Source organism: Bradyrhizobium sp. ARR65 (assembly GCF_000472385.1).
Classification (GTDB): domain Bacteria; phylum Pseudomonadota; class Alphaproteobacteria; order Rhizobiales; family Xanthobacteraceae; genus Bradyrhizobium.
The window spans coordinates 1-57,671 of the sequence record NZ_AWZU01000045.1 but is presented as its reverse complement, the minus strand read 5'-3'; the positions used below and the strand labels follow the sequence as shown (position 1 = coordinate 57,671).

General features: G+C 59.2%; 50 protein-coding genes and 4 pseudogenes. 19 read left to right on the top strand and 35 right to left on the bottom strand.

The genetic code is table 11. From position 1 onward, the window contains the following. Positions 1 to 741: 741 nt before the first annotated feature. The 13 genes from F758_RS0133720 to F758_RS0133655 all read right to left on the bottom strand — a co-directional run bounded on the left by F758_RS0133720 (position 742) and on the right by F758_RS0133655 (position 12,389). Positions 742 to 951, bottom strand: a complete 210-nt coding sequence (locus F758_RS0133720; RefSeq protein WP_024512009.1) for a hypothetical protein — start codon at positions 949 to 951, stop codon at positions 742 to 744. An 831-nt stretch (positions 952 to 1,782) separates the two neighbouring features. Then, on the bottom strand, positions 1,783 to 2,394 hold the full coding sequence (locus tag F758_RS0133705) for a hypothetical protein (protein WP_024512007.1): 612 nt from the start codon (positions 2,392 to 2,394) through the stop codon (positions 1,783 to 1,785). Between the two features lie 1,370 nt (positions 2,395 to 3,764). Then, positions 3,765 to 4,211 carry a hypothetical protein gene (locus F758_RS0133700; RefSeq protein WP_024512006.1) on the bottom strand — a complete coding sequence of 149 codons (447 nt, stop codon included), beginning with the start codon at positions 4,209 to 4,211 and terminating at the stop codon, positions 3,765 to 3,767. A gap of 10 nt (positions 4,212 to 4,221) precedes the next feature. Continuing rightward, entirely contained in the window at positions 4,222 to 6,198 is a 1,977-nt protein-coding gene (locus F758_RS0133695) for a conjugal transfer protein TraG (RefSeq protein WP_024512005.1), read from the bottom strand. Positions 6,199 to 6,286: 88 nt separating this feature from the next. Beyond that, positions 6,287 to 8,014, bottom strand: coding sequence for a relaxase/mobilization nuclease domain-containing protein (locus tag F758_RS0133690; RefSeq protein ID WP_024512004.1), 1,728 nt, complete (start codon positions 8,012 to 8,014; stop codon positions 6,287 to 6,289). A gap of 243 nt (positions 8,015 to 8,257) precedes the next feature. Continuing rightward, on the bottom strand, positions 8,258 to 9,166 hold the full coding sequence (locus F758_RS0133685; protein ID WP_051387120.1) for a lytic transglycosylase domain-containing protein: 909 nt from the start codon (positions 9,164 to 9,166) through the stop codon (positions 8,258 to 8,260). 2 nt (positions 9,167 to 9,168) lie between these two features. Next, positions 9,169 to 9,678, bottom strand: a complete 510-nt coding sequence (locus tag F758_RS0133680) for a S26 family signal peptidase (protein ID WP_024512002.1) — start codon at positions 9,676 to 9,678, stop codon at positions 9,169 to 9,171. Next, positions 9,675 to 10,139: a DUF2840 domain-containing protein gene (locus F758_RS0133675; protein WP_024512001.1), complete on the bottom strand. Its 465-nt coding sequence runs from the start codon at positions 10,137 to 10,139 to the stop codon at positions 9,675 to 9,677. The genes F758_RS0133680 and F758_RS0133675 overlap by 4 nt, the downstream gene beginning before the upstream one ends. Next, positions 10,117 to 10,782 carry a replication initiator protein A gene (locus F758_RS48425; protein WP_084305849.1) on the bottom strand — a complete coding sequence of 222 codons (666 nt, stop codon included), beginning with the start codon at positions 10,780 to 10,782 and terminating at the stop codon, positions 10,117 to 10,119. Before F758_RS48425 ends, F758_RS0133675 begins: the two co-directional genes overlap by 23 nt. Before the next feature lie 3 nt (positions 10,783 to 10,785). Further along, positions 10,786 to 11,064 carry a helix-turn-helix transcriptional regulator gene (locus F758_RS0133665; protein WP_024511999.1) on the bottom strand — a complete coding sequence of 93 codons (279 nt, stop codon included), beginning with the start codon at positions 11,062 to 11,064 and terminating at the stop codon, positions 10,786 to 10,788. A gap of 123 nt (positions 11,065 to 11,187) precedes the next feature. Then, a complete protein-coding gene (locus F758_RS0133660) occupies positions 11,188 to 11,598 on the bottom strand; it encodes a DUF2285 domain-containing protein (protein WP_349543712.1) in 411 nt (136 codons plus the stop codon). Positions 11,599 to 11,767: 169 nt separating this feature from the next. Next, positions 11,768 to 11,899 (bottom strand): transcriptional regulator domain-containing protein, encoded by a 132-nt coding sequence (locus tag F758_RS52220; RefSeq protein ID WP_245286666.1) that lies wholly within the window; start codon positions 11,897 to 11,899, stop codon positions 11,768 to 11,770. Positions 11,900 to 12,110: 211 nt separating this feature from the next. Then, positions 12,111 to 12,389 carry a DNA -binding domain-containing protein gene (locus F758_RS0133655; RefSeq protein ID WP_024511997.1) on the bottom strand — a complete coding sequence of 93 codons (279 nt, stop codon included), beginning with the start codon at positions 12,387 to 12,389 and terminating at the stop codon, positions 12,111 to 12,113. Positions 12,390 to 12,559: 170 nt separating this feature from the next. Here F758_RS0133655 and F758_RS0133650 point away from each other — a divergent pair, with 170 nt between their 5' ends. Then, positions 12,560 to 12,805, top strand: a complete 246-nt coding sequence (locus F758_RS0133650) for a helix-turn-helix domain-containing protein (RefSeq protein WP_245286665.1) — start codon at positions 12,560 to 12,562, stop codon at positions 12,803 to 12,805. 270 nt (positions 12,806 to 13,075) lie between these two features. Here F758_RS0133650 and F758_RS48415 read toward each other — a convergent pair. Further along, positions 13,076 to 13,353 (bottom strand): annotated as a pseudogene (locus F758_RS48415) (DNA -binding domain-containing protein). A gap of 80 nt (positions 13,354 to 13,433) precedes the next feature. Between F758_RS48415 and F758_RS0133640 the strand changes: the two are divergent. Then, a complete protein-coding gene (locus tag F758_RS0133640; RefSeq protein ID WP_024511994.1) occupies positions 13,434 to 13,685 on the top strand; it encodes a helix-turn-helix domain-containing protein in 252 nt (83 codons plus the stop codon). A gap of 102 nt (positions 13,686 to 13,787) precedes the next feature. Here the strand turns inward: F758_RS0133640 and F758_RS0133635 are convergent, their stop codons facing one another. Beyond that, positions 13,788 to 14,066 carry a DNA -binding domain-containing protein gene (locus F758_RS0133635; protein WP_024511993.1) on the bottom strand — a complete coding sequence of 93 codons (279 nt, stop codon included), beginning with the start codon at positions 14,064 to 14,066 and terminating at the stop codon, positions 13,788 to 13,790. Between the two features lie 80 nt (positions 14,067 to 14,146). Here F758_RS0133635 and F758_RS0133630 point away from each other — a divergent pair, with 80 nt between their 5' ends. Next, entirely contained in the window at positions 14,147 to 14,377 is a 231-nt protein-coding gene (locus tag F758_RS0133630; protein ID WP_024511992.1) for a helix-turn-helix domain-containing protein, read from the top strand. A gap of 458 nt (positions 14,378 to 14,835) precedes the next feature. Here the strand turns inward: F758_RS0133630 and F758_RS0133625 are convergent, their stop codons facing one another. After that, the gene (locus F758_RS0133625; RefSeq protein ID WP_024511991.1) at positions 14,836 to 15,165 is read right to left on the bottom strand and encodes a DNA -binding domain-containing protein; all 330 of its coding nucleotides are present in this window, start codon (positions 15,163 to 15,165) and stop codon (positions 14,836 to 14,838) included. 213 nt (positions 15,166 to 15,378) lie between these two features. Here F758_RS0133625 and F758_RS0133620 point away from each other — a divergent pair, with 213 nt between their 5' ends. Then, the gene (locus F758_RS0133620; RefSeq protein ID WP_024511990.1) at positions 15,379 to 15,660 is read left to right on the top strand and encodes a helix-turn-helix domain-containing protein; all 282 of its coding nucleotides are present in this window, start codon (positions 15,379 to 15,381) and stop codon (positions 15,658 to 15,660) included. A gap of 814 nt (positions 15,661 to 16,474) precedes the next feature. Here the strand turns inward: F758_RS0133620 and F758_RS0133615 are convergent. Further along, complete coding sequence (locus tag F758_RS0133615; RefSeq protein WP_024511989.1) at positions 16,475 to 16,750, bottom strand: DNA -binding domain-containing protein; 276 nt, start codon at positions 16,748 to 16,750, stop codon at positions 16,475 to 16,477. Positions 16,751 to 16,947: 197 nt separating this feature from the next. Here F758_RS0133615 and F758_RS0133610 point away from each other — a divergent pair, with 197 nt between their 5' ends. Further along, a complete protein-coding gene (locus F758_RS0133610) occupies positions 16,948 to 17,175 on the top strand; it encodes a helix-turn-helix domain-containing protein (RefSeq protein WP_024511988.1) in 228 nt (75 codons plus the stop codon). 201 nt (positions 17,176 to 17,376) lie between these two features. Here F758_RS0133610 and F758_RS0133605 read toward each other — a convergent pair whose 3' ends face one another. The 6 genes from F758_RS0133605 to F758_RS51440 all read right to left on the bottom strand — a co-directional run bounded on the left by F758_RS0133605 (position 17,377) and on the right by F758_RS51440 (position 23,930). After that, complete coding sequence (locus F758_RS0133605; protein ID WP_024511987.1) at positions 17,377 to 17,697, bottom strand: DUF736 domain-containing protein; 321 nt, start codon at positions 17,695 to 17,697, stop codon at positions 17,377 to 17,379. A gap of 1,166 nt (positions 17,698 to 18,863) precedes the next feature. After that, positions 18,864 to 19,799 carry a DUF2493 domain-containing protein gene (locus tag F758_RS0133600; RefSeq protein WP_024511986.1) on the bottom strand — a complete coding sequence of 312 codons (936 nt, stop codon included), beginning with the start codon at positions 19,797 to 19,799 and terminating at the stop codon, positions 18,864 to 18,866. Between the two features lie 371 nt (positions 19,800 to 20,170). Further along, positions 20,171 to 21,232 (bottom strand): DUF7146 domain-containing protein, encoded by a 1,062-nt coding sequence (locus F758_RS0133595; RefSeq protein ID WP_024511985.1) that lies wholly within the window; start codon positions 21,230 to 21,232, stop codon positions 20,171 to 20,173. Then, positions 21,232 to 21,612, bottom strand: a complete 381-nt coding sequence (locus F758_RS0133590; RefSeq protein WP_024511984.1) for a hypothetical protein — start codon at positions 21,610 to 21,612, stop codon at positions 21,232 to 21,234. Before F758_RS0133590 ends, F758_RS0133595 begins: the two co-directional genes overlap by 1 nt. A 96-nt stretch (positions 21,613 to 21,708) precedes the next feature. Further along, positions 21,709 to 22,662, bottom strand: a complete 954-nt coding sequence (locus F758_RS0133585; protein WP_024511983.1) for an ArdC family protein — start codon at positions 22,660 to 22,662, stop codon at positions 21,709 to 21,711. An 884-nt stretch (positions 22,663 to 23,546) separates the two neighbouring features. Continuing rightward, positions 23,547 to 23,930, bottom strand: coding sequence for a hypothetical protein (locus F758_RS51440; RefSeq protein ID WP_157450264.1), 384 nt, complete (start codon positions 23,928 to 23,930; stop codon positions 23,547 to 23,549). 848 nt (positions 23,931 to 24,778) lie between these two features. Between F758_RS51440 and F758_RS45160 the strand changes: the two genes are divergently transcribed. Further along, on the top strand, positions 24,779 to 26,074 hold the full coding sequence (locus F758_RS45160) for a site-specific integrase (RefSeq protein ID WP_157450263.1): 1,296 nt from the start codon (positions 24,779 to 24,781) through the stop codon (positions 26,072 to 26,074). On the opposite strand, the gene F758_RS50050 is transcribed toward F758_RS45160, so the two are convergent. From F758_RS50050 to F758_RS0133560, 3 genes are all read right to left on the bottom strand, one after another. Further along, positions 25,994 to 26,536 (bottom strand): DMT family transporter, encoded by a 543-nt coding sequence (locus tag F758_RS50050; protein ID WP_157450262.1) that lies wholly within the window; start codon positions 26,534 to 26,536, stop codon positions 25,994 to 25,996. The two genes, F758_RS45160 and F758_RS50050, sit on opposite strands and share 81 nt — an antisense overlap. 105 nt (positions 26,537 to 26,641) lie before the next feature. Next, positions 26,642 to 27,070: a flagellar biosynthesis repressor FlbT gene (locus F758_RS0133565; protein WP_024511979.1), complete on the bottom strand. Its 429-nt coding sequence runs from the start codon at positions 27,068 to 27,070 to the stop codon at positions 26,642 to 26,644. A 112-nt stretch (positions 27,071 to 27,182) separates the two neighbouring features. Then, complete coding sequence (locus F758_RS0133560) at positions 27,183 to 29,438, bottom strand: DUF1522 domain-containing protein (RefSeq protein WP_024511978.1); 2,256 nt, start codon at positions 29,436 to 29,438, stop codon at positions 27,183 to 27,185. A gap of 1,601 nt (positions 29,439 to 31,039) precedes the next feature. Between F758_RS0133560 and F758_RS0133545 the strand changes: the two genes are divergently transcribed. Then, a complete protein-coding gene (locus tag F758_RS0133545; RefSeq protein ID WP_024511977.1) occupies positions 31,040 to 31,309 on the top strand; it encodes a hypothetical protein in 270 nt (89 codons plus the stop codon). Positions 31,310 to 31,705: 396 nt separating this feature from the next. On the opposite strand, the gene F758_RS0133535 is transcribed toward F758_RS0133545, so the two are convergent. The 6 genes from F758_RS0133535 to F758_RS0133510 form a co-directional block, all read right to left on the bottom strand. Next, on the bottom strand, positions 31,706 to 31,927 hold the full coding sequence (locus F758_RS0133535) for a hypothetical protein (protein ID WP_024511976.1): 222 nt from the start codon (positions 31,925 to 31,927) through the stop codon (positions 31,706 to 31,708). Between the two features lie 23 nt (positions 31,928 to 31,950). Then, positions 31,951 to 33,597 (bottom strand): tetratricopeptide repeat protein, encoded by a 1,647-nt coding sequence (locus tag F758_RS0133530; RefSeq protein ID WP_084305841.1) that lies wholly within the window; start codon positions 33,595 to 33,597, stop codon positions 31,951 to 31,953. Positions 33,598 to 33,956: 359 nt separating this feature from the next. Continuing rightward, on the bottom strand, positions 33,957 to 34,445 hold the full coding sequence (locus F758_RS46770) for a hypothetical protein (protein ID WP_157450261.1): 489 nt from the start codon (positions 34,443 to 34,445) through the stop codon (positions 33,957 to 33,959). A gap of 520 nt (positions 34,446 to 34,965) precedes the next feature. Next, a complete protein-coding gene (locus tag F758_RS0133520) occupies positions 34,966 to 36,159 on the bottom strand; it encodes a glycosyltransferase (RefSeq protein WP_157450260.1) in 1,194 nt (397 codons plus the stop codon). Positions 36,160 to 36,211: 52 nt separating this feature from the next. Then, a complete protein-coding gene (locus tag F758_RS50045) occupies positions 36,212 to 36,367 on the bottom strand; it encodes a hypothetical protein (protein WP_157450259.1) in 156 nt (51 codons plus the stop codon). Between the two features lie 202 nt (positions 36,368 to 36,569). Continuing rightward, complete coding sequence (locus F758_RS0133510; RefSeq protein ID WP_035724008.1) at positions 36,570 to 37,151, bottom strand: D-sedoheptulose 7-phosphate isomerase; 582 nt, start codon at positions 37,149 to 37,151, stop codon at positions 36,570 to 36,572. A gap of 435 nt (positions 37,152 to 37,586) precedes the next feature. On the opposite strand from F758_RS0133510, the gene F758_RS0133505 reads away from it, so the two are divergent. The 3 genes and pseudogenes from F758_RS0133505 to F758_RS45150 all read left to right on the top strand — a co-directional run. Continuing rightward, positions 37,587 to 38,999: a mannose-1-phosphate guanylyltransferase/mannose-6-phosphate isomerase gene (locus F758_RS0133505; protein WP_024511971.1), complete on the top strand. Its 1,413-nt coding sequence runs from the start codon at positions 37,587 to 37,589 to the stop codon at positions 38,997 to 38,999. Between the two features lie 618 nt (positions 39,000 to 39,617). Beyond that, on the top strand, positions 39,618 to 39,854 hold the full coding sequence (tnpB, locus tag F758_RS53495) for an IS66 family insertion sequence element accessory protein TnpB (RefSeq protein WP_084305856.1): 237 nt from the start codon (positions 39,618 to 39,620) through the stop codon (positions 39,852 to 39,854). 75 nt (positions 39,855 to 39,929) lie between these two features. Continuing rightward, positions 39,930 to 40,643: pseudogene (locus tag F758_RS45150) on the top strand (transposase domain-containing protein); the annotation flags it as partial. Between the two features lie 513 nt (positions 40,644 to 41,156). On the opposite strand, the gene F758_RS0133495 reads toward F758_RS45150, so the two are convergent. The 3 genes from F758_RS0133495 to F758_RS46765 form a co-directional block, all read right to left on the bottom strand. After that, positions 41,157 to 41,936, bottom strand: a complete 780-nt coding sequence (locus tag F758_RS0133495; protein ID WP_198026624.1) for a methyltransferase domain-containing protein — start codon at positions 41,934 to 41,936, stop codon at positions 41,157 to 41,159. A gap of 204 nt (positions 41,937 to 42,140) precedes the next feature. Beyond that, entirely contained in the window at positions 42,141 to 45,881 is a 3,741-nt protein-coding gene (locus tag F758_RS0133490) for a glycosyltransferase (protein WP_024511968.1), read from the bottom strand. Between the two features lie 60 nt (positions 45,882 to 45,941). Next, positions 45,942 to 47,378, bottom strand: a complete 1,437-nt coding sequence (locus F758_RS46765; protein ID WP_024511967.1) for an FkbM family methyltransferase — start codon at positions 47,376 to 47,378, stop codon at positions 45,942 to 45,944. Between the two features lie 506 nt (positions 47,379 to 47,884). On the opposite strand from F758_RS46765, the gene F758_RS46760 reads away from it, so the two are divergent. The 9 genes and pseudogenes from F758_RS46760 to F758_RS48385 form a co-directional block, all read left to right on the top strand. Further along, positions 47,885 to 50,269: a glycosyltransferase gene (locus F758_RS46760; protein WP_157450257.1), complete on the top strand. Its 2,385-nt coding sequence runs from the start codon at positions 47,885 to 47,887 to the stop codon at positions 50,267 to 50,269. Between the two features lies 1 nt (position 50,270). After that, positions 50,271 to 51,413: a glycosyltransferase gene (locus tag F758_RS0133475; protein ID WP_024511965.1), complete on the top strand. Its 1,143-nt coding sequence runs from the start codon at positions 50,271 to 50,273 to the stop codon at positions 51,411 to 51,413. 28 nt (positions 51,414 to 51,441) lie between these two features. Further along, positions 51,442 to 52,398: a GDP-L-fucose synthase family protein gene (locus tag F758_RS45135; protein WP_035724004.1), complete on the top strand. Its 957-nt coding sequence runs from the start codon at positions 51,442 to 51,444 to the stop codon at positions 52,396 to 52,398. A gap of 237 nt (positions 52,399 to 52,635) precedes the next feature. After that, positions 52,636 to 53,019 carry a hypothetical protein gene (locus F758_RS52215; protein WP_024511963.1) on the top strand — a complete coding sequence of 128 codons (384 nt, stop codon included), beginning with the start codon at positions 52,636 to 52,638 and terminating at the stop codon, positions 53,017 to 53,019. 693 nt (positions 53,020 to 53,712) lie between these two features. After that, positions 53,713 to 54,675, top strand: coding sequence for a GDP-L-fucose synthase family protein (locus F758_RS0133455; protein WP_349543703.1), 963 nt, complete (start codon positions 53,713 to 53,715; stop codon positions 54,673 to 54,675). 443 nt (positions 54,676 to 55,118) lie between these two features. Beyond that, positions 55,119 to 55,538 (top strand): IS66-like element accessory protein TnpA, encoded by a 420-nt coding sequence (tnpA, locus tag F758_RS48395; RefSeq protein WP_084305839.1) that lies wholly within the window; start codon positions 55,119 to 55,121, stop codon positions 55,536 to 55,538. Further along, positions 55,532 to 55,837: pseudogene (gene tnpB / locus F758_RS53490) on the top strand (IS66 family insertion sequence element accessory protein TnpB); the annotation flags it as partial. The gene tnpA and the pseudogene tnpB (F758_RS53490), both read left to right, overlap by 7 nt. 93 nt (positions 55,838 to 55,930) lie before the next feature. Beyond that, positions 55,931 to 57,326: pseudogene (gene tnpC / locus F758_RS45125) on the top strand (IS66 family transposase); the annotation flags it as partial. A gap of 70 nt (positions 57,327 to 57,396) precedes the next feature. Then, positions 57,397 to 57,671: helix-turn-helix domain-containing protein (locus F758_RS48385; RefSeq protein WP_157450256.1), on the top strand; the 275-nt coding region annotated here is incomplete at its 3' end.

Here is a 57,671-nt window from a genome sequence, read left to right as displayed (position 1 = left end):
GCAGCGGCGTCCGCCTGAAGCTGACATCGATGAATGACTGGCAACAATTCGTCGGCTTCACGCCCTCGCCCATGCATCTGATGGCCCACGGGCCGGACTGGACGCAAGATCTTTCGCGCCAGTTCCTTCGCGGCTGTGTGCGATGGCCGCCGGCGATCGCTGCAACTCACGTCCCTTCCATCCGTTGCCTTGGCCGCCCCGCCCGTCCGGAGCGGTCCTTGTGCGTTGTACTTTCCGGCCCACTGGGGCTATCTGAAGCTGGCTGATCGCGCCGTATGCCGCGACGCGGCGGCTGAGCGAGTTCTTCTCGGAGAGTTAGCCGGCCCACGGGGCATCGCCTCAAATCCCAGCTCGTCCATTCCGTCGCGGGAAAGCCGTGGATGCAGCCGAAAATTCGCGCGGCAATGAGGTAGGCGAAAACGAGTTTCTGCAGCTCGAGGACCGGCATCTTGAGCGCGCGTGAAGCGACGTCCCACCGCCAGACCCTGTCGAGCTTGCGGCACCGCGCCCCGCGAGTCAAATTTCATCGCAATTCTCGGACGCAAACTCGCGCAGGAGTTTCGTTGTGCCTATCCGATCGAAATCCGGGGCCTTTCTTTCGAAGCTCCGAGATTGCGCAGCATCATCAGCTGGCATCGGCGCTTCGATCACGTTCCGGCGCATCGCTGGTTAAGCAATACGCCCTTCCCGTCCCAGATCAATGGCTGGAATAGATGCGGCTCCTGGTCGGCAGCCACATCTTTAGGCTCCTCTGCCATCCTGATTGCCGATGGCGCAGCGCCATCCCGCCAGGCGCTCGGCCGGATGCTGCTTCATCCAGTCGGCGAGCTGCGGCGCGCCGGTAAGGCAAGACTGCATTGACACACCGGCGAAGTCCGAGGTGGTGACGGTCTGCTCGTGGCAATTGGTCGGAGAAGAGAGACTGCAGAGCACGGCGATGATCTTGATCACGATTGGGGGCCTCCGCCGCTCTGATGCCGGCTCACGGGCTCCTTGTCCCGCCCCTCCTCCGAGTCGGTCGGCGGAAAAATGCTGTGGTAGAATGCGCGTGCTTGTCTGATCAGGCGCGCTCGCTCCCTTTCGGATTTTGGGACAAATCGAATGATCTCGCCCATGTTCGCTCCAATCCAAGTTTGAGCATGATCCATTTGATGACTATCATCATACTAACGACCGACTTATGCCTTCCGCGGCGGCTTTGAAGGTCTGCATCTGGTAACAAGGAAATAAAAAGCTCGTGAGTGGCGCCCTCACATGAGCGGTTGCGCAAAGTTTCGCGAATTGCGGCACCGTTTGCTGCACACGATCTGCGCGGGTTAGTTCGACGCGCTCCACGCGATCGACACCACTCGTCCGCTTGCGGAGCCGCAGCCTTCTCAATTTGCAAGGCTTCTCGCGTTTGCGCGGGTAGTCGGTATCGGCAGCCAGTGCTCGGAGCCGGTTCGCGATCGCGTTCGACCAGCACGGCGCTGCCGCAAGTCGGTGCGACAGAACAAGCTCTCTTTTCCGGTCGGCTGCATGGACCACGGATCGATCAAGCACCGGCGACGCGTCGAGCATGCGTCTTCTTTCATGGAGCGCCTTCAGATGATGGCTGACGTCGCTCGAAAACGTGCGGCGGAGCTGCCGGCCTGCAAGGAACGCGAGCGCCTTTTGAGGAGGGCCAAGGCTGCGGAAAACCGGCTGAGCTGGAACTCTTCCTGACCGCAACGGCCGGGACGTTGAGCGCCCGTAAGACCTACGTACGGGTCGGGCGCAGCAGCGGCGTGCCCTTACGGTGCTCTACTCTCGTGCCCGGCGCAGCGCGGCTTGCAGCTTCTCCCTCTGTTTCTCCCAGCGGGCATCCTCAGCCTGGGCTCGCTTTTCGATTGCCTCGCGCTCGGCCTCGATCTCGCCTGCCCTGGCCTCATGCTCGCGCTGTGCCCTGTCGAGCGCTGCCTGGGCCTTCTCGATGGCGCTCTCGCGCCGCTCGCGCTCTCTTTCCTGTGCGGCTTCTTCTTTCCGTCGCTGGGCTTGCCGCTGCCGCTGCGCCTTCTCGAACTCCTTTGCGGCCTTCCGGGCGGCCTTGTCGTCGATCTTGCGCGGCGCTTGTTTCTTCGGCTGCCGAAGTGCCTTTGCTGTCCTGTCCTCGACGTCAGCACCAGGCAGGTGTGACGGTAGGCTGGCATGCTCCCTGAACGGCCCGGTCGAACCGACAGGGCGTCTGAGAACGACGCCGGGCTTTGCCATGGTCGCGGCGATAACATCAGGGTCATCGGCTTCCTTCGCGACACCTTGATGGAAAAGATTGCTCTCCGCGCCCCAGCCTTCCAGTGCCGCCTTCATCGACGGCGCCGCAATTGCGAGATCGTAGAAGCCCAGCGACGTCTGATAGCTCTTGAGTTTTCTGGGCATGGCGGTCGAGCAGTTTCACCGAAGAGATGAGTGTGGGATTATCGACCGCGCTCTAAGCTAAGGGGTCGTCGATCATCTATCGTACGGATGATACTCTCTCGATACGCGCGCATCGTGTGTATTCTCGAACGTCAGGAGGGTCAGAATGCCAACTTGGACTGATGAAAGTTCCTGCAAGAGCCGAGGCCATACGGGGTCTCCTTTGGCCAGCCCCGTTAAAGGGGTGAGCAGTTGCACCCTCAAAACGATTCACAACCAAGAACATTAGTTCCGGACAGGCTGGTGATTTCGAGCCACAGCGGCTCGCCTGCAACATTCGGAACGATCCCCACATCAAAAGAAAACCATTCTTTTGGCGCTCATGATGCGCCAGCCGGGACGTTCATGCGGGGCGCATGGGAAAGATGCAAAAAGCCAGCTGCCACTGATGTGCGCTCGGGCGGCCTTGGTCCCAGAGTGTAGCCGCTTCGAGATCGGTCAAAATGGGCGAGATGATCGGATCCGCTCCTCACCAGCCAGAGCCGCTGCTGCGCATAGACTTGCATGTGTCCTTGACCACATCGACACGTCGGACTTCAGCAAACGCGAGGATTCGTCCTTTGAACTCGGACCGCCGGCGCTGCTCTTTGAGCTACCAGTAGTTGCACGGGATTGACCTGCTGGGCCGATCTGATGCCAATGAGTCGACTGAAAGGAAAACCAATAGGATGGTCTGGATCGCTATCTGCGGCTGGGTCGCATTTGGCGCGGCACTGGTCGCGGCTCGCCTGTCGAGGCAACCGCAGCCGGAGTTTCGCGATCGGTTGCTGCAGTGGGTCATGCGAGGCGCGCGGCGCCCTCTGCCAACAGGAGAACGGCTGCGCGGCCGACGAGAACGATAGCGCGGCCTTATCCTCGGCAGTTCGAGTGGATCGTAGCTACGGGTTTTCCGAGCCAAGATCACGAACTTGCCGCTCATCGCGACTGCAGCCCCTTGACGCTTTAATGGTCCTCAAGCTGCCCGCCGAGCTGATCACTCCCCAGAACGCAGCCTGCGGATGACCCTCTGTCCCGAGCGCGTGCTCGCCAACAATACCTGGGAGGAGTTCCCCCTAGCCGCCACGCGCAGAACCTGCGCAATGTTGCAAACTGATCCCGACGACTGCGCTCCAGGCCGCGTAGGCTAATCACCCGTGCGCCTAGCCTGTTGCCCGCCCCTGGCAGTTCGCGGACTTCTTACACAATCGGCCAAGAGCGGCCGTTTCTAGGTTTCCACCTTTTGGCCCATCATTGCTGCCATCGCATTCGTCGCGACCGCCCGTTGTGCCAGGACGTGGGTGGGACCGACCTAGACGCAGACTGTCGAACCAGCGGCTCAGCGCAACAACGGGTCAGTCGACAGACGCGGAAATTGCCTCACTCGTCTTTCCGGAGGCGTGCAAGTCGATGCTCACTTCCTTCAGCAAGGTTGATCCGCTGGAAAGCCGCCGTCCAAGAGCCTCAACAAAGCGATCATACCGCTCGGCGCCCTTGGCGCGCGCAGCCGGGCTCGACTGCTCCGGTAGCGCAGGAGTTGAGGTCAGCCAGAAGCGGATGAACAGCGCGATAGTCTCAAGCGCCACGCCGTCATTGCGTTCGAGACGTTCGAGCACGCGGGCAACCCGATCCAACCGCTTGGCGATTGCCGCCTCGCGTCGGTCGGAATCGTCAGGCGAAAGGAACGAGGCAATCGCGGCCTCGGCGACCAGCGACTTCGGCTGATTACGACGCTTTGCAAAGGCGTCGAGGGCTTTAAAGGTCTGCGGATCAAGATAGATGCTGAGCTGGATCTTCCTCATGCTGCCCCGCTCACAGGTCTATCCCATCCTCGGGGTCGAGGCTGGCGGCCCGGGCAATGCCCTGCATGGAGCGGTTCAGGATCCGTGCCTGGACGGCATCCGCGTCGGGCTCATCGGGCCCGGCGTCGAACTCGTGTTCGGCGAGCGGCGCCTTGATCACGATGTCCTCGTGCTGCGGCAGTTCTGGTTCACGGCGAACACCACCGTTGCCGTGATCGCCCTTGCGCCTGCGCCCCGCGAGCAGCTCGGCCGACGGCGAAATCGGCGCACGGCCCGACCAGTCGTCTGCTCGCATGGGCAGTTTCATCCTTCCCTTGCCGGGCGGCTTCAACACCCGTCCGTTGAACTGCGGATCCTCGTAGTAGCGTACCTTGGTGGCGCGCACCGGGTGTACTCCGGAGACCATCACGATCGCCTCCTTGGGTGAGAGCTGCATGACTTCGCCGGGCGTCAGCAGCGGCCGGGAAGTTTCCTGGCGGCTCACCATCAGGTGTCCAAGCCAGGGGCTCAGTCGGTGCCCCGCATAGTTCTTCATGGCGCGCAACTCGGTGGCGGTCCCGAGCGCATCCGAGACGCGCTTGGCGGTGCGCTCGTCATTGGTCGAGAAAGCGATCCGGATATGGCAATTGTCGAGGATCGCATGGTTCGGCCCATAGGTGCGCTCGAGCTGATTCAGGCTCTGGGTGATCAGAAAACTGCGGATCCCGTAGCCAGCCATGAAGGCGAGCTGGCTCTCGAAGAAGTCCAGCCGGCCAAGCGCTGCGAACTCGTCCAGCATCAGGAGGAGTTTTTGCCGGCGCTGGTCGACATCCAGGCTCTCGGTCAGACGGCGGCCTATCTGGTTGAGGATGAGCCGCATCAAGGGCTTGGTACGGGCGATGTCGGATGGCGGCACGACGAGGTAGAGCGAAACCGGCTCGGGTCCGTCGACGAGATCGTGGATGCGCCATTCGCAGCGGCCGGTGACGCTGGCGACGACCGGATCGCGATAGAGCCCCAAAAAGCTCATCGTAGTCGACAATACGCCTGAGCGTTCGTTCTCGCTCTTGTTGAGCAGCTCGCGCGCGGCTGAGGCAACCACGGGATGAACGCCACCCCCAAGGTGGGGGGTCGCCAGCATTGCCTTGAGCGCTGCTTCGATCGGCCGGGACGGATCCGATAGAAAATTGGCCACACCGGCGAGCGTCTTGTCAGCTTCCGCGTAGAGGACATGCAGGATTGCGCCAACGAGCAGCGAATGGCTGGTTTTCTCCCAATGATTGCGGCGCTCGAGTGCGCCTTCGGGATCAACCAGAATGTCGGCAATGTTCTGGGCGTCACGCACCTCGCGGTCGCCGCGGCGGATCTCGAGAAGCGGATTGTAGGCGGCGCTCGCCGCATTCGTCGGGTCGAAGAGAAGCACTGGCCCGAAACGAGCGCGCCAGCCAGCCGTGATGGCAAAATTCTCACCCTTGATGTCGTGGACGATCGTCGAGCCTGGCCAGGTCAGAAGAGTTGGGATGACCAGGCCGACGCCCTTGCCAGAGCGCGTCGGAGCGAAGCAGAGCACATGCTCAGGCCCGTCATGCCGAAGATACCGGCCCTGAAAGCGACCAAGTACGACGCCATCGGCCCCCAGGAGGCCCGCGCGCCTGATCTCGCGCGCATCGGCCCACTGCGCCGAGCCGTAGGTCGTGACGTTCCTCGCCTCCTGCGCCCGCCAGACCGAGAGAGCCAGTGCTAAGACCATTGCCGCCACTCCACCTCCCGCGGCAATGGCGCCCCCCTGGAGGAAGATCGCCGGCGCGTAAGGGTCGAATTTGAACCACCAGAGGAAGAACGCTAGCGGCTGATAAATCGGCCAATGCCCAAGCCAGAACCAGGCGGGTCCAAGCTGCGGCTGGAAGGCGAGCCGCCAAGCGGTCCACTCGGTCGCCACCCACAGGAAGGCGAGTACGATTGTCGAAATAAGGCTCAGTTGACCCCATAGGATCTTGGTCGCGGACATGACGGCAGTGTTGCTGCCATTCGCGCGTGCGCAAGGACGACTCCATCGACATCGCGCGCTCGCGCGCCATAGCGCAGAGATCGGTGGGTCAAAGCGAAAGGCCGCGTTTGCGCCCAAAACTCCAATCAACACTGCCGGGACCGGCGATACCGCTCACCTGTCTGCCAAGCTCGCGCTCGAGCGAGGGCGCCCAGGGCACGAGCTGGAAGCCAAGGCCATTGTCGATCATGGCGAAGCGGCCCGATGCCAGCGACAGCTTCTGCCGGTAAACTCCAGAAATCAGCTCGCCTGCTTCGCTCGGTAGGTGCGCAAGCCCTGTTTGCTCGGCTAGCCATCGTCCGACAGAATCGAGCTCGCGCCGGCGCAGGGTCTCGATCAGGTTGCGGCCGAGCGTAACGTTGTCGCCGTGGCGGCGGGCAAGTGCCCGCTCTGCCAATACATCGATCCGCCGCTCCAGCGCGGCGCGGACATCACCGCCAAAGCCAGCGCGTGAGAGCTCGACAGGCTCGCGCGCAACCAGGCGCCGGTCGAGCCAGGTGGCACCTTCCGCGACAACCTGCTGGTCGAGAGTAAGCTCGGAGCGCACCGCGAGCGCGATCCGCGTTCGGCCGTGCGCGTCCTCAAAGCGCCGAAGCTCCACAATCCCACCGATCGGCCCATCGCCAGCCGCCTCCATCTCCGTCAGCTTCAGGTGATGCAGGCGCCCGTCGATCCCATCGACAATGGCAAAGGCGGTGCCTTTCAGCTCATCATCGAGTCCGCGCGCAACGAGCCGGCCGATGACCGGCTCGCCATGGCTCTCGCCTTCGAGCGCCCAGGATGACGGTGTGCGTTCAGCGCCATCCCTTGCAATCGCCTTGTGCAGTCGCTTGATGATATCACCGCGCTCGGCGAGCGCGCGCAAACGGGGCTCGACGTCGCTGGCCATTACCCACCGCGCGGGCCCTGCGGGTTCCGCCAGGCCCAGCCGCTCGAGCGTCCGCATCCGTCCGATCCGGATATGTCGCAACGGGTCGCGCGCGACCTCCCGATCCGGCCTCAAATCGATCACCCCATCTGCCGCACCCGCTTCCCGAGCAAGCGCCCGATCGAGCCTGGTCCAGCGTTCGGCCGTGACTTCCGCTTCAAGGTTTTGGCGGATCTCAAGCTCCGATCGTGGGCCAAGCTCTCGGGTGACGAGATTGCCGGCGCGGGCGCGTAAGCCGGTTGCCATATAGTCACGGCTGATGACGAGATCTTTTCCATCATCCGCGCGGCCGCGAACTAGGACGTGGATGTGCGGGTGCTCGGTATTCCAATGGTCGACCGCGACCCAATCAAGCCGGGTGCCGAGGTCGCGTGAGGCCTGATCCATGAGCTCCCGGGTGAAGCTGCGTAAGCTTTCCAGCTCGCTCGCTGCCTCGGGCGAAACGATGAACCGGAAATGATGCCTATCGTCCTCGCAGCGCTCGGCGAAGGCGCGTCCGTCTGCATCATCTGCAACAGCGTCGAAAAGTTTGCCGGGCGTCCCGTCGCGGGTGACACCGTCGCGCTGGAGGTAACCGATATGGGCCCGCAGCGCGCCCGGCGAACGCATCCGGCGCACCACCCGGGCCTTGACCATGGCGGTGCGGGCGCGGTTATTGTTCAGGCGGGTCGCAGCAAGGGTCGCGACCCGCCCGCGCCCGAATTGGCTGGTTTTACTGCGGCGGCCCCGCGACTGACCGCCGGCTTTCTGCGCAGCTTTGAGCGCCTGCGCCAGAAAGGATTTTGTCCGGGGCGCGCGGGTCGAACGGATGCGGCCAGGACGGATGCGGAAATCCTCATTACCGGTCATGGTGCGCTCCGCAGGGTGTCGAAAGCCAAGTGACAATAGCGTTTTGCCAAAAAAACCAAGTTGCGCCGGCTATTCGCAACGTTTGCAACATCACTGGAATTTTCAGGTAATGCTTGCCCAAACCGACCCGCCCACCTTTTGGCTTTTATCCTGCTAGTCTTAAGTCGTCCGATCCCTGCTCTCTCCCAACCATTCTCGAACTTGCGATTACCTGCGACTCTGTACGACGAACTGCTATTGTCATCATCGGGACTGCACCTTCTCCGATCGCTGCACGAACAGCCCCGTCGCGGGAGGTTGTAGGCTACGCGCCTCTGCATGAGGCAGGCTCTTCGACCGCTCCATTGAGCGCACAGGTGATGTGGAGCTGCCGCCAGCTGACGAGCCGCCGGACAGCCCGACGAAAACCGGAGACTGCTGCCAAGGGACGATTTGTCCGACGGCCAAAGTACGGCGCTCGCGTTGCTCAAAGCCGAGCAGCGGTGCGAGTCTTGCGACGTATCTTTGCGTTTCCTCAGGTAACCGCCGACCTGTCGCCAAGTGTTCCTCATAACGCCTCGGGCCTGCGCTATAGGCTGCGAGAAAGCCTTCCAATCCAAAGCGATCGAGCATCTCGCGGAGATACGCTGTTCCTGCGAAAATATTGTCATGTGGGTCAAAGGGATCGATGCCAAGCTCGTAGCGGACGCTCAGTTCGACCCAGGTCTCGGGCATGATCTGCATCAGCCCAAGAGCTCCTCGGGGCGATACAGCGCGCCCATTGCCTGCGCTTTCGAGCTGCATCACAGCAATGATCCACTGCTCCGGGATGGCAAACCGGCGGGATGCTTCCGTCACGAATGCTGCGTACGAGTTAGCACGCGAAAAGGTGGCCAAGATCGCGGTCGGCGCTGCCGTTGCGACCTGGGCCGTCGCGCTCGACGACACTTTGAGCGACCAAAGCGCTGCAAGCAAACATACGCCGACCCGCCCACGCCATAAACGTCTCGGCGCCGCCACGGCTGTTCGAGACAAAGCAATCCAGCGCAGAACACGTGCCCACTCTGACCGGCCTTTGTTCGCGACTTCTGCGGCAAATCCGGCCGGGAAGGAGGAACGGGCCCGAGACCAATCGAGGCAGAAAACTGCGATACGGGCTGGGAGCTCGAACAAGATCAATTCTCCTCGATCCACACGGGGAGCGCGCGCCCGATAACCGCCGAGATGGGGATGACGCCAAAATAACGACCATCGAGCGAGTTGGCGGACTGCCAGTTCATGAGGAAGACTTCGCCTGGAGCCAGCACGCGGCATCCTTCCCAGACGGGCAGCGGACGACCGCGGCCATCGCGCTCGCGCGCCTCTCCCATCTCGATGTTGTCGACTGTAATTGCGCGCCCTGTTCTGCAGACCGTCTGACCCGGCAAGGCGAGGACTCGTTTGAGCATGGGCACGCCAATCGGCAAATAGCCGTTCCTATCGAGCAACCGCGCAAGCGGCTCTGGTGGCCACACGGCCACCAGCTCGGTAACCTGCAATGATCGCGCTGATTGCAAACGATAGAGCCCGATCGGAACGCTTTCTGATGCATTCCAAATGTATTTTGGCAGCCGGTTTCCGGGCGTGAACAGCGTCAGGGCGGCGGCGCCACAGGTCGCAAGAACGATCATCAAACGGCCAGTCACGGCGCCAACCTCCGGCGATGCAGCCAGGCCTGGTGGCGAGCGCGCGTGTAGGGCCGCGGCTTTTCGTTGACCGAGAGACGGTTGTGAACGTGGTGCCAATAATCGGGGGCTGCATCGGCGGGATCGATCCCAAGTGCCTCCATCCCATCGATCAGCTGGAGAACGCGTTCGACCTTTGACCAGCCAGACAGTCGCAGCAGACTTTCGCCGCCGGGACTGACCCAAGGAACGGTCGAATAGCGCTGACCGGGCGCGGGCGCTCGCAAGATATCGACGCGTGACAAGACGGCCCCGAAGTCATTGGAGGTGCAGCGCACGAAGGCAAAGATGCTGCCTGGCGCAAACGAGAGAACGCGCCGGTGGCGGTCTATGATCCGCTCGGATACGGGACGGCCAAACCGAACACGGTTCTCGATCCGCTTTTCGAGCCACAAGAGCTCAACGCTCGTGAAATCGCTCACCTGTCACCTCGGTGTTGTGAGAAGACGGTTTGTGTGCCGTACAAGCGCGCACGAGGTCGCCTAGTCGGGGAATACGAGACGGAGCTTTGGCTCGTTCGGAACGGTTGTGGTGAAGCATGGCTGGGCCGCAGCTCCACCTATGCGCGTGGCTAAATGACGTCTCCTCCCGTTCATTGATCCAGGAGAACGCAGGCCATCGGCACTCCGTTGGCCGGCGGATCGACCTCACCCCGGCCGCCGAAAGCAGAAGGTCGAGAGCAGCCTTGAGCCAATCGGAATCGCGCACGGTGGTACCGGGACCGACGAGGGTCAGGATCTCGCACGGCGCCGTGGCCATCAGCAGTGATGTTTTGAGGCCAACCTCAGGTGCTGCGACGAGTTGTGAAGCGGCCCAAATCAGGACGTTCCCATCCCAGGTTCTCGCTATGCGGGCTTCGGGCACGGCCTCGACAGGAATCCTGATGGTCGCCGTGCGGAAGTCGATCCCTACAATTCGCTTGGATTGCGCCAGCGAGAGGGACGAATAACCCGACGGATCTTGCGTGTTGCGCGGTGCCAGATCGCAGGGAAGAGCGCCAAATAGACCCAGCTGTTCGCGGTTCGAGCGAGACCACCCGCCGGCAGAGAAGTAGCCGTTCGGCATGGATCAGCGCCGCTCCTTGCCTGCATAGGGAATGGGTGTATGCCGCTTGGCGGGCAAGACTCTGCCGGCCCCCGGATCGCTCGTGGAGGTCTTGGCTCCGCGGTCAACCCACGCTTTCAGATCTTCGAGTGCATAGACCACGCGGCCACCCAGCTTGCGGTAGGTCGGGCCGGTGCCATAGGTTCGGTGCTTTTCCAGTGTGCGGCCGGACAGGCCAAGAAAGCGTGCGGCTTCGGGCGTGCGCAGGTATCGCGGCGGCAAGCCGGCGTTCGGATCGGGCATTTGAGAGGCTCCGTGGTGTCTGGCGCGCGAGCGAGTCTGATCGCGCGTCGACGGCCACAATGGCGGAGCAGAAATACTTAAGGGGATGCCGAAGATGGGATCGTGATTTCCGGCACCCCTGCTCTATTCCTTGCGAGATGACGGGCGGAGCAGTGCGCGATAGCCGCCACGCATTAGGGCCAAGCCGGCCTGAACCAGGCGGATGGTCCGGCTGCGCAGGTCGTAGGTTTTCCAGACGCGTTCAGGGATGCGTTTTCGGCCGAACAGCACCTCCGCGATGACGCGATAGGAAGCGCCATCCATGTGTCCATCGAGTGCCCGCAGCGCCAAGACCAATCGTTCGCGGCGCTGCGCTGAAAGTTGATGAAAGGGAGGTCCTGGCGGGCGGCCGTTGATCGCGCGCCACAACCGATGCGAGGCGTGGGCGCGAAGCACATAATCCGCATCGAGCGGCAGTTCGGCCGCATAAGAGGCACTCAACTGCGGCGCCTCTTTCAGCCAAAGATGGTGCTGGGCTCCGTGAATGCGCAACACGGCATGCCAGCCGTCAGCTGCCTGTCTGATGCTGCCCGATGCAAGATCAGCAAGCCCTAACCCGGCCCCAACGATTTCTGAGCCGGAAGTGCTGCGAACAATTGGCACCACCGCGGGCAAAGCCTCGGGCGCCCAGAAGATTGTCTGCTCGTGAAAGGACCCGTCCGGGTCATGGGCGAAAGCAGAGGCCCCATCTCCTTCGGAATTCGGAGCTCACATGTCCGCCCATCGACAAAGCTTCTCGGTAGTCAGCTCGATAGTTGGGACTACGACGCAGGCTTTCCCAGGCCAAGTCCGTCATCTCCCCTGCTTTGGCGCGCTGATACGCCTCCGGCGAGCGCCAGTCGAATTCAGGCATTGCTCCGATCCCCTGCACGATTGCGGCGCAATGTCTATGAAGCTTGGGGTTGTCAGGGTAGTTATTAATATCGCATCACGTGATGCGTGCTAGGCATCACGGTTGCAGAGGAGAAATCGGTTCTCGCTTGCGAATTCCAGATAGGAGATTTTTCTTATTTGGCCGCACCACCGCGGAGAAAATGGCGGTAACCGTGGTCTGCCATCCATTTTGCTCGGGCCAGATGGCTCTCAAATGCATGACGAGCGCGCACCGGCTCAAGTTGCGCATCAATATGCAGGACGATCCGTGCCACTTCCTGCCAGTCGGCGCCGTCGGCCTCGGCATCAAGAAGCCGCCAATACGTCACCAGGTGTTGCTCGTCATAGGCCGTGAGCACCGGATCGTCTGGAGCTGAATCGGCGACATCAGGATCGAGCGGCGGGGTCTGCATGGCTATTCACCAACATTCGTCTGCCGGATATTGATCCCAATCCTTGAGTATCTCCTCACAGCCGTGTTAACTCCTTCAAGTCCAGCACAAATTCCTCAGAGCGAGGTTTGATGGACCGGGCTGATGCCCTGGCTTCCGCGTATTATAACACGTAGCGCCAAAATACGCGATTGCTTCCTATCCTGCGGATGGATATTCGCAAGGTTTTTGGAGCAAATGCGCGCCGATTTCGCTTGGCCCTTGGCCTGAGTCAGGAGGCCGTTGCAGAACGCATGGGCGTCGATCGCGCCTTCATCAGCAGCATGGAGCGAGGGCTACAAAACGCAACCCTCCTTACAATCTGGCAAATTTCTCAAGCGCTCGAAGTTCGACCTGCAGAATTACTCGAGGAAAAGGCATCCAAGATTCGTCCCTAATTTTCGCTCTGGGATGGCGGGACGGGCACGTGGCCCGCACAGATTTTCCGATTTTCCGTCAATCGTCGCGACGCCGAAGCCTGCGACTTACATTTCGTCGAAATTCGCGCACCCGAGACATTACTCAGATCCCCTTCCCGAAAGCGGAGTTACAAAACTCCAGGTTGCGGGGCGACTTGCCGATTATGCATCACGTGATGCATGCAGGACATCACGGCTTCAGGAGAAGAAGTCTGTTCTCGCTTGCGAATTCCACATGGCAAATTCGTCCTATTTGGCAGCGCCGCCGCGGAGCAAATAGCGGTAGCCGTGGTCTGCCATCCATTTTGCTCGCGCCAGATGACTGTCATATGCATTTCGAGCGCGAGCGGGTCACGTTCCGGGTCAATATGCAGCACAATGCGCGCCACTTCCTGCCAATCGGCGCGGTCGGCCTCGGCATCAAGAAGCCGCCAATACGTCACCATGTGCAGCTCGTCATAGGACGTGAGGTCCGCATCTGTGGGCGCCAAATCAGCGACGTCTGGGTCAAGCGACGAGATTTGCATGAAAATCCTGCAAGAACGATCTGGGAATACATATTATAGGAGGTAAACCTCATAGTATGTAAAGACGCAAACTTGCGCAGATGGACATGCGCAGGTTGGTGGGCCGGAATTTCGCACGGCTGCGGAAGCAGAAGGGCTTCACGCAGGAGAAGTTTGCGGAAGCGTCGGGTTTTACCCAACAGTACATCAGCGGCTTGGAGCGCGGTCAGCGCAATCCCACTGTGGTGACACTGTTCGAGCTCGCAAGCACGCTTGGCATCAGTCACGTCGATCTGGTTCTGCCTGATGAGGAATTTCGGAACGAGCGCCCGAAAACGGTGAAGCGAAAGTAGTGGGGATTGCCTAATTCTGCATCGTGTGATGCGTGCGCAGGGCGGCACGGTTTCGGTGAGAAGTCTGCCCTCGCTTGCGACCTTCCAGATGGCAGATTCTTCCTACTTGTCAGCGCCGCCGCGAAGCAAATGGCGGTAACCCTGGTCTGCCATCCATTTTGCGCGCGCCAGGTGGTTGTCAAATGCATTACGAGCGCGCACCGGTTCACGCTCCGGATCAATATGCAGGACGATCCGTGCGACTTCCTGCCAATCGGCGCCGTCGGTCTCGGCATCAAGAAGTCGCCAGTACGTTACCAGATGTTGCTCGTCATAGGCCGTGAGCACTGGATCGTCAGGAGCTGAATCGGCGACATCAGGATCGGGTGGCGGGGTCTGCATGATCTTACGGACAGGGCGCGACGGCACTTTGTTCAGTATATCGAGGTGCAATATACTGAGCAAGCGGCATCCTTTCCCGCATGGACTTGCGGGAGACATTCGCCACCAATTTGCGTCGTCTACGCAATGCCAGGGGATGGTCGCAAGACGAACTTGCTTTAGAGGCTGAGATAAGCCGGAGCTATCTGAGCCAGCTTGAAAAGGGCGCGTACTACGTCAGCATAAAGATCATTGGCCGGCTTGCCGACAAGCTTGACGTTGAGCCTGATGAGTTCCTGAAACGGCCTACAAAAAGAGGCCGCCCTAAATAGGTGGGCCCAGTACGTGTTACCTCCCAATCCCATGTTTGTGGTCTAAACGCCTGATCTGCTTCTCTTTGCTTCTCCTCGGCGTGGAGCGCGCTCTTCCAGCGCGAGCAGAGCAGTGCGCAGCGGCGTAGATCGGAGCGTGGAGCGAGAATCTCGAGCTTAGCCAAAAAGTACTCGCGGCCTCCTTGAGGCGCTTCGACCAGTCCGCGCCGATCTAGGCCGGTCCAAGTAGAAGCAGGAGCTCCGCCCGTTCTGTTCTGCCCGTTGGGCTCGGCCACGATGCGGACGCCCTGACCTGTAGCCTCAGAACGGTGATCTCGTCCTGCCGATCGTTGCCGACGTTCCGTGATCGCAACTCGAGCTCAGACATTGCTCGGATCCCCGGAACCAGAATGGCAAGTTCACGTCGCTAAGCGAGTTGTCAAATATGCATCAGGTCATGCGTACACGCGATCACGTGATCAGCGGGAGAAACCTGCTCTCGATGGCGCATCCGGAATGGCAGATTCTTGCTGTTTGACAGCGCCCTCACGAAGCAAGTGGCGGTAACCGTGGTCCGCCATCCATTTTGCTCGCGCCAGATGGCTGTCATATGAACTACGAGCGCGAGCGGGCTCACGCTCCGGGTCAATGTGCAGCACAACCCGGGCCGCTTCCTGCCAATCGGCGCGGTCGGCCTCTGCATCAAGAAGTCGCCAGTATGTCACCAGATGCTGCTCGTCATAAGGCGTGAGAGCCGCATCTGTGGGCGCCAAGTCCGCGACGTCCGGGTCAATCGGCTGTGTTTGCATTAAAGTCCCGCTACAAAGAAAGGCGCATGTACGTCACCCGATGCTTCTCGTCATAGGTCGCGAGCGCCCGCTTTCTTAGCGCCATATCGGAAGATGCGGCGCCATATTCATGTTGGTTCTGCATTTGCAGCCCTTGAGAGCGCTAACAATATTGCCATAATACTTTGGTTATAGCCAGTGGTTTGATGGCCTACCAAATGGCTGCTTTAGCGCATGAAAGCTCGTGCGCTCGTGGCCTGGAATGTGCGCCGGATCCGCGTGGATCGCGGTATCCCACAAGAGCAATTGGCGTACGATGCTGGGATCGATCGGTCGTATATGAGCGGCCTAGAGCGGCAATCGGAAAACCCGACGATCGATCTTCTTGATCGGCTTGCCGAGACGTTGGGTGTACATTTATCGGAATTTTTTCTTCAACCCCCCAAAGGAGCGCCGACGCCCAAGACATTGCCTAAAGGTCGCAAATCGGTGCGCTCGCGTCGCAAGAAGACGTAATCTTCCGCGAATGCGGCGGATTGGCGCCAGGCGGGCACGCAACACTACAGAGCAAGATTCTTTCCGACCTGGATAGGGAATTCCAGTCTGTTGCTGGATCTCGGGCCCAACTAAATGCCAGCCCCTTCGCGCTTCTCGTAGCAGGTGGCGGGGAGTACCCCAGCTGGAGACGCAGACACACCGCACCCGGACCCGAGTGCGCGATCCCGGGAGACGCAGCGGCCAAATTCAAATGGTCGCCACGATCTAGCTTAGACCTATTCTGACGGAACCGCTACCAAGCGAGTCAGTACGAAAGGCGCAACCTGCACAGATAAAGTGGGGGCCGTGAGTGGTCGTGCTCTAAGCTCCCCAACCAAGTCGCCCGCGACCTACTCGGGCGAGCTCGGCAGCGCGCGTCCTAGTCGCCGTGCTTACGTGGCCGGAAGCAGAGCAGCGTGTACCCATCCGCCGTCGTCATTGTCGGGCAGCTCGCGTAGATCGGCGCGTTGAACGAGGACTTTCCAAGCGTTAGCGAGAGAGTAGTCGCGCGACGAGTGCGCGCCGACCCGGTCCCGGTCCACGCAGCTGCGGAAACCCCGCCCGTTCTGGCTCTAGCGGTTGGAGTCGGCAAGCAATGGGGACGGCCTGGCCGATGGCTTCACAGTGGCGATCTCGCCCTGGCAATTGTTGCCGATCCCTCCCCGAAAACGGCATCTCACAAAACAGGCTGTCGGGTGAGTTGTCAAACATGCATCACGTGATGCGTGCAGGCGATCACAATGTCGGACAGGAATTCTGACCTCGCTCGCGACTTTCCGGATGGCAGATTCTCCTAGTCAGCGCCGCCGCGAAGCAAATGGCGGTAACCGTGGTCTGCCATCCATTTTGCTCTCGCCAAGTGGCTGCTATATGCATTTCGAGCGCGAGCGGGCTCACGTTCCGGGTCAATACGCAGTACGATCCGTGCCACTTCCTGCCAATCGGCGCGGTCGGCCTCAGCATCAAGCAGTCGCCAGTATGTCACCAGATGCTGCTCGTCGTATGACGTAAGCCGCGCATCTGTCGGCGCCCAGTCCGCGACATCTGGCTCAAGCGGCGATGTCTGCATGATAATCCTGCAAGAACAATGCGATCCGGGGTAATGGGTGTGCTTGCCCGACACGCATTGAAAGCCGCACCTTTAGCCGCATTCTGCCGATCGAGCCCCCAATCAAGATTTAGTCCATCAGGGCGGGAAAGGTTGGCTCCCCTTTTGTAGAAAATACTCCGTGGTGGAATACTCTGCAAGAGGCTGCCCTCCGGGGCATGAACATCCGAGAGGTACTGGCGCTAAATTTGAGAAAACTCCGGCAGGTGAAAGGCCTGTCGCAAGAGGAATTGGCGCACCGCGCGGATATCGACCGGACTTACATAAGCGCGCTCGAGCGGAGCGTCTATGCCGCCAGTATTGATGTGGTTGATAACCTAGCCCAGGTATTGGGCGTTGAAGCAGCCGATCTTCTCAAGCGGCCTTCGCGATCGAAGTCAGACTGAGGCGTAAAAGCTAGAACTCAAGCGGTCCGGTCAGCATGAGCCGGCGATCACCAGCACGCTGGCGCCAGACTTTCGGCATCAAACGTTTCCGGGCCGAATTGGAGGACGCTAACGATCTTAAATTTGCATGCACGTGTCCTGCTGTCTGCTGCAAAGGAAGAGCCCGCCCGATCTACTCGGGCGGGGCAGGCACCGCGAGTTCTATTCGCCGTTCTTCCGCGGCCGCGACCAGAGCAGCGTGTAACCGTCGCCGTCTTCGTCGTCGAACAGGTTCGCGTAGATCGGTGCATTGAACGAGGGGTCGTCGAGCTTGAGCGAGAGATAGTCGCGGCCCTCCTCGGAGCGCTTCGACCAGGCCGCTCCGATCTCGGCGCGGCCCACGTAGACCCTGTGGCTGGGCGCGTTCTCGCTTCCGCGATCGGGCTCGGCAAGGATGCGGACCCCCCTGACCTGCAGGCTAAGCGTGATGATCTCGCCCTGGAGGTCATTGCCGACTTTCTTGAAAGAACCGATGATAGCCATGTCACTTCTCCTTCAGTTGTTTCGAGCCCGCGACCACCGCGGGCCTCGATGGCGCTTCAGCTGGCGAGGACGATCGGCGACGCACCCAGTTGCGGGCCGGAGCGCAGCGGAGGACGCCGTCGTGGAGACTTTCTTGACCCGCGAGGAATGGGCTTCAGCCCAGGGGAAGAAAGTCTTGAGACGGCGTTGCGGCTCAGACGATCGAGGCGCAGCCGGTCTTCGGCAGATTGAGCCATCAAGAGGCGAGGTGCGTCCGCGCGCCGAACAGCATCGGGGAGAAGACGTGGCTAATATCGGCTGCACCATGCAAGAGGTCGGCTTGATCCAGCGCAGAGAAAGAAACAGCGTGCGGGAAAAGACGGACATCGTTTGCCGGAACTCAGCTGCGACCGCAACCGAACCATTTTCCACTACGCGCTGCGCCGAACGATCAACATCGCGGTCCTCTTGCGCTCCGAAGCGGTCGCCCAGCACGGCACAGATCGACAGGCCCGATCAGGCAGCTGCCGACGAAACGGTTAGACCCCGAGGCGAAGGATCACCCGCCGTCCGTATTGGGCGCAAAGACAGGTAGCCTCGCCGCGAGCCGCCCTGCCCGATTGAGACGGCGTCGATCCACCAGCAGCCGCGTCGACGTGCGGTCCAGGTACAGCTTTGCGGCAGACAAGGACATTACGCCGACCCTGCGATGCCCGAGGATCGCCAGCTAATGCTGCCGGGGAACAAAAGCCTAAAAAGCATGGGGCACAGCACTAACGGCGGCCGGTTGGAACGAGCGGAGCAATCGCGCTTATCAGCTCAGCTTCGGCCAATGCCTGTGAGGAGCGGACCAATAGTTCTGCCAACCTATGGAGTGAGGCCACACTGCCAATAAAGAAAGGAAGAGCGCATACCGCGAGTTCAAGGACGAGCCGGCAGATGACCCAATCCGGAAGCATATCCGAATTGATCGAATGGTAAGCATGGTGGTGGCCCGACCTGAAAGCTGAGCGTAACGCCTTCCACGACCAGGGCGCTATTCAAAATGCGTCCGAGACGATGCGTCAAGAAGCGAGGCAAATCCGGTATGCTTCGATTGCTCCCGCGGTCGATCGCAGAAGACAGCGTCGAGCCAGCAAGGCTGCCGACGCAATTGGGTCTGATTTTGACGATGACCAAGACGGCGCTTACGCGCCGCCATCGCCGAACTTCCAGACAGGAATGCCGAGCCGCCTCGCCTTGTCAGCGAGATTGTCCTGGATGCCGGTGCCAGGGAAGACCATGACTCCAATGGGCACCAGCGCCAGCATCGCATCGTTTCGTTTGAATGGCGCAGCCTTGGCGTGCTTTATCCAGTCGGGCTTAAAGGCGATTTGCGGTACCTTGCGGCTCGTCGCCCATTTGGCGGCGATCAGTTCGGCACCTTTCGGCGAGCCGCCGTGCAGCAGAATCATGTCGCTGTGCTTGGCGTGGACCTTGTCGAGACGGTCCCAGATGAGACGGTGGTCGTTGAAGTCGAGGCCACCGGTCAGTGCGACCTTGGGTCCGGCCGGCAGCATCACCTGTGTCTCGGCGCGGTGTTTTGCAGCGAGGAACTCTCTGGAGTCGATCATCGCCGCGGTGAGGGAGCGATGGTTGACAAGTGATCCGGAGCGGGGCCGCCAGGGCGAGCCGGTGTGGGCCTCAAAGCGCTCGATGGCCTGATCGCGGAAGACCTCGATACAGTTGCGACGCTCGATCAACGAAATGCCTTCCGCGGTGAGCCGCTCGAGTTCGACCGATCGGACCTCCGAGCCGTCCTGCTCACGCTGACTCTTCCGCTGCGCCTGTTCATTGTCGTCGAGGTCGCGCTCGATACGGTGCGTCGCGCGATGGAACAGATTGACAGTCGACCAGAGCAGGTCTTCTAGGTCGGCCTCCATGCGGGTGTCGCTCAGGGTCGCTACGAGGGCATCAAAGATGTCGGCCACGGCGATGGCGATCGTCTTGCCTTCGGGAAGCGGCCTAGCGTCAGGCTCGTCGCTGAACGGTCGGTAGCCGAACAGTTGCAATTCGGTCAGAACGTGATCGGTTGGGGACGAGGTGTGCGGCGGTTCGAATTCGGTGTCGTCATGGTCGGTCATGGGAAGAGGTCCTTTGCCGGATCGGCCGCGCCCATCGCGGCCTTCGTGGCGATCTCTCAGACGGCGAGCGCGACGGACCAGAACCCGCAGCGACGTATCCGCCGAAGCCCGTGGGGCGTAGGTGGAAGCGGAGGGCCGAAGCGGCAGCGGAGGATGGCAGAGGCGCGGCTATTTTGCCTGGCGATGCAAAGGCGGCATCACCCAAAGCTTATCTTGATCTTGATCGCCGCCGGCGGAAAATAGCCGCACTTCTGCCATTGCCGGTCCGGCGCGCTGGCCGTCCGATCGCCCTCTAGAAGGCCGGCGCGGCTCTGTCCGACGGCATGGCCTCGCCGTGACTGGCCGTCGACTTCGAGTTCGAACGCCGGAACCTATTTCCCGATCGCTGTCCCTGAAGGCAAGAAGTGGACGAGGTCCTGCGGTGCGATCTGAATGCGCAAGGCTGCCCGAAGGTCCTCGACGCCAAAGCTGCGCAGATCTTCATTGAAATCGCCAAGCAGAGGAGACAATGCGATCGCCTCGATACCGACCGCTTCCGCGCGCTGGGTCAAGGCTGTCACAGCCGCATCTCCCGCCGTATCGGCGTCCCGGGCGATATAGAGCCTGCGCAGCCCAGGCGGGAGCAAGATCGCGGCCAGGTGGTTGGCCGAAAGCGCGGCGGCCATCGGCAAGGTCGGCAGTACATAGCGTAGAGAGAGCATGGTCTCCAAGCCCTCACCGGCCGCGAGCACGTCATTCGCCACCCCGAACCGGACCGCATTGCCGAGAAGATCGCCCATTGCCCGCCGCGGCGTATCGACCGGGGCCTTACCCAATCGAGCGGGATCAAAGCCGGCCGGATCGAGCCAGGTTCGGTGCGCGCCAGTAATTCGGCCAGCAAGATCCGTGACGCAAGCTATCATCGCGGGCCAGGTCTCTGCGGGCGACTCGTCGTCCGTACGGTAGTAGCAGCGTGGATGGAAGCGCAGGGCACCACCATGGTACGCCTCGGCAATGCCGCGATGGCGCAGATACGCCTCCACGATGGTGTTCTCAGTCGGCCGCGACATCGCAAACAGTCGTCGGGCCGCTCTTCGCGATCTGCCCTCGATCTCTGGTAGAACGGGTTGCGCCAGTCGCTGCGGATCCGGACGCGGAAGGTTCAGGAAGCGTCGCGCCTCTGCAACAACATCCCGAAAGTCGCTCAAGCCCATGCTCTCGCGAATGACATCGAGAAGGTCGCCATGCTCTCCGGTGGCGGCATCCGTCCATTTGCCGGCTGGTCCCTTCGGCGACTCACCGAGCCGGACGAACGTCGAGCGTCCCGGCGTGTTTCGGGCATCGCCGATCAGCCAGTAACCGCCCACGCGCCGGCCGTTGGAGAGATAGTGGCGGCACACCGCTTCGGCCTCGCGCGCGAGACGGTGTGCCAATTCGGCGGCATCGCGTGGCATCACGCGGCCGCGCCTTCGCAAATGCCGTCGACTGGGTAGCGTTCCGGGACCTTAGCCATAACTCTGGCGGCGCTGATACCGGCGGCGACGACCCTACGGAGCTTCCAGCAGATGATCTCGTGGAAGAGCTTGTAGGATCTGAGACGGTCGGGCATTCCCACGCTGAAGCCCGAGAGCCTAATGCGGTGTGCGCCCATGACGCGGACGCGCCAAAGCGGCGACCCACTGGCAAGGTCAATGCTCTCAGGCAATTGCTCAATCGAGAAAGGAGCATTCGCTTGGCGGACATTCAACTCGCTCAGCACCTTCTTGCTGAAGGACGCATCGTGCGAGGACGACAACGCGATCTTTTGGACAGCCCTTGACATCTTGTTCTCCACGACGAGCGGCCGAAAGCCTTTCTCTCGGCCTCAACCCGTCGCGGACACTGGCTCCGCCCTCTCACTCTCTTTTCGCGATTACAAATCGAAGATCGTTCATGCGGCCTCGCAGTCGGCAGGTTGCGCCGTTGTGGCCGCCGCGGCATCTGGTAGGAATCCAAGAAGATAGTCGGCAACCTTGCTGGCCTGCGCGGCAGCGCGCACGATCGCGCGATTGTCTTCGTGCAAGGCCTTGAGCCAGGAACCGATGTAATCGGCATGCCGCACGCTTGGGACGATGCCCAGCGACGCGCAGCAGAAGGCGGCGGAGATCTCGGCAATGATCTCCTCGAATGCGTATTTCTGCGTGCCAAAAGCACCCGACAGATCGCGATTGAGACGCGAAGAATGGCCGCTCGCATGCGCCAATTCGTGAAGCGCTGTCCGGTGCCAATTGATCGGCTCGAAATAGGCCGCTGACGGCGGTACTTGAACGTAATCCTCGGAAGGACAGTAAAAGGCTTTGTTACCACCAATCCGGAAATCGATGCCGCTTGCACCGATCAGCGCTTCGACCTGCGGCTCGATCATGTGCGGCAATGGCGTAGGCGCCGCAGAACTCTTGGCATTCAGATCAGCGCATTGGTCCGTGTTGAAAGCAGTGAAGCGCTTCAGAAATGGAACGGCCTGGGCTTCGTCTCCGGTTTCAATCGCCCTCTTCTTTTCCTCCTCAGGCACGAAGCGATCAGCATAGACAATCGTCGTGCCGCGCTCGCCCTTGCGGACATGACCACCCAGCGACAATGCCTGGCGGAAGGTGACCCAGCTCTGGCTTGAAAATCCCCGCTCGATGACCGCGCTCCAGAGGATCAGGACGTTGATTCCGCTATATCGCCGGCGCGTCGCGGCGTTCTCCGGCATCGCAAGCGGTGCTTTGACGGCCGCCGACCCCCATGGCTGCACCCAGGGCACGCACCCGGCCTCCAGCTCGGCGATGATCTTGTTCGAAATTTCCTCATAGAAGTTGGTCTGGCTGGCGCTGTCCCGCGAGTTTCGATCATGGTTAGGCATTGCGTCTCTCCGCAACGGGCGGCGCGAGCTCTCTCGCGTCTACGAACCCGTCACGGCAAAGCCGGCCTTCACTCTTACTCTTGCACCGTATTGGCACTGAGGCAGACGCTTTAGACCAGCGGCATCCGCGAACTTGCGATCAGAGTGGCACCCGATGTCGGGAGCAGCCGCAGTGGCCGCAGTCACATGGAAGAGATTTGGAAGCGGAGCAACTCGCGGGCGTGAGCCCGCAAAAAGAGCAGCCGTACGAGCGTCAGCATCGCGCCGCCTTCAGGCGGGACGCGGGACCGACTGCTGTCCCGAGACCGGTTAACAAGGCACCCGCAGGAGGGTCAGCATAGCGCCGGCGCGGAACGCGACGGGACCCGGGACCGAGTGCCTCCGGCGAGGGACACAATTTGAAGCGCGAGGGATCGAAGCCATCGAAGGGCCGAGACGGAAACCGGCTCGGTTCACGAGAGCCCAGCGCGGCACATGCCGCGCGCGCACAGATCAAGTTTTGTCAATGGAGGCAATCGAGGGCGATCAGCTAGGGCCAGTCGCTCTCAAGGCCGCCAAAGCGATAGGAGTGCGGTGGGGAACACTTGTCGTTTCCGACCAGGGAAGATTGGCGCGGCCTCCACGTCAGGTGAGGAACAGATTTGTCGGATTTCGGCGTGCAAGTCCGAGCCGCAAGGCAACGCAGATCAACTCCTGCATACCCGGTCGCGAAAGGCTGGATCGGCAGACGCGTGGCATCTTACCTTAGGGTTCCTCTATTTTGGCTAGGTTCCGGATAGCCAATGCAGGATCAAAGCCGATCGCTTTTGCAATATCGAGGAATTCTAGAACGCCGATCCTCAGTTCCCCGCCTTCGATCATCGCGACATACGATTGATAACGGCCTAGGCGCTTTGCAAGTTCGCCTGACCGGCCTTGGTGATTAGGTTCGGGATGCTCTTCGGGATGTTCAGCGGTACAACAGCTCCAATACGGCACGTTGCGTTCGAGCCAGCCGATATCGCGCAGACACCGAAGAACTTGCCCACGCGGAAGAAGGACGTCGTGTAGATTCGCAGGTGTGAGGAAGGCTCATAGCGCTCCCCTGAACGAACCCCGACACTCCATCCTTTAGCTCGTCGGAACCGCCCGAATTTGATATCGCGCCATTCCGACAAGCCGAAATCCAACTGCAGGTTCAATGTAGCTTTGGCGGAACGTTTGTCGGAATAGCGATTGATTTTGCTAGGTAAGCATTCGCCTCTCCTCCAGTGGCCGAACGTTGCCACACCCGGTAAATCTGCCGCATCGCCATGTCGATCTAGCCATCGGGCGCGCTGTGTCGCCGACAGGGCGCGACGTGGTGTGGTCCGTCTATAAGTCCATCTGCGACAATGTTGACTGAACCGGCGGGCAACCGGCTATGCGAAACGTTCGTGCATCGCGCTTAATGGTCCCAACGAGAGGCTAAGGCAAAAGGTTCGGTGCTGGTACAGCAACATCGGCGCATTTTGTCGCGTTGCCTTGCACCTCACTGTACTTCGTTCGCGCACCCGACAGGCAGTGATCCCTCCCGTCAGTTTGCATCACGCGTCCTATTTGCACTCCGCGCCAGCCGATTTCCACATCTGCTCTCGCCGAATCTTTTTCTCTGAAGTCTTCTGCATTTCCATATCGAAGTGGAGTTGAACGCAAGGTATTGAGGCATGCAGAAGCAAAAAAAGCTCGAGGCACGCTGAGCTATTGCGATCGGCCCTTTCCGGATCTTCCACCAGGGCAGGACCAGTCAAGAGATCGTCCGGCTTAGTAACCGATATAGGTTAGACATTTACAGATCGACTGCATTGATGCGCGAACCGGCGTCCATCGCACCACGTACTCCCCTCCCCGCCCGGTATCCCCCGGTCGGCACGTGGCCGGCACTCATGCGCGCCGATATGGCCGCCGCCTACCTGGATTATCGAGACACAGCTGAACTCGCACGCGCTGTCCGGCGCGGGGAGGCCCCACCACCAATCGCCTATCACGGAACTGGGCGCACGCGACAGCCAGTGTGGTCGAAGGCCGTCATTGATAGCCTCGCTGTGCAAACCAGGGCTACGGGTCATGACAGATCGGAAGATTTGGCCTCTCTTGTATGAAATTGACCCAAGCTCCGTCGAAACTTCCCCGCTACTGCCGGCCAAAGCCATTGAAAAGTGGTCGATGGGCATACTTCTTTGAGCCGCCGACTTGGGCTCGCAAGCAGGGCTGCCATGTCAAGGCTGAAGCATTGGGTGATGACTACGCGGCTGCCGTAGACCGAGCCGAAAATGTGCTGTTGCCCGCCTTCGACAGCTGGCGTTCAAGAGGATTGACCGACATGGTTCCGGCTTCGCCCACGCCCGGCAGTTTCGATTGGTTGGTCAGTGTCTTCCGGGCGCATCAAAAGTGGAAAGAAGTGGATCACAAAACACAGCGCCTGTACGAACAGGGTCTGGCGCTCTTCGCGAACCACAAGCTGAAGGATGGTAGCCGCGCGGGCTCAAAGCAACTTTCTGATTTCACGAAAGCATTCGTGGATGCAGTTTACGCGAAGCTGCTCGTCGTGGAACACGAAGACGCAGATGGCAACGTAGTCAAGCGCGAGCGCCGCCGCTTTGCAAATGCAGCCATGACCGCTTGCAGGCGCGCCTGGTTTGTTGGTCAGCGCGCTCAAGAAACGAAAGTGCCGGCGATCAACCCATTCTCGCGGATGGGCCTAAAAGCCCGAGCGCCTGGTCAGCCAGCGCGTCAGACGCCCACGGCAACTTGGGACGAGCTCGTCGCATTCAGGATGGCCGCGACGCAGCTTGGATACGGCTCAGTCGGAACGGCCGCGTTATTGACTTGGGAGTGGTTGCAGCGCGAGGAACACGTGTTCGGCGCTTTCGAGATCTCTCACTATCGGCCAAAAGAGCGGCCGAACAGCGTGAGGATTGTGCATCCGAAGAATGGCGAGGAGGCCTGGTGGCCCCTGTTCGACGAGGGGGGCGCGCCTCTTTTCCCGGAACTGATGGCCGAGCTCGATGCCATCAAGGAAACGATCGTCTCGGGACTGGTCTTTCGGCGCGATCATGAGCACCGCAGGTCACGTACCCCGCTCCCGTGGATCACAGCACGCAAGGATCTGCGTTACCTCCGGAGTATCGTAAAGAAGATAGCCGCAGCAGCTGGGCTTCGAAGCGAACTCTCATTTACCTCATTCCGTCACGGTGGCTTCACTGAAGGCGCCGACAGCGATCTCACAGATGCTGAGTTACGGGCGGCTGCCCGTCATCGGTCTACACGCCAACTGCCGACCTACGCCAAACGCACGCGCAAACAGTTGATCTCAGGCTCCAAGAAGCGCCGAGATGAGCGAACAAGAGCAGCGCTCGTCGCTTGTTGGAACAACGTGCAATCTCTTGATTGACTGTGAAACTTCGTCCGGTGCCTCTCTGCGCTCGCCGCCGCGCGCGCAAACCGCTTCGTCACTAACGGGCGGCACCGTGAGGTAAGCCGCCGTTGTCATGACCTTCTGCTCACCCATCATTTCAGAGCTGCAATTGCGATCAAGCCGACCGAAATGAGAGCCACGCTGACCAGCTTCTTGAATGACAAAAGGTTCTCTGAGCACAGTGACGCCGATCAGGGTGCTGAACAGCACGCTGCACTCTCTAAACGCGGTGATGTTGGCGACGGGATTGAAACTGAGCGCCCAGACGAACACGGTGAAGGACGCAACGCCAAGCACTCCGCAATCAGCGTTCGCGCTCTCGGCCGCGCCATCGCCGGCCGACGGAAGCGACCAATGGCACTTGAGTTTAGCTGCAAGTAGTTTCAGCGAAAGACCAGGATTCGAATTGTCAGATCCGATTTCGGTGGCGCGAACCAAGCCGGTCGTACCTTTCGAGGAGCCCAAACCGAGTCTCCAATCCAACCCAAGGGGCGGCAGGCTCGCCAGCGCTAATCACGGGTGATCGGCCGGATTTTGCGCCGATCACCCCGACCTCGCCAGCTTGTTCGTCGTAGGAAGCCCTTTGGATTCGCTTGGATATACGGCGAATGCTGACGGTCTTATCAGCTTTTTGAGATCCTTCAGTGCCTTGTAATATTTATTGCCGGTGACCAGACCATCCACGGCATTGAGTTCCGAGCAGAGTGAGGGTTCATCTTTCGTCGCCTGGACCATCAACCGCAAATAGGACCCCTGGTAACTTGCCGGGGCCGCCTCTAGGTACATCTGCTGAATGCAGCAATATAGTTGTTCGAGCGAGTTGGTGGCGGCACTCGGCTGAAGAAAATCCTTTGCGCGGAGTATCGGCGTATCGCCTTCGAGAACAAAGCAGGTTCTCTGATGAGAATTTGTGAGAACGCTCCTGCCGATGTACAGCTTCTCGAAAGGGCCTAAATCAAATCGCAGGGGCATCACATACCTCGATCGTGATGCTCGATCTTCAAGGAAGATGGTTAACAAGATGATAAAAAACGGCGGGGCCGAAGCCCCGCCGCCATGATTGTCTGTAGGCTCTTTGCCGAGATCAGCGCAGGAGCTGCAACACGCTCTGCTGCGACTGGTTGGCCAGCGAGAGCGCGGAGACCGCGATCGACTGACGGGTCGACAGCGCCTGGCTGTTGGCCGCTTCCTCGTTGGTATCGGCCAGCGTCAGGTTGGACGAGCCGGTCTGCAGCACGTTGATCAGGTTCTTGTTGAAGTCCTGACGGACCTGCACGACGGACAGGTTCGAACCCAGGGTCGACGCCTCCGACCGCAGCGTGCTAGCTGCCGTGGTCAGAGTGGTCAGCACCTTGTTCGTCGCGTTGTTGTCGATGAAGTCGACGCCGCTAACGAGATTGCTGAGCCCGAGACCCGCGGCATTGAACGTGACGCCGGTGATGTTGAGGCTCGATTTGCCGGTCTCGTCGAACACCAGCTTGAGCTGATCGCCATTCAGCAGGTTGACGCCGTTGAAGGAGGCGTCCTGCGCGGTAGTGTTGATCTGCTGCAAGATGTTGTTGTACTGGTTGACCAGGCTCGCGCGCGCTGTCTGCGCGACGGGATCGGCCACCGGGGCCGAAGCCGTCGACCACGTCAACGTGCTGGTGATGCTGCCGCCGATTGCGCCGCCCGCGGCCGTCGAACCCAGTGTCGAGGACGCGTAGTCGTTGGTGGCGGAGATCGTGAGGTTGCCGTTGGCATCGATCGTCGCTGTCAGGTTGTTGGCCTGCAGCGCCTGGTTGAGCTGGTCCAGGGTCTTGACCGTGCCGTTGGTTCCGTCGCCGAAAGTGACATTGACCGCCGTGCCGCCGTTGAAGGAGGTGAAGGTCAAAGTCTTGCCGCTGATGCCGCCGACGCCGGAGGTCCGAGCCGCGTTGAATGCGGTTGCCGTGCCGGTGGTCCCGGCGAGCCCGAGCGCGTTCAGCGCGTTGCCGGTACCGGTGATCGACAGGTCCGCATTGACGCCGGTCGAGAGCTTGAGCTGACCGCTGGCGTTGATCGACGACGCAATCTGACCCGAGGCGGTCGCTAAAGTAGCCGCACCGCCGGAGATCGTGGCAGTCTGTACACCGGTGGCAAGGTCGATCGCGTTCAGCACGTCGGCAACCGTGCCGGCCTGCAGATAAACGGTCGAGTTGCCGTTGCCATCGGTGACGACGTTGCCGCTGACACCAGAGCCCGTCGGGACGGCCGTGGACGCGGGAGTCGGCGCGTTTTTGAAGGTGATGATCTTGCCGTCGACGTTCAGACTCGAACCGTCCTGAATCAGCGAACCCAGCGAGGTGCTGCTGGTGGTCCGGTTAACGTTCACTGTGATGTTGCCGCCGCCCGTTGCCGCCGTCAGGCCCAGAGCCTTGAGGGTGTCGGCCTTACCGGTGAGAGCCAGGTCGGCGCCGCTCGAGCTGTTCAGGGTGACCACGCCGGCGGCAATCGACGATGCCGTCTGGCCGGCGCTTGTGGTGATCGTCGCAGCGCCAGCGCTGATCGCAGCAGTTTGCACGCCACTGGCAAGATCAATCGCGGTGAGCAGGTCGTTGACGGTCGCCTTCGGCGTGCCGGAGGTGCCGAGATAGACGGTCGAATTGCCATTGCCGTCAGTGACGATGTTGCCGCTGACGCCAGAGCCGGCCGAAACGCCACTGGTGCTCGGGGCGTTACCGGCCGCGAAGGTGATGGTGTGGCCGTTAACAACGAACGTATCGCCGGCCGCCGGGGACGATGACAGGGTCGTTGAGGTGGTGGTGCCGATCAGGGTATCGGTGCCAGCCAGGGCGGTCGTTCCGTCGGCCGCCTTAACGGCCGTACCAGTGTCAACGCCGGCAGTGGCGCCGAGCTTGGAAGCCGACGTCGCCGCGGTGGTACCGCCGGCCGCGCCGCTATAGAGCACGTTGGTCAGGGCCGTGGCGCTAGCAAAAGTGGTAGTGCCGCGCAAATCCGCTGACGTCGCGCCCGCGATCTTCGTCGAGACGTTCGACTTCGTGGAATAGCCGACGGTGGTCTGCAGCGCCTGGTTCGCGATCGACTTCGCGGAGTCGAGCAGCTTCTGCAGCGAGGTGATGCCGGTGTTGGCGGCCTGCAGCACCTGTACACCGTTGCCGATGCTGTCGAGCAGGTTGTTGATGTCGCTGGCGCGGTTGTCGAGCGACTGGGCGGTGAAGAAGTTGGTCGGATTGTCGAGAGCGGAGTTGACCTTCTTACCCGTGGCCAAACGGTTTTGGGTGGTGGCGAGCAGATCAGCGGTCGACTGGAGAGAGAGGAGGTTCTGGCGAACCGATGCCGAGAGAACAATGCCGGACATTGTGTTTCCTTCTGGGTTCAGCGTCAATTCTTTGACGCTCCTCTTGCTATCGGAGAGGGATTAACAATGGCTGTCCGCACATGGTTAATGTCTTATGAACTCCGGACTGCACTCTCTTTACGCGATGAGGAGGTCGCGAGCGGCCAAGATGCAATGAGTCGGGGCGCGAGAAGGCCAACATTGAAGAGAAGACTAACATTACTGCCTCTGAAAATCGGCCCAGTTACCCTGACCTTCGATACCGAACACCCGATTGGAAATCCGCCCGCGATACCAGAGTCATGAAATCGCCAATCACGGTTTGCATTCGGAGGCAGCACACGTGGCATGGACGGCGTACGCGCGGCACGCTTCCACTAGCGCTGAAAGTCGGCTGCCTTTGTAAACGTCGCCATCCCGATCGTGCTCCAGAAACCACAGGCCTGGGCATGGCTGGGATGGTGCAGAACCACCAGGGCCATCGCAACGAAAACGGATGACAGCAAGAGCACACGCATGCGGGTCGTACACCAAATATCTTGGTCGAAGCTTGGCCGACCAAGCGCTATGGATGCCGCCCCGGCTCGGCGCCGACGTTGCGCAATCGGGCCCATTCTGATAGCCAATGGAAGGCTGGGAGGAAAAACAAGCATCAATGATCTGGATCGCGGTGTCTGGCTGGCTCGCGTTTTGCGCGGCGCTGGTTGTGGTTCGTCTATCGCGGCAGCCGCGGCCAGAGTTTCGGGAACGGTTGCTTCGATGGGTGGTGCGGGGCGCGAGGCGACCGCTTCCGAAGGGCGAGCGGTTGCGCGGGCGGCGAGAGCGATAGGCGGGCGCCGGAGGCAGTCTCTGCCTCCTAATTTTTGCGAACTCCGACTCTGCGCAACTGTTGACCCGTCGCGGGTAGGTGATTGAAGCGTTGCCGCTATCGGCGGTAACACTCACGCTGCCGAATTGCTCGAGGAAGCCTTCGTTCCACCGCGCTGCATAATTCGTCAGCGATTGACGCATGGTGGGAAAAGCATAAAGGTCCCCACTTACGTCCCCAGGGCCCAGCTCGAGCCAAAGGCGAAGGGAAAATGATCAGACTGGTGGGAGGGCAATGATCCCAGACGTCGTCGACGATAATAGTACCGCAGCGCTGCTGCTCATTGTTCTCCTAGGTCTGCTAGCCGCCGCGATACTCGCGATTCAATATATCGTCCGGAAACGCGACGTCCTACACGGCGGCTTCATTGAAAGCCGAGACGACCGTGGCCGTTCCGGATAGGACCTTGCTGCCAGCACCGCAGCCTGCCTTCGCAATCGACGCCAGATTCAAAAAGAAGGGTGAGCGGCCCCCACGATCAGCCCAGTCCAGCTGCGGATCATGTGCGCCCGGCCATGCGCTGCCCCAACTCATAGCGACTAGGTCTGATCAGCGGAAGCATGCGGCTCCCTGCCCGCGCTCGCCGTAACCTTGAGCCCCGCCAAGAGCGCTGGGCGTACTCTGCTAGAAGGGGAAGGTCTGGGCCGGTTAGGAGATTCGTGGAGCCTACTCTCCACAGGAGTTCTGAATCAAAACCAGCGGGTTACGAACGCGTGCTTTTGTTCCAAGAGTAGTCTTTAGGCGGGGTAGCACGATGCTGATTGAGTTCGATCAAAACACGATCGCCAACATGACGGCAGCTCTTGAGTTTGTTTGCAAGAAGCTGCCCGCCAAAAACGACAACCGCGCGTCGCGGAAGCGAATAGCAGACGCCATGGTCGCTAGCGGGAAAGCCGGAAGGCGCACCTATGCTGATTTCGTAAGTGCGGGTTTTGCGGTGCTAGACGAGATCATCAAACAGCCTGAAGTCAAACGGTTCGGATTCAGGTGGTTGGCGTTTGTCGCCGCCCTGCGGCTTCGTTGATGCGTCAGACAGAACCAGCTCTATGCGGACGAGGGAAAACCCACTTTGTCTTGCCGAGAGAGTGATCATCCCGGCGTGACATGGCAGTGCCCATCACCGCCCCTTTCGCCAAACAGGCGGCGGCGCTGGCGATCATGGCAAGCCAATCTCGATACCCGCCGTCAGAGGGTGATCAGCTTGCCGCCACCGGGCAGGGGAATGGGATCGTCAAAGGTGCGGTGCCAGGCCTTATCCGGCATTTAGCGTAATCCCGGACCTTACGCCGCCTCTCAACCTCGAACGCGCAGAGAACTGGGCCTCATGGTCATGCTTGCGGGAGTGCAGCGCGTCTAAGTCAACACAAGTAAAAGCCCGGCTTCGGCTGGGAGCTTTTTGCGTTGGGGGAGTACCCCTTCGTCACCACGCCGACCTGATGAGCCGCTTGCGCTTCTCCGCTTCCGTCATCTCGCGATACTGCCATTCATCATTGATCAGGCGCCGCATCTTAGTGAGGCCGTGCGGATGCCACTCGTCCTTTGGTTGGTCTCGGTGTGCCCGTATCGCGATGATGATGAGGGTGAGGGGTAACAAAAAGACAATGCCGACAATCGATCCGAAGTAACTACTTCCAATTCCCATTTCCAATTCCAATCAATCCAACTTCAAAGCTCGCGTAGCGCCGCCGCGACCCGTTCCGGTACATCAGTCCAATCATCGCGCCGCGTCTGTCGAAACTGCCGCGCTGTCGGATACCACGGGCTGTCGGTGCGGCCGAACGGCCAGCGGAAATCCGTATGAAACGGCAGCAAAAGCCACACCGGCTTACCCATGGCACCGGCGAGATGCGACATCGACGTATCGACCGAGATCACCACGTCGAGCGCAGAGACCAGTGCGGCTGTGTCGGAGAAGTCATGGAGCTGCGCTGTGTGATCGTGCAAGGAGCTCTTTGCCAAGGCGTCGCGGTCGTGGTCCCGAACGTCCTTTTGCAGCGAGAACCATTCGACCGCGTCGGTCATGATGGGTAGAAGCGTTTCCAGCCGCATGCTGCGGTGTCGGTCGTTGATGAAGGCGCCGCCGCCCGCCCACGTGATGCCGATGCGCGGCTTGCGGTACTCGCCGAGCCGCGCGCGCCAAAATGTGGCCTTCTCTCGGTCCCCCTCGATATACGCACTAAAAACGGGGACTACGTCGGCGCCGAGCAGATAGGGGAGACTGAGGAGCGAGCATTGCACGTCGAAGTGCGGCAACGGCTCACCTTCCTCGATGATTGTGATATTCCCGAGCTGTGGCCGAAACAGCGGCGCCAGCGGCTTATAGGTCTCAAAGATCACGCGGCAATCCTCGCGCAGGATGAGGATCTTTAGATATCGAAAGAACTGCAGCGTGTCGCCAAGCCCTTGCTCGGAATGGATCAGGATGGCCCTGCCGGAAAGAGGCTCGCCGCGCCATTCTGGTTGTTCGAAGCTGCGCAGCCATGGCGCATACGACTTGCGCTTCAAGCGCCATTGGTAATGTCGCCAGCCCTCGACATAGTCACCGGCATCGAGCTTGATCAGAGCCTTGCCGAAATGCGCGTCGGCGTGCTCGGGGTCGAGCGCGATTACCTTGTCATAGATCCTGTCCGCCTCGGCATAGTGGTTCGCGTTGAGCAGCGCGACGGCAAGCCCAAAACTGGCACTGAAATGATTGGGATCGAGGGCGAGCGCGTTGCCGTAGGACAGCAGGGCGGCATCATAGTTTCGCAGATTGTAAAGCAGCACATTGCCATGCTCGCACCAGATGTTGGCGCTCGGCTCGAGTTTTAGAGCAGCGTTAAAGGCGACTAGTGCTTCATCATGGCGATCGAGCTTTCCGAGCGCGATGCCGCGATTATAGTGCGCCAAGGCGAATGAGGCATTGAGCGCGATCGCCTTGTCGAGAAAGAGCAGGGCTTCATCGATGCGCCCAAGTTCCAACAGCGCATCGCCGCAGTTGTAATTGGCTTCGGCGAAATTCGGCTTTAGCGCGATGGCTTTGGCGAAGGCCGCAAAAGCCTTGTCGTAACGCTTCAGCTTGAGGAGCGCGACGCCAAGATCATTGTTTGCTTCGGCATCGTTCGGGCTAACCTTAAGCGCCTTGCGGATCAGCCGCTCAGCCCGTTCGGCATTGCCTCGTTGGAATTCCAACACCCCTAGCAGGCGATTGGCGTCGAACTGCTTGCGATTAGCTCCAAGGACCGCTCGGTAAAGCTCTTCGGCTAACGTCAGGTTTCCTGCTCGATGCGCAGCGAGTGCTCGCTGCAAAGTCGCCCCCAAATCGATGTGCATTCCAATTCCAACCTACAACGTCACCTGCCCCCGCAGGTGGACTTTCCACAAGCGACGCTCCGCTTAACATCACTTCTGCCAGACCCGGCGCGGATAGAAGCGCAACCAGCGGGCGAGATCAATAGACGCTGTTGAACTCGACTTTAGTCGTGTGCATGCGAACGAGTTCTCGCTTGCGTTCGCGCATAAGTTAAAGAATGAAAAATTATCGACTCGACCAGGGGCACTCAAGGAGAAGTGCTTTGAACAAGATACGGCTGTTGTGCTCACCAAGCTTGGCCTACGCAAGAGGCAGTCACGGCTTTCGCACCTATCCAGTAAGCTGTGTTACGCCGCTAATGTAGCAATCGGCGCGGCGTTCAGGCCTTCACCGACTTCGGTATCGAAAACCCTGACCGCTGCCCGATCGCTTGCCAGATGGTGGACCGTCGCCACTGTTTACCTGGCCTCGGCAGGCGCGCCAGGAGTTGGTGCCATGTGATTCCCCAAAACGGCGGCAACCGCAGATTGATCCAAGGCACGGCATGATGTACGGCCCGCAGCTCGACCAATGATCGGCTGGTCGCCGCATCGACGAGGTCGCGACCAGGAATAATCACGACGTTGATCCGAACCGCCTTCCTCGCGATCAGCTCGCCGATGTACTCGTATAGCCAAGGCGATTTCACCACATAAGGCAAAGCCTCTGGTGCGGTAGACAGCGCAAGATCTTCAAATACAGCATTAGCCGCCTCGTCCCAGAACGCATGTTTACCTCGCCGGGAGATGTGCGTGTCGAGCCCCAATTCCGTGAGATAGCGTACGAGAAAGCTCGTCCCTGTCCGTCCCCAACCTTTGCGCAGCACCAATTGACGGTTAGACGCATCCCGCTGGTCATATCAGATTTACGAGAAAGCTCCGTGCGCTCGTTCAGATCGCTTTTGCTGTAGCAAGATTCGTGTAGCGCCCAGCTCTACCAGCCGCTGAGCAGCAAAGCCGATCATCTCGCGAAAAGGCCGGCGTCCGGGGCCTTCTGCACAAGCGCGCGAACGTTCATCATCTCGTCGGCCGTCGGTGATTCCTAGAATCCGGTCGGTATCAGCAACCCCGACGCCATCGGCAAGCCACATCGCTGGCTCGTCTTAGATCTCCTCGCCGGATCACGCGCAGCGTCACCTCGTGCAGATACACTTGCAGCGCACCCTCTAGCTCGGTGAACTCCGGCAGCAGGACTCGATCGACGAAGCCCGTGACGCACGGATCATCATCGTGTTGCGTCGCCGCCGGCGATAGCGAAACGGCCGCAGCCCATATCGGCGGCAAAGCGCGAGAAAAAGGTGCCGAGATCACTGGTCGGGACCCCCGTGCCTGCAATAGTTGTCGACAGTGTCAGCTGGGACAAAATGCTTTAGCTAGCCGCATCGGCTGCCGCGAGTGATTTAGTGTGTGCTCGTAGATCTGCCTTAGGCGCGAAGCCATGTCATCAATATTGGGCCGTGCCCAGCGTGCATTCTTGACATCAGTATAATGCCCTTGTGGATCGTTCACGGGCTCGATGTCATAGCCGACGGTGTAGATGCCTGGAAGGGACAGTATTTCAGCCGGGATGCGCCAATCGCAGGTGATCACTGGGGTGTTAGCCTGCGACGCTTCGACAAGATTGAGGCCATACCCTTCGGCCCTCGATGCTGACAAGTAGACATTGAGTGCGGCGTAAAAGTCGGCAATAGAAAGGTTTCGATCGCCCGTATAGAGCCGTATGCGCCGATCCCCGCCGATCGCGTATTGAAGTCTCGAAAATTCGCCGGGCCAGTCCTGAGCGTCTTTGGACCGCAGAATAAGGCAACAGTCTTCGTTGCCTGGAAATGCACGCTGAAACGCCGCCACGGCTGCCTCCGGGTTCTTCCGATAGTAGTTTGAGCCAATGGCAAACGAGTAGCCGGCGACAAAGGACGGGAGCTGTTCGGCCGTGCGTACGCGGGCGCGGTGCTCCGGCGATGGCGTCGGCAACGGGTCCTTGTCGATCGCATAGGGCAAGAGACGGAATGGCCGATCCGACTCTGCGAATAATCTCCTGAAGCTATCGATCAGGATGTCGGTGCCGGCCGATATCTCGTCAAATGAGCGCGTTGCCTCGGCCCAGAATGACGGTGTGTCTTCCAGCTCCCAGATCCAATGGGCAATGATCGTTCGGTTGAGAAGCCATGATTTGTCGAACAGGCGCAGCGCCGGTTGTCCGGGATTTGCAAAGAACACGACATCCGAAATATCGAGTTGGTAGCAGTCAGCTGGTGAAATGCCCTTGGGAACGATGTTTTTACGGCCAATCGACGATGAGATATCGACGCGCGTGACCTTGGAGCCTCGGGATTCGAGTGTGAGCGACAGAAGTTCGGCGGCACGCGAGACGCCCGTGCCCGAACTGAAATAGCCCACGACGGCGACATGGCTACCGTTGAATTTTCGAAGTGGGCGTTCCTGCCGAAGATTAAAACCGTCCTGGCGAAAATTGTAGCGGGTGTACGATCGAAAAGCCAAGCGCTGCAGTGGCGCCGGCAGCGCCTTAACAAATTTTCTAAGCACTGGTGGTCCCTCCCCGCTAACTTTATCACACTCTCAGGCTGATTCAACGCGGCTAGAAGCCCACTCCGGCGACCTTTTTGGGGATTGGTACAGCACTCAGCCCAAAAGACACCGCATGGATGCCGCCGCCCTGGTAGCGGCGAACGGTGGCGGCGACGCGCGGCCTTTCCACCGAGCTCGCGCGCTCCCACACCAACTTGAACCGCATCGAGTTTTAAACTCCCGAGTGAACCTACGCTGCTGCGCGATTTGCTCAGCCTTCTGCCTGAGCACGCTGTACTTACATTTGGCTCGCCCTCGGCGTTGGTCGCAAAGCGACAAAACCACCTCGCCTAGAGCTTGGGTCCTCGCCGCAAGGGTTCCTTGGAGGAGAAGCGCCGCCGGTATCCAGCCACGTGCGATGGCCTCACTTATATTCTGAAATTTTCGTCTATGGAGGCCTGTTCGACAGCGTCGCAAATGCCGTGCGCGACCGCGAGATGAACTTGCTGTATGATCGGTGTCTCATCAGTGGGCGCGACCAACAAGTGATCGCATTCGGCGCTCATGGCTCGGCCCTTGCTGCCGGTGAAGCCTATCGTGACGAGGCCGGCTGCGCGCGCGACACGCAGCGCCGCTAAAATGTTCGGCGAGCGGCCAGAGGTCGAAAGCGCGAGTAGCACGTCACCGCGCATACCCAAACCTTCGACCTGGCGGGCGAAGACGTGCTCGAACCCGTAGTCATTCGATAACGCGGTCAGCACCGAGGTGTCGGTGGTTAGGGCAATCGCAGGATAAGCGGACCGCTCCTTCTTGTAGCGGCCGACGATTTCGGCGGCGATGTGCTGGGCATCCGCAGCGCTACCGCCATTGCCCACGATCAGGAGCTTATTGCCGGCCCGCAGCCGCGCAATTATGGTCTCGGCGATATAACCCGCTGTCGCAAGAATCCCCGCATCGCGCGCACATCGCTCAAGGGCGACAAGCGAGCGCTCCAAATGTAGGCTAATCATGTCTTGGGTCTGTTGGCTCAAGATACACCAAACGTTATTGTCTCGCTTTCTACTGGGTTCGTCACGGCTGCGCTACCGTAATCCTTGAGCCGCCCTGTTCCGCTTGTTCAATTTTGGACCTGGTCTGGACCTTTCCACTCGAGTTCTAGAACGACGGCTGAACGTACGGCTTCATTGCGGACGAGATAGTCCGGAAAGCTGTCAACCAAAGGTTTGCGGAGCTTCGAGTGGGTCTCTCTGGTCAAGTACGTGGCTAGCCTCGGGGAGAGATTGGGTCCGACAGGATTAGCGGCAGGGACGCATTCGCTGTCAAGATACGTTCGAATCCTCCGAATTTTCAAATTCAGACGGCCTACAAGGCTGGCGCAATTCTCGAAACCGGGGTACTAGAAGGCCTAAACCGGGCCGCAGTCAGCGGTATAGTTTGAGATGGACATGGAAAAACGCATCATTCCATTGATCATGTGCGGTGGCGCGGGCACACGCCTGTGGCCCGCATCGCGCGAGGTACGCCCGAAGCAATTCCTGCCCCTATTCGGCACGCACTCGACCTTTCAAGAGACATTGCTACGTGTTTCCGACCCCATGCTGTTCGGTAGGCCCGTCGTTATCACAAATGCGGCTTACCGCTTCATGGTGCTTGAGCAATTGACCGAGATCGGCATTGAGGCGGATGTTCTGCTTGAGCCGATGCGACGCGATTCCGGCCCCGCGATTGCCGCCGGCGCCGTGTTCGCGCAGGCGCGCGATGGTGAGGCGATAGTGCTTGCCCTCGCTGCCGATCACGTCGTTCAGAACAAGGATGCCTTTACCGCAGCCTGCCGCGAGGGACTCGCCGCGGCGGAAACGGGACGCATCGTCACCTTTGGTGTAAAGCCCGAACGCCCAGCAACTGAATACGGCTACATTGATGCCGGTGAGCCAGTTTTGGGCGACGTGCGGGCCGTTGTTAAATTTGTCGAGAAGCCTAATGCGGTGACCGCTGCCGACTATGTCAACTCAGGCTACCTCTGGAACAGCGGCAATTTCATGTTTCCCGCTTCCGTCCTGCTTGACGAATATCAGAAGTTTGATGGTGAGATCGTGCGCGCGGCTGCTGATGCAGTCAGCAAAGCCGGACGCGATCTCGGCTTCATCACGCTTGAGCCCCAGGCTTTCAGCGCGGCCAAGGCGATCTCGATCGACTATGCCGTGATGGAGAAGACCTCGCGTGCAGCGGTGGTACCCGTCGATTGTGGCTGGTCCGATGTGGGCTCCTGGCGCGCGGTGTGGGAGCTATCAGAGAAGGACATGCAGGGCAACGCGGCGCGCGGGATTGCCGTGTTCGAAGATTCGCGCAACTGTAATGTCTCGACCGACCATGCGTTGGTAGCGCTGGAAGGCGTTGATGATCTTGTAGTTGTCGCGACAGCCGATGCTGTGCTCGTGTCCCGTCAGAAGGACGCCAATGGCCTCAAACGTCTGGTGGCAAAACTCAAGACAGTCGCGCCGCAGGTCACCGAGGAGCACCTGAAGGTGCACCGCCCCTGGGGCAGCTACCAATCTGTCGACAATGGGGACCGTCACCAGGTCAAGCGGATCGTGGTCAAGCCCGGCGGCCGGCTATCACTGCAGAAGCACCACCATCGTGCGGAGCACTGGATCGTGGTGCGTGGCACGGCGCAGGTCACTGTCAATGATACCGTCGCGACGGTGCACGAGAACGAATCGATCTATATCCCCATGGGCGCTGTGCACCGGCTGGAAAACCCGGGCAAGATCATGCTGGAACTGATCGAGGTGCAGACCGGCAGTTATCTGGGCGAAGACGATATCATCAGGATTGAAGACGACTATCAAAGGTCGTGAGTTGCGCGGTTGTCACTTTTGATAATGTCTAATTATTTATGGATTTCGTGGCAACAGCTCAATCAAGATCTGTTTCGACGTTTGGAGGTCGCCCACTGAAAGCAAAGCTCAGCGGATGAGAGGCCCTCGTGCAGCTCCATTTCCACCGCCAGCGCTAAGCTTGCGATTCGAGCAAAACTCCAAAATACCGAGCTCGCGCGGCGCCATTTATAGAGCTCGAAGGCCGCCCGCTCCCGACCACGTTTGAAGGTGCGAGCCGAACTGGCGTAGCCCTAAAAAGCCAGCTGACGAAGCAGGCCACACTAGACATCAATTGTAAGCGCCAAGGAGACCCCACATACCGGGTTGGCGAGAGATCTGAGAGTCTTCGGCGTGGAGTGCCGGAGATTTGGTGATGGAAATTTCTGTAAGTAAGCCTATGCCTGATGACAGAAATTGTCAGGTGATCGAAGCGCTAGAGGCTCGGCCGCTTCGGGGCCGCCGGGGCCGATCAGCCGAGGCGAAGGCGCGACTGGTTGAGGAAACGCTACAGCCGGGGTCGCCAGCCATCCGGTCGATTTTAGCTAGAAAAGGCCCGGACGGGCTTGCGGCCCTGGTGCGCGACGCCGGCTCGGATCCATTCAACCGGTTCGCTATACGTGTTCCAGGAGAGCGGATAGAATCAAGATTGTTTGGTGGGATGGATCCGGGATCTGTCTTCACTCGAAACGACTCGAGAAATCGAAGTTTTGTTGGCCGCGGATAGGTCCGCATCGGATCCAGCTCAATCACGCGCAGTTGCTGGCGCCGGTTGACGGGCTGAACTGGACGAAGGTTCGTCCGATCATTGTGAAGCGCCCGGAAACGGTCGGTTGACAACCCTGCGGCGAATGGAATCAGAGCGCCAAAAGGCTTGGGAAAGTGGCGGCGAGTCTGCTCTGATGGGCGGCGATGACGACGCCCGATCCAGAACTTCCGACGACCCTTGCCGAAGCCCATGCGCTGATCCTCGCCTTAGCGGCAGAGCGGCAGGCCATCGAGGCCGAGAACAGCCGGATCGCTTCCGAGATGGCAACAGTGGCGGCGGCCAACGCCAGTCTTGCTGCGGTCAACCAGACGGCCGATGCGCGGATCGTGGAGCTGACGGCGATCGTGAAGATTCTCGAGCGCACGCTGTACGGCACGCGCTCGGAACGCTTGCGTAGTGACAGGCCAAGCGACGAGCAGATCGCCTTCGCATTTGACGAGATCGCCACCGGGGTTGCAGCCATTGAAGCCGAACTGGCCAATGCTGGCGACAAGGACAAGCCGAAACGCGCGCCGCGGCCACGCAAGGAGTTCGGCGCGCATCTTGAGCGGATCGAGATCGTCATCGAGCCCGAGGTGCCCCCTGGCTGCGCAGGGTTGGAGAAGGTCCTGATCGGCGAGGACGTGTCGAAGCGCTTGGACGCGACGCCGGCGAAGTTCCGCCTGATTGTGACGCGCCGCCCGAAATACGCCTATCGCAACCGCGATGGCGTGCTTCAGGCTCCGGCCCCCGCCCATCTGATCGAGAGCGGCCTTGCAACCGAAGCACTTCTCGCCCAGATCGCGGTGGCCAAATACGCCGACGGCTTGCCGCTGTACCGGCAGGAGGCAATCTACGCGCGCGACGGTGTCGATCTCGCGCAATTATCGGCCCTACTGGAAGGCTTCGATTGGCGGCTTGTGCATGAGGCACGGGAGACGCTGGCGCCAACGCAGGCGGGATGGTTGTTGGGTCCAATAAGGACAGTTCTCAACAACACGCCTCATTCCGCAAGGGGGCCTTCACCGGTCTTCACCGGACAGATACCCTTGAGCGCGGCGCGAACCCGTGGGCTGCCATAGCGCTGTAACCGTTCGGTACCTACTTCGCCGGAGCGACACCTAGCCACCTAGCCCCCATTGGTAGCGCCGAAGATGCGAAGATGCTGAGTTGGCCGGCGCTGCACGGCTGCACGGCCGGAACAAAGGTTTAATGTGATCGAAGCCGATCGCCAGGCTCACGAGTTTGATTCAAACGCACCCCCAATGGAGGACGGCACTATAGATGCGGGCGAACTGACGGAAGGGGATGACCGCGAGCGTCTTTGTACGCTGATAGCGAACAGTACGCTGATAGAGAACACGCTGATTATGTCACAGATCGAATCCACCTCAAGCCGCTTCGATGATCAGCCCTATAGCCGTCGTGACGAAGCTACCGACGAGCAATTTCAAATGCGGATCATGGCGATAGGGCGGTACATCAACGTAGCGATCTTCTCGTGTGGCACCGTAAGTCCAATCGAGCTCGACCCGGTGGCCATCTCTCCGCAGTAGGGATACCGCTCGCTCGATGTCTTCGCGGCAAAACAAAACGGTGGCGCCTTCGCTCAGCGTATCAGTCTCGTATAGTAGCGAAGTGACGTTGAACTCGGTTGTGTGAGCCGCAACGCCCCCGCGCCGCAGGAGGCGCATGGCATCGAGGATAAACTTGATTCCCTGGTCGATCGAGCCAAGGTGCTCGAGCGAACACGCCGACCATATGAAATCAAAGCTGCCGGTCAGTTCGTCTGGAAGCGCACGCATATCCAGAGGGCGAAATGCTACGCGCTGACGAAAATCGGCTGGCGCGCACAGATCCGGGTATTCCAGAGTTGGTAAGCTGTCGGCGTGCTGCGCGGTTTCGACCCATCCAGCTTTTTCGGCCTCCACTTCGCCAAGGTCAGTCGCAAGGACCTCGCATCCCATGCCGGCGAATAGGGCCGGCAAAGGCTCCCGACCGACTGCAAATCCCAATCCGCGCTTGCCTAATCCCAGCATCCCGCGTTCTGCAAACGCTTGGGCTATATAGCCCCACTCCCATGTTTTGCGGTGAATGAACACCGAACCGTCAGGCCGCGTGATGCCGAAGCTGGGGATAACCGATCTTAGACGCTCGACCCACGGTTCCAATGACCGCAGCTCGTCTAGCGAACATATACGGGATTTAAGCATCTGGCTCTGCCTCGCCATTTTTGCGGCTCCCAAAGCCATAGGTGCGCAAGCATGCCAACAACACTGCGGGAGCTACGGCGGCCCGGCGTGCACCTTTTACCTGGTTCACCTTCGAATTCGCCACCCACCATAGTCGGTGTCCATGCTATCGGAAGTTTGCACTCATTTCATAGGACTTAGCAGCGTCGGGCTAGTAACAGGCCTTTTTGGGTGCCATACCTTGTAGTTTTGGTTGCTGAAGATAAATTCGCACAGCTCGTTGTAGCAGTTGTCCCAGCTCGGCGGCGGCTCCAAATGTGTCGGCCGCGGCGTGAAACCATTAGCTGCCCAGCGCCTTAGTTCGGCTGCGAGTTCATGCGGATCGTCGCCGGAGAAATAACGTGCTTGGTCGCCCGCTATCTCGCGGAATATCGGCAAGTCGCGCGCGAGGACCGGCAGGCCGGCACGCAAGGCCTCGGCGATCGCTAAGCCGCAACTTGCGCGTTTCGACGCCATAAGGAGCCCAGCGCCCAGGTCATAAAGCGCCCGCAGCTCAGCGTCTTCGCAGCACTGGAGCCAGTGCAGCCGATCGCCAAGTTCGGACGAGTTCTGGAGTAGGCCGGCGAACGTCTCTGTGTTCCAGCCCTGCTTACCGATGATAATCAGCCCGAGATCCTCTCCAGCCTTCCACAAGCTCTTGAACGCCGCCAGGACCTGCGAATGACCTCTACCATTCTCCAAGGTGCCTACCATGACAACGGTGGGTCGCTTGCGCGCGCTATTGAGCGCGGTGAGGGTCTCCAGGGAAACATTCCTTGCCGAGTCCTGCGCATGGAAATCCCCACCAGGGCGAACGAGGCCAATCGGCAGCGGCATCTCGCGCAGTCCGGCCTCCGTATCAAGCCATGCAATAACCTCATCGGCGGCGACACAAGAGGTGCAAAGGGCAGCGTCAGCAATACGGACCATCCGTCGGTACCACTCAGCCGCGCGTTCGGCTGCGCCCGTCGGGAACAGATCCGGGTGGCGCAACGGCAATAAGCTGTGGACCAGAATAACAATTCGAAGGCCTCCCAGTCGTAAACGCCGCAGTTCATCGAACTCCGCCGCCGTCAGTTCTGGATTCACATCGATGCATAGCAAAATATCGCCCGCTCGAACGTCCACAGGCACTTCCGCCAAATTCAGTGACGCATGTCCCAGCATTGCGAGGGGCACCGTATAAGTGTAGCGGAGCCGGCCATCACGGATGCGAACCGCCTCGCCCCTCCAGCCTTCAGGTGGCGCTTCGAGGGCTCGGTAGGCAATCTCGCGCACCAGTCGCTGACCACCCGAAGAATGATCACCACGCACCAGTCTGGACATATCGACCAATAGGCGCGGCCGACCGCCGCCCCTCCAAGGCGATGAGAAATTACGGGCAACGGCTTGCGAGGCAATGGACACGCTGTTCGGCACACCGGCCACTGCCCGCACGTCGGCTAGCATGCTCTGCGCTACGACCGGGACATCGTGCTTCGCATAGGCTTGCTCGATCGCGTCAACGTAGCGCGGTGCAATCCTCTCCGGCACAAGTTCTTTTAGCGCGTATCCGCGGCCTGCGGCCCCAAGCGAGGTCCGTTTGGTCGGATCCTTGTGCAGGTCGACTAATGCCGACGCAATGTCGGTGGCGTCGGCATCATGAGGTAATCCGAGAAGGACATCATCGGGTAGTTCGGCCGCCGACCCGTAGCGATTGGCGATCAGCGGAAGCCCAGCCATTAACGCATCGGCAAGGGCAGCCGAGGTTTCGCCGCGTGAGTTGATGCGCCACTGAATCGCTACGTCAGCCGCAGCCAGCCATGTGTCCAATTCCTCGCGCTTAACCCAGTCAGTGAACTCAATACCGGGTACCGAATTTACCCAATCGCCCAACTCTTCTCGCATATCCTGAGCGATACCGCCAACAAAAACCAACTTTCCGGAGATACCCGCCTTCTGCCAAGCTTCGATGAGCAGCGCCGGGCATTTTGGCCGTGCAACGTAACCGAAGCTGCAAACCACGAACGTATCATCGGACAGCCCAAGCGCTGTCCTTGCTGCATCTCGGTTCGGTCGATCGCGATCGGCTCGGACAAGTGGGATAACAGCGATGTTGCGTGTCGCCTCTGACCCGAAATGCTGTTCGAGAAGCTCAACACCATGGCGAGAGTGCTGGATCACGCCGATTGAGTTCTGCAACACAGTGAGAGAGCACGGGTATCGACGCAGCGCAGCATCCCGCCCATGCTCGGCATCAAAGCGCAATGCCGGATAACCGTGGGCATGAAGTAAAATGGCGCGGAATTGGTCAGGTTGACCGTTGGTATGTTGCACCCAATTCATATAGTCGGACAAATTGGCATCGTGCAGCACCACCATTCCCGGGACACGCGGCAACAGTTCCTCGATCTGGAATCGATGGAAACTGGAATTGCCGATTTGATAGAGCACCCGCTCAAACTGATCGGCCTGATGCAAGAAGCTACCAGGCTCTAGGTGCGGAAAAGCGCCGGCTAGCCACGGGTCTTTGACATTTGTTTCGCTGACAAGCGTGATGTCATAATAGCGGGCGAGGCTCGGGAGCAACTCAGCGCTGTAATCGGAGATGCCACTCGGCTGCGGCGGCAGAGGCGACACGAAGGCTAATTTGGAACGCTTTTTGGGCGCTGGCTTAATACGCGATTCAACGGCGCGGCCAGCACGTATCTTCTCTAGTGCGTCCCAAGCACGCGCGGCCGAGGACTGCCACGTAAAACGCGCGGCTTGAACCGGTCCATACGCCGCCAACTCCTCACGGAACGCCGAGTTCTCCAGCACTTTCCGCATGCAGGCGGCCATTTCATTAGGGTCGCTGGGATCGAATGTTGCATCCTCCCGGCCGATCACTTCAGGAAGGCTGGTAGTGTTGCTTGCGATTGCCGGCGCGCCACAAGCCATCGCTTCGGCAAGTGGCAATCCGAATCCTTCGTGCAGCGACGGGAACACGAATAATGTGCAGGCTGAGTAGAGCGCGTTCAGATCTCCCTCGCGCACGAAAGGGACAATGACGAAATCCTGTGGCGAAACGTGGAGCTCTTCCGCGTTTTTCCGCAGTGTTGATGGGTCCACCTTGCCAACAATCACCAATTGGTGGCTCGCGCGCAGCGAAGCCGGCAGACGCGCATAGGCCGCGATTAACCCAGCTTCGTTCTTTCGGAGATCGCCGGCGCCGAGGAACAGAATGAAAGAGTCCCGCACGCCATATCGTTGAAGAAGATCAACCTTTTCCTGACCAGATAGTTTGGTCGGGCGGAAAGTTGGAGCGATTCCGGCCTGTACATTGAAGACTCGGTCAGGAGGAAATGCTAAGTAGCGGATCGCCTCGTGCCGACTTGACTGGGAAATGGCCAAAAGCCCGTCGCACAACAACATCTCTTGGGCGCAACGGTAATACCAACGTGCATGCCGCGTGGATTCATCCCCGAAATACTGCTTGTGGCGGACGAGTGGAATTAAATCGTAGCACGTCGCCACCACCGGCAGCAGCCGCTGATGGCGTGGCTGCAAGCTAATAACGTTTTCGTCGGCTCCCTCGAACAAGCTGGTGACGTGGACGAGATCCGGTTCCAACGACGCCAAAAATTGCATGCGCAACATTTCCGCAACATTTCGTAGCGGCGACTCTGCCGATGCAGATGCACCGCTTGGTGGATGCCATAGGCGGATATTGGAACGCGGTAGAATTCCGTCGAAAGCCGCCGCGAGTTGCTCAGCTGAATCCATGAATGCGCCGCTGAGCGCCACGATGACTTCATGCTCGCGTGCCTCTCGCGCCATGGCTATGGCAAGTTCGCGGGAATAACGGCCAATTCCGCGCGCACTGCTAACACCCTGAGCTCCCTGCAGATCGATGACGAGGCGCATCGTGTTAAATCCGAAGGATCAATGGATCATGTGAGCACGGTAGTATTGCCACTCGTCCCCTCAAAGCGTTTCCGCGTCTGCCAAGCCGCCGTTTGTGAACTGGTAGTATGCGCGAGTTTCGTCCGCACTCAGGTCTGGAATGGGCATAGAACTAACATTAGTAGAGGGAGGAAAGGACAAATCGGACGATTGCGCAGTCCATTGCCTACGTCGCTCCGCGGCGCCCTGCTCGTACGCGCGATAGCGAAGCCGCAACCAGTGCACTGGGCGAGGTGCTATGAGATATACCAGTCGCATGCTGCGGCGACCACCTGGCAACCACAGAAAAAAACGAGCACTACGATGAAAGACCCTACGTGCAAGTTCCTTATTCCAACATTGACCAATCATGCGATTGGGCGGACCGGGGAGCATGCGGCCCACAACGCGCAGTGGCGCGGTAATCCTCCAAGACGTACTGCGCCGTACCTGCGCCAATGTTTCCTCGGCGCTCCGCTTGACGTCAGCCAGCTTGACAACAAGCGCGTCTCGATGCCGCTCCGCATCGGCCAGCTTAGCGACCAGCGCGTCTCGCTGATGGCTCATGTCCCTGTACTGGCCCTGCACCTCAGCTGAAACGGCGGCAGCTTGCTGCATAGCCTCGGCGGCGCGTTGAACTGCTGCCACAGCCTCCTCTTCAATGCGGGCGGCACGTTGTTGCGTCTCCGCTAGAGTCGCAATCGTTTGTTGAACGGCGCCTGCTGCTGCGTGCACAGCTTCGGCGGCTTCAGTGCGCGCCTGCTCGGCGTGCTCCAAGCGCTCGGTCAATTCTGGCATCGTCATGAAATTATCAAAAATATTCGGCTGCACGCGAAAATGTTTTTCCAAGTCAGCCTTCATCTCATCGGCGACGTAGAAGCGGTTCAGCCCGTCAAACCAAACAAAGGAATAGCCCTGCCCGGTTAGCATTTCCTCCCAGGCAGAGTAAGATTGCTCCTGAGATTGCGGTAACGTCGCCTCGGCTAGTACAATCCAAGGGCGGAACGCCGCAAAATCGGCACCGGCCAGGACCTCGCCCTCAGTGCCTTCCACGTCGATCTTAAGGAAATGAATGGCGCCCTGTGGACGATGGCGCCGGCAGATCTGAGCGAGCGTCTGAATTTCAACGACTTCCTCCACCACCTCGTATCCTCGAGCGCGGTGCGTCATCGCTATCTGCCGGTCGAAGGTGGAAAGTCCAGTGCCTACCACGTGGAAAAAGGTGAGCGACCCGGCTTCGCGACCGATACCAACGCGGAGGTTGATGTCCCGCGGTCGCGCCTTGTTCAGATCGGAAAAGTAAGTGGGGCTCGGCTCTAAATTGATACCACACCAACCTTGATCATAGAAAATCTTAGTTACGGACAAAGAGGAAGGGTCAGCCGCTCCAACATCGATATAAAAGCCATCACGCACGCTGCGCAATGCGCGCCACAGCATGATATCTTCTTGATTCTGCGCGGCAGAAGTCAGCTTCACAATCGATCCATTCGCCAACTTGAAACGGAAGTAATTTGATCAGCGGTTGTAGTACAGGCTTGGCGGGACCTCAAGTCAGCCTTGGCGCCCATCCCTACCTGGCCAAGCAAACTTCAAAACCTGCACATCCCATATTGAAGCGCCAAAAAACGCATGAGCGAATCGTGCAAGTCGATGCACAATCGAACAGGACCAATGGATTGCGTTGCGTCGGCGGCGAGCGGCGCTTCCGGGCGAATACTCTCTAACTCTGGGCGCCCCTCTGTATTGCAAACGACCCCATACGTGCAACCACTTTTCGACACTCGCGCCCGCGCTGCCGTTAGGCCGCTTCTTCTCGCGCAGCTCGAGTACTCCCGGCAGCGCGATGAGCCCCGCTGCCCTTTTTTTCGTCGCCCAGGTTGCTCCACCGAGCAATTTAGGCTCAAATTCGACCTGGAAAGGATCAAAGGGAGTCGAACTGTGGATCGGCAATTAATGCAGCGCGCTCGAGTTGGAGATCAATCGTGTCGAGCCAGCTAATTCCACGCCTAGCACTCGATATGCACGTTTTGGCGAAGGGGGTGGAAACCGGCATCTACCGCGTGTGCGATGAGCTTTTCCCGCGCTTGACCCGATCACCTCACCTTGACGTACGGTTGTTCTGCAGGGAAGGCGACGAGACAAAAGCTGCGTCTTATGTTGCAAAAAAAAACCTGACGGTGCCGCACTTCAATGCGGCAGCAGACACGACCTCAAATAATGCGGATATTCTGCTATCCCCTTTTGACGCGCCCCCGACGAGTTGGTTACTGGACCAACGATTGCTACATGCACACATTGTATACGATGTGCCCGCCCCAACTCTATCTCCTTGTGAAGACACATCTGAAATACAAAACATCGTAGACAGCCTTGATGAAGATACTGTCGTTTTTGTTGTTTCTGAATTCACAAGAAAGAACTTGCTCAGAGCCAGGCCGGATCTCAATCCGGAACGAGTTATCGTCATCCCGATTGCAGCGGGATCGTCTTTTCATCAATGCAAGGATCTGGCCGCCATTTCCGCAGTGCGCTCAAAGTACGGAATTTCCGTCGACGCTCCTTATGTCCTCAGCTTAGCAACACCAGGAACCTACGATAGCCTTATTCAAGTCATAAACGCCTTCGTCCTTTTTATGGAACAAAATCGCAAGAGCAATTTGAACCTCGTGCTTGCCGGTATTTCAGACCGGAAGTATCCGCCATTGCTAGACGCACTTACAGCCGTTCGTCACTGGAGAGATCGCATCACACTCATGGGCCTAGTGAACGATGACGATCTCGTACCTCTCTATAGTGGCGCCATGTGCTATCTGTCTCGACAAGAATTCAGTTTGCATCCACTGGACGCAATGGCCTGCGGGACTCCCGTCATTTCAGTTAACAGTTCATCTCTTGCCGAGATAGTCGGCCAAGCGGATTTGATGTTAGATACCGATGACATGCAGGGCGTCGCCAATGCGTTGCTCCAACTAGAGTCGTCTCCGCAGCTCAGGCTGGATTTAACAAAGGCCTGCTCCGAAAGGACAAGATGGTTCAATTGGGATACGTGCTCCGAGGTCATTGCGGATAGGCTTTGTAGTGCTTACGCCCGTCATTCCAAGCGGCCACACCGTCGGCGCAGTCGCCCGCTGGCTCCTGGTGTACTGGTCAGGAGTGCAATGAACGCCGATGGGGTACTGCAGGGCAATTTTTTGAACTATCAGAATGGAGCACGGGGACCGATCTTCTCGTCATCAACCAAACGGCAGAACAGGGATTGGCCGCGCTGGATGGATCGCCTGCAGCAACAGTCATGTTCGAATTTTATTGAAGGCGGCCTGCGTACTCGCGGAAGTGTCAAGAGCGGTACCGCGGATAGTCCGCTTGTGTCCTATGTCACGGTCGTGCGCAACAATACAGCGACGCTTGCCCGTACCATTGAAAGCGTGCAGAACCAAACCTATGGAAATGTCGAGCACATCGTGTTGGACGGCGCTTCCACAGACGGTACCCTCGACTTAATCCGGCAGTATGCCGATCGCATTGATTACTTTGCGTCCGAGGCAGACAGGGGCCTATATGACGCTGTTAACAAGGCCGTTCCATTAGCCAAGGGCCAACTGATTTGCATTCTGAATTCAGATGATTGGCTTGAGCCGGACGCTGCGGCGATCGCAGCGCATCGCATGAGAAGATTAGTCGACCGCGCTGCGCTCTTGCTAACTGGCGCGCACGTTCACACTCTAGACGGGGGCCTAGAGTGGTATCCTGACTTCGTGCATCCGGGCTCCTATTTTAAATGCGCAGATGATTGTCATAATGGCATCTATGCCACTCGATCGGTATATGAGAGCACCGGCCCATACGACACGACCTATAGGATAGCGGCCGACTTTAAATGGATTATGGCCAGCCTCGATGCAAAAGCAACATTTACCTACACGAGAGAGGTGACGGTCAACTACTCGATGGGCGGAGTATCGAGCGATGCTCGTCAACACAGTGTTGAATGTATGCGAGTTGTACGAGATCGATTTCCGATGCTGACCGAAGCAGAAATTTACGGCCTTTACAACTGTTTCTTCAAATATCCAGCGATACCGGATCTCACAGGTGGGGTGGCGAGCCAAACTACCTTCTTAAGGGAATTGTTTGCTAGGCACTCGTTCGATCCTGACTTCCTACAAGCACTGTCTTGGGCCAGCCTTGAAAAACTCGAAAGGCTAACTCTGGGGACATCCCAAGACCAGTCGGCACACGACGACAGCCGCCCGTATTCACCTTTGGCACCGAGCTTCAAGGATTGGGTCAAAGGCACCCTCAAAGCGCACCCACTACCGTATCGGATAGCGGCGCGGACGTATTCTTTGATCCGTAAGAGGCAGTGAAATGGCGCGCGTCGCATACGTCGATCATTCATATCACAAGACCACCAAGTCTACTGATTTCTTACCGCAAATATTGCGGAAGTACGGTCATACCGTCGACCTTTTTTGGGACGAGGCTTGGCAAGGAGGCGCTCACATCGAATGGGGGGCGGTCGCTTCCCACGATGTCGTCATTATGTTCCAATCTTATTGCCCTCCGCCCGCTGGTCTCAGTTTTCGGCAACTGCATCCGAATGTAATCTACGTCCCGATGTTAGACCAGTTCAGTCTATCGAAGGGACCGCTCTCAAATCTGGCGAGCTTCTGGGAACCATTCCAGGGCTCGAAAGTCCTGAACTTTTCAAATGCCCTACATTGCATGACAACGGCCTTTGGAATTGTCAGCCACTTTGTGCGCTACTATCCGCCAATGGTGGACTATCCCCCGGCGCCCGGACAAGGTTTACATGGCTTCTTTTGGATTAGGCGAGAGAACGAGCTACCCTGGCAGATAGTTCGGACGCTCATAGGAAATTCGCGCTTCGACAGCTTTCACATTCACTTGGCAACCGATCCGGGGACGCCGCATGCCCAATTGCCGTCAGCCGACGACGTGACGCGCCATACGATTACGACCTCCAAGTGGTTCGAGGACAAAGCCGACCTAAACGCGCGCATAGCCCGCGCAAACATCTATTTCGCGCCAAGGCTTGAAGAAGGCATTGGCCAGGCCTTCTTGGAGGCGATGGCGCGGGGGCAGTGCGTCATTGCGCCAAACCACGGAACGATGAACGAGTACATCCTACCGGGCTTGAACGGCCTGCTCTATGACATCAACAATCCCAGGCCGCTCGATTTCTCAAAGGTCGGAGAACTCGGACGTCAAGCTAAAAAGACAGCGTACGTCGGGCGCCGGCTGTGGGAAGAGGCGGAACAGGAATTACTCCAATTTGTCCTTGCCCCAAGTGAGTGCCTTTATGTGGGTCGATACCAACACCCCATCTTGACAATCTCTTCTGCGCCATCCCCGCGATTTGTGCCGGTTGACCCTGAAGGCGGAAATTCATTGATCCGCGCGCTGCGGCGTGTACTTGGTCGGTATGCCTTTGTCCGGGCAACTTGGAGAGGAGTAAGGAACTCAATCCGCTTCGCGCGCAGAATTTGACGTGGTCCGCTAGTGTGGAGAGCTCGGAATGAAAAAGGTCTTCGTCGCCGGCCATCGCGGACTTGTCGGTTCTGCTACAATTGCGGCTCTCTCGCGCTTGAAATCATATAGACTCGTCACCCGGACCCATGACGAGTTGGACCTCGTCAATCGGAATGCGACCAAGGAACTGTTCATGAAGGAACGGCCGGACTATGTCGTCATGGCCGCCGCTAAAGTGGGCGGCATACTTGCTAACGATACTTTTCCGGTAGATTTTCTTCACACTAACCTAGCAATCCAATTGAGTACATTCGAGGCGGCTCATGCGGCCGGAGTCCAACGAATGATCTTCTTGGGGTCTTCTTGCATATATCCGCGTGAGTGCCCGCAACCAATACGGGAAGATTACCTTCTCACGGGTCCCTTAGAGGCAACCAACCGCCCATATGCATTGGCGAAAATCGCAGGTGTCGAGTCCTGCTGGTCTTTCAACAGGCAGTATCGGACCCGGTATCTGGCGATAATGCCGACAAACCTGTATGGACCAGGCGACAACTATCACCCCGAGCACTCACACGTGCTGCCGGCTTTGATTCGTCGTTTCCATGAGGCTAAAGTAAATAATGCTCCATCCGTTACCGTATGGGGTACCGGCAAACCGCGCAGAGAATTCATGTTTTCGCTCGACTTGGGCGATGCCATCGCGCATCTCCTCGGCTTACCCGACGAACAGTTCAATAGGCTGACCAGTCCGAATGTCACGCCGTTGATCAATATCGGAGTGGGTCAAGATACGACGATTAGGGAGATCGCTTCTTTGATCCGATCGACTGTCGGATATGAAGGCGGGATCGAATTCGATATTTCAAAGCCGGACGGCACACCGCGCAAGCTTTTGGATACAAGCAAGATGTCGCAGCTGGGCTGGAAGGCCAAAACAAGCATCGGAGTGGGATTGACGCTCGCTTACGAGGATTTTTTGCGGAGGACCTTCGGTGATTGAAACGTCGGGGGCTCGCGCCGGTCCCAGACGCATCACGCGCCTGTGATTCCGGGCGCAATCGGGCCGTGAGCAGCTCAGCGACGCCGACGGCCAGACGAACTGTGAGCGTCACGAAAGGATCACCGATGCCCGGGGTTGACTCGCGCAGAATGCTCTGGATAGCGCGGTCGGGATGATTGACGCCGCCGGCACGCGGTGATGGGGTGATCGCGGTTCGGAGGGGCAACGGGGATCAGAATGACCAGCGAGTCGCAGCTGCGCGAGAAGCTTCGGAAGATCGAGGCGTTGTTCGGGGGTGCCGGAACTGCTGGTGAGCGCCTGGCGGCGGAAGCCCCGCTGCGGCGGGCGCGTGCCCGGGTCGAGGAACTCGCTCGCCACGATCCTCCGATCGAACAGCAATTCTCACTTCCCGACCAGTGGTCTCGGCACCTCTTTCTGGCGCTTTGCCGTCGATATGTCAATCGGCGTTTGCACTCGATGACTCAGGCATTTGGTATCGTAAATCATCTTGTGCGTTACTACCAGGAGCCAAAGGCACGGCCAGCTTCGTTTGACGGCGTCTGCGCGCTTTTTGGCTTCGCCGTGAGTGCGAAATCTCATGGTCAACGATACGAACCTTGATATCTCGCAATCACCTTGCGAGCCTCCACCTTCAGCTCGCTGTAGATCCAGGTGCCCCACCTCCCCGGCCGCCGACCAAAGCGGAAATCAATCAACATAACATAACTATTTCAAACTGGTTTGGAGACAAAGCAGAGCTCGATCAATTACTTGAAAAAGCCAATGTGTTCTTTGCCCCTCGAGCTGAAGAAGGCATCGGCAATCCTTCCTCGAGGCGTTCGCCCGCGGTCAATGCGTTGTTGCGCCCAAGAACGGCACGATGAACGAATACATAATTCCCGGGGTAAATGGGGCTACTATACGACCTTGCAAATCCTACACCACTAGATTTTAGCTCGGCCGCTGAAAATGGCATAGCTCGCAAGGAAAGCCTCGTCGATCGGGGCACTTGCGTGGACGGCATCCGAGCCACAGCTGATCGACTTTATTTTGACCCCGAGCGACAAGCTTTTTATCGGAAAGTATAAACATCCTGCGTTGGCGCGCAAAAACCCGTCCAACGTGGAGCAAATCCGGCGAAAGCTGTCTCACCGGCTTGTTCATATCTCGCGCAACTATCAGATATTTCGTGCTACGCGCGCATTTTGGTATCCTTTGGTCAGGTTCGCGCGGAACCATCTCGGCACAAAGAGCTAGCTTTAAGAAATGAAGGGCAGGCGGTAACGAGCTCATGAGAGCGGAATGGAGAGGCTGTTGACACCCAAGAAAGTATTTGTTGCCGGAGATAGTGGCCTTGTTGGATCGGCAACGCTGCACGCCCTTCGAAAGCGAGGTTGCTACGACGTAATCACTTGTCCACACGAACGACTGGATTTGGAAGATCGCCAAGCGACGTATGACTTCTTCATGCGATCTCAGCCCAACTACGTGGTGATGTGCGCCGCAAAGGTTGGTGGTATTCTCGCCAATTCCACTTATCCTGTGGATTTTCTGCATAAGAACCTGCGCATCCAACTAAATGTCTTTGACGCAGCTTACGCCAGCAACGTTGATCGGATGATTTTCCTCGGATCCTCTTGCATTTATCCGAGAGACTGCCCGCAACCGATCCGAGAAGAATATATTCTAACCGGGCCCTTGGAGTTGACTAACCGCGCATACGCTCTTGCAAAGATTTCAGGCGTTGAGGCCTGCCAGTCGTTCAATCGTCAGTTTGGCACCAACTATCTCGCATTAATGCCAACCAACCTATACGGCCCGGGGGATAATTATCACCCTCAGAACTCTCACGTCATACCGGCTCTCATTCGGCGATTTCATGCCGCCAAACAAAAGTCGGTCCCGTCTGTCGTCGTTTGGGGCTCCGGCAGGCCGCGCAGGGAATTCATGTTCTCGCTGGATCTGGGCGACGCGATCGCGCACCTTCTCGGTTTGCCCGACGAGGCATTCAAGAGGCTGACCTGCCCGGATGTTGCACCACTACTCAATATTGGAGTGGGCCAGGACATGACAATTGCGGAGATTGCTTCGTTGATCCGATCCATTGTCGGATATGAAGGCGAGATCGAATTCGACATCTCGAAGCCCGATGGTACACCGCGCAAGCTTTTGGATACAAGCAAGATGTCGCGGCTAGGGTGGAGGGCCGTAACGGGAATTAATGCAGGCTTAGCGCTCGCTTACGAAGACTTTTTGCGGAAGAGTGTCGGAAATTGAGTGTCGCGGGCTCGCGTCGATAGTAGGCGTTACCGCGTACCTAAATTACTAAAAAACCGTCCGCCATTATCGGGTAGATGGTTGGTGGCCGAGCCTCAGCTCCTAGCGAGTCTGGCGCGATCTCGCCCTTCTTCGCCTTTAGCCTTGTAGGCTGGCATTTCTTTTGGGGACGTCAATTCTGACTACTTCATTCGTAGTGTTCCGCCCCGGTCGCATCGCGGCATCGTCCACTCAGCTGCCGACGTGGTGCTGGCCTTCAACCTAATCCGGATCCCGGCGTAATCAAATTCCAACCGCGCAAGAAAGATGACAACAATATCACTCAGTCGTCGGACTTTCAGCATCTCATCTATGGTAAGCGTGGCGTTGAGGCCCTTCAGATTGTTTGTGCGGACCTCTTGGGAGCACCGTTAGAAGAGTCATCTTCGGCAAGGGTGCTCACAATGGACGACCATTCGGACGACATAAGACGACCGTCCCCACGTATTGAAGTGTATGCTGGCGCAGGTCGAAAGCGCTGGCCGGACGATTTGAAGGCACAGATTGCCGCGGAAAGCCTCGAGCCCGGCGCGATTGTCACAGATGTCGCCCGGCGCCATGGCTGTCGGCCCCAGCAGGTGCATGACTGGCGGCGTCGAGCGCGTTTGGGCCAATTGGTGCTGCCGGCTTCGGTGGACACCTTATCGTTCGTGCCTTTGGTGTCGGAATCGTCGCTACCGGCGGCTACGGAGTCCTCCGTGTCGCCGGAAGCAGCCGTTGTTACGGTCGAGCTCCAGGGGGCACGGGTAGAGGTACGTGGGACGCCTAGCCTTGCTGCGTTGAGTGATGTGTTCTTGGCGCTCCGACGGACACGTTCATGCTGACGCCACCCGCGAGCCTAATGATTTACGTGGCGACGCAACCTGTGGACTTCAGAAAGGGTGCGGATGGCTTGGCGCTCCTGGCGAAGGAGACGCTGGGCCATGACCCGATGAAGGGCGTGGCGGTGGTCTTCCGTGCGAAGCGCGCTGATCGGGTGAAGATTGTCGTCTGGGACGGCACTGGCCTTGTGCTGTATTGGAAGCGGCTCGATGGCAGCAGCTTCAAATGGCCTCCCATCGTGGCCGGCGTGATGCGGATGAACGCCGCGGAGCTGTCGGCGCTGCTGGCTGGCATGGATTGGACGCGCATGCACGCGCCTCGAATCCCGCAGCACTTGCGTAGGAAAATAGAATCTTCGCTGCATCGGGGCGCGAAGCATGGCAGACTCGGGCCAATGAGTGATTTGCCCGATGAGCTGCCGAGCGATCCAGCCGAGTTGCGCGTCTTTGCCGCAGCTCTGCTGGATCGCTGCGCCAAGCTTGAGCGGTTGCTCAAGCTTGCAAAAGATGCGCGGTTCGGTCGGTCCTCGGAAAAGCTGGACGCAGATCAGCTACAGCTTGTTCTGGAGGACATCGAAGAGGCCGTCGCGGCTCTTGAAGCAGCCGAGGATCGCGCCAATCCCAGAACCCGCGAGAAGAGAACTGCCGAGCGCAGAGCCGCCCGTGGTCAGCTTCCGGAGCATTTACCGCGCATCGTCGAAATCCTGATGCCGGCTGCAACCTGCTGCCCGTGCTGCAAAGGTGATCTCGTCGAGATTGGTCGCGATGAGAGTCAGAGGCTCGACGTCGTTCCGGTGCAATACCGAATGATCGTGACCCGCCGGCCCAAACTGGCCTGCCGCGCCTGTCACGGCGTCGTCCTCCAACACGCCGCTCCCGAGCGACTGATCAGGGGAGGACTGCCCACCGAGCGGCTCGTCGCGCATGTGATCGACGCCAAGTACCATTGGCATTTGCCGCTCTACCGCCAGGCGCAGATGCTGGCGACGCATGGTATCGCCATCGACCGTTCCACGCTCGCCCTCTGGGTCGGCTATGCCGCCCAGGAATTAAAGCCCCTGTGGCATCGTCTGCGCGAGCTTCTGCTTGCCTCCTCGAAGCTCTGTGTCGATGAGACCCCGGCACCGGTGTTGGATCCGGGGCGCGGCAGGACGAAAACCGGCTACTTCTGGGCGCTCTCGCGCGATGACAGGCCTTGGGCCGGACCTGACCCACCTGGCGTGGTTTACGCCTATGCACCTGGCCGTGGAGCCGTTCATGGCTTGCGGCTGCTTGAGGGCTATCGCGGCATCATCCACTGCGACGGCTATCGGGCTTACAAGACCATGACCCGAGAGACGCGTGCAGGCGCACTGTCCGGTACGCTCGCCTTCTGCTGGTCGCATCTGCGGCGCCAGTTTGTGAAAATCGAGCGCGAGGCTGCTCCGGCGCCGGCTCCGGTTGCCCGCGAGGCTCTCGAGCGCATCGCCCAGCTTTACGCAGTCGAGAAGGCACTCCGCGGCCGATCTGCTGCCGAGCGCAGCGCCGGCAGGCAGGCGCATGCCCGGCCTCTGGCCGCAGCCTTGAAGCAGTGGTTTGAGGCAAAGCTTGATCACCTTGCGCAGAAGAGCGACACGGCGAAGGCTTTGCGTTATGCGCTGCGTCATTGGGACGGCCTGACGCTCTACCTTGATGACGGGTATCGAGATGGACACGAATGCGGTCGAGCGTGCGATGCGGCCGATCAAGCTCAACGCCAAGAACTCCCTTTTTGCCGGTTGCGACGAGGGCGCCGAGAGTTGGGCAGTACTAGTCATTGGAACGCAAGTTCGTCACATTATGAGGGAATAAGGAGCGCTCGGAATCATGGAGGAGAGCGCTTGTGGCGAACGCAGGTATGAGAGGCCGGCCGATCGCGCCATTGATGCTGAGTGNGGAGGAGCGGGCGTNTTTGGAGAGACAAGTTCGTCGTCGCCGTGTTGCCCGCTCGTTATCTGAGCGATGTCGCGCGATCCTGCGATGTGCGGATGGATTAGCAAGTAAGTCGGTTGCCGCTGAGCTCGGCATCCACGAACATACCGTTGGTAAATGGCGCCGCCGATTTTTGAAGGACCGCTGCGATGGCCTGCTTGACGAGGCCCGCCCTGGCCGCCCCCG

Excerpts from the sequence above, each read along its gene's own strand:
- F758_RS0133705 (WP_024512007.1), bottom strand. The coding sequence starts at position 2,394 with ATGCCCAGAAAACTCAAGAGCTATCAGACGTCGCTGGGCTTCTACGAT.
- F758_RS0133700 (WP_024512006.1), bottom strand. The coding sequence starts at position 4,211 with ATGAGGAAGATCCAGCTCAGCATCTATCTTGATCCGCAGACCTTTAAA.
- F758_RS0133695 (WP_024512005.1), bottom strand. The coding sequence starts at position 6,198 with ATGTCCGCGACCAAGATCCTATGGGGTCAACTGAGCCTTATTTCGACA.
- F758_RS0133690 (WP_024512004.1), bottom strand. The coding sequence starts at position 8,014 with ATGACCGGTAATGAGGATTTCCGCATCCGTCCTGGCCGCATCCGTTCG.
- F758_RS48425 (WP_084305849.1), bottom strand. The coding sequence starts at position 10,782 with ATGCCGAACGGCTACTTCTCTGCCGGCGGGTGGTCTCGCTCGAACCGC.
- F758_RS0133665 (WP_024511999.1), bottom strand. The coding sequence starts at position 11,064 with ATGCCCGATCCGAACGCCGGCTTGCCGCCGCGATACCTGCGCACGCCC.
- F758_RS52220 (WP_245286666.1), bottom strand. The coding sequence starts at position 11,899 with ATGACGGACTTGGCCTGGGAAAGCCTGCGTCGTAGTCCCAACTATCGA.
- F758_RS0133655 (WP_024511997.1), bottom strand. The coding sequence starts at position 12,389 with ATGCAGACCCCGCCGCTCGATCCTGATGTCGCCGATTCAGCTCCAGAC.
- F758_RS0133640 (WP_024511994.1), top strand. The coding sequence starts at position 13,434 with ATGGACATGCGCAGGTTGGTGGGCCGGAATTTCGCACGGCTGCGGAAG.
- F758_RS0133635 (WP_024511993.1), bottom strand. The coding sequence starts at position 14,066 with ATGCAGACCCCGCCACCCGATCCTGATGTCGCCGATTCAGCTCCTGAC.
- F758_RS0133630 (WP_024511992.1), top strand. The coding sequence starts at position 14,147 with ATGGACTTGCGGGAGACATTCGCCACCAATTTGCGTCGTCTACGCAAT.
- F758_RS0133625 (WP_024511991.1), bottom strand. The coding sequence starts at position 15,165 with ATGCAAACACAGCCGATTGACCCGGACGTCGCGGACTTGGCGCCCACA.
- F758_RS0133620 (WP_024511990.1), top strand. The coding sequence starts at position 15,379 with ATGAAAGCTCGTGCGCTCGTGGCCTGGAATGTGCGCCGGATCCGCGTG.
- F758_RS0133615 (WP_024511989.1), bottom strand. The coding sequence starts at position 16,750 with ATGCAGACATCGCCGCTTGAGCCAGATGTCGCGGACTGGGCGCCGACA.
- F758_RS0133610 (WP_024511988.1), top strand. The coding sequence starts at position 16,948 with ATGAACATCCGAGAGGTACTGGCGCTAAATTTGAGAAAACTCCGGCAG.
- F758_RS0133605 (WP_024511987.1), bottom strand. The coding sequence starts at position 17,697 with ATGGCTATCATCGGTTCTTTCAAGAAAGTCGGCAATGACCTCCAGGGC.
- F758_RS0133600 (WP_024511986.1), bottom strand. The coding sequence starts at position 19,799 with ATGACCGACCATGACGACACCGAATTCGAACCGCCGCACACCTCGTCC.
- F758_RS0133595 (WP_024511985.1), bottom strand. The coding sequence starts at position 21,232 with ATGCCACGCGATGCCGCCGAATTGGCACACCGTCTCGCGCGCGAGGCC.
- F758_RS0133585 (WP_024511983.1), bottom strand. The coding sequence starts at position 22,662 with ATGCCTAACCATGATCGAAACTCGCGGGACAGCGCCAGCCAGACCAAC.
- F758_RS45160 (WP_157450263.1), top strand. The coding sequence starts at position 24,779 with ATGAAATTGACCCAAGCTCCGTCGAAACTTCCCCGCTACTGCCGGCCA.
- F758_RS0133565 (WP_024511979.1), bottom strand. The coding sequence starts at position 27,070 with ATGCCCCTGCGATTTGATTTAGGCCCTTTCGAGAAGCTGTACATCGGC.
- F758_RS0133560 (WP_024511978.1), bottom strand. The coding sequence starts at position 29,438 with ATGTCCGGCATTGTTCTCTCGGCATCGGTTCGCCAGAACCTCCTCTCT.
- F758_RS0133545 (WP_024511977.1), top strand. The coding sequence starts at position 31,040 with ATGCTGATTGAGTTCGATCAAAACACGATCGCCAACATGACGGCAGCT.
- F758_RS0133535 (WP_024511976.1), bottom strand. The coding sequence starts at position 31,927 with ATGGGAATTGGAAGTAGTTACTTCGGATCGATTGTCGGCATTGTCTTT.
- F758_RS0133530 (WP_084305841.1), bottom strand. The coding sequence starts at position 33,597 with ATGCACATCGATTTGGGGGCGACTTTGCAGCGAGCACTCGCTGCGCAT.
- F758_RS50045 (WP_157450259.1), bottom strand. The coding sequence starts at position 36,367 with ATGCGGTTCAAGTTGGTGTGGGAGCGCGCGAGCTCGGTGGAAAGGCCG.
- F758_RS0133510 (WP_035724008.1), bottom strand. The coding sequence starts at position 37,151 with ATGATTAGCCTACATTTGGAGCGCTCGCTTGTCGCCCTTGAGCGATGT.
- F758_RS0133505 (WP_024511971.1), top strand. The coding sequence starts at position 37,587 with ATGGAAAAACGCATCATTCCATTGATCATGTGCGGTGGCGCGGGCACA.
- F758_RS0133490 (WP_024511968.1), bottom strand. The coding sequence starts at position 45,881 with ATGCGCCTCGTCATCGATCTGCAGGGAGCTCAGGGTGTTAGCAGTGCG.
- F758_RS0133475 (WP_024511965.1), top strand. The coding sequence starts at position 50,271 with ATGGCGCGCGTCGCATACGTCGATCATTCATATCACAAGACCACCAAG.
- F758_RS45135 (WP_035724004.1), top strand. The coding sequence starts at position 51,442 with ATGAAAAAGGTCTTCGTCGCCGGCCATCGCGGACTTGTCGGTTCTGCT.
- F758_RS52215 (WP_024511963.1), top strand. The coding sequence starts at position 52,636 with ATGACCAGCGAGTCGCAGCTGCGCGAGAAGCTTCGGAAGATCGAGGCG.
- tnpA (WP_084305839.1), top strand. The coding sequence starts at position 55,119 with ATGGACGACCATTCGGACGACATAAGACGACCGTCCCCACGTATTGAA.